Genomic DNA, 57,671 nt, shown 5'->3' with positions numbered 1-57,671 from the left:
TCCCCGGCTGAATGTCAAGAAGCGATCATACACAATGGCAGGATAACGTGTCACAATCACTCGCCATTAACGGATTATGCGCAAATATTGACGACGGGGACATGCAATGGCATGACCATAAAGGGGCTTTTACTTTTCATTTCCATCCCCGGATTATCTCGTCCTCTTCTCTGGAATGGCTCCATGTCTTTCCCTGACAGTGTCCCGGTCCTTCGCCCTTCCCTTCCACGGACGGAACATCTCCTTCCATGGCTGAAACAGATCGATGAAACGCGCATCTATTCCAACCACGGACCACTGGCCAATCTGTTCCGGGCCAACCTTGCGTCCTGTCTTGGTGCCCCTCCTGACGCAATCGTCCTTTCCAGCAGCGGAACAGCAGCCTTGACCATGGCACTGCTGGCTCTGGATCTGCCGCGTCCCTCGGCGTGCGCCATTCCGGCCTGGACCTTTCCGGCCTGCGCCCATGCTGTCCTGGCTGCCGGTCTGGAACCTGTACTGTTGGATGTCAGCCAGAATGGCTGGACCATCACTCCGGATTCCGTGCTGGCCGCAGCACACAACCGCCACAAAGGTGCCCCCCCCTTGCGCGCAGCCATGCCTGTCAGGGCCTTCGGACAACCACTGGATCCAGCAGCCTGGGAAGACCTGCAAGACAATCACAACATTGCCGTCGTCATTGACTCTGCATCAGGGTTTGACAGCCTGCGTATTACACATATTCCGCAAGTTGTCAGCCTTCACGCCACCAAATGCTTTGGTATCGGGGAAGGTGGGTTTATCGTATCGCTTGATCTCGCATTCTGTCGTGCTGCCGCATGCTGCGGAAATTTCGGTTACCTCGGGGTACGCAATGCAGAGCGGATCGCAATCAATGGCAAGCTGAGTGAATATCACGCAGCCGTAGGCCTCGCGGCTTTGGAGGAATGGCCGGAACGCCGGTCCCGTCAATACAGCGTCGCCAGGGCCATGCGCCGGTCGTTGTCCACGGTCGATGAGATAAGCCTGCTTCCCGGATGGGGGCAGGACTGGATTACCTCTACATGCCTGGTATCGGCAAAGCCCGCTATCATAGAAAACTTGGAGAGGGATATGGCACGGGCACATATTGAAACCCGCCGCTGGTGGCCGTGTCCCTTGCCGGAGCAACCCGCCTTCGCATCCTTCTCGGCACACGATACACCCGTCGCACAGCATCTGGCACGCAGCACAATCGGGCTTCCTTTTTCCGAAGACATGGATCACGAAACGATACAGCGCATTGCAAATACGGCTCGCGTACACATCCGCCAGAAACAGCCCACAGCATGAACAAACCATATGCCTTCAGGGCACCAAATACCAAAGAAGGATACCCGTACCCATGTCTGCCCGTCGTCGTTTGATTGATACATTCCTGCACAGCCTGGACTTGCCCGAGGGTATTGATATCCATTCCTTGGCCTATCGCGCCGTGCCCGCTTGGGATTCTGTTGGACACATGCAGTTGGTCGCTGCCATAGAAAATAATTTCGAAGTCATGATGGAAACACAGGATATCATAGAACTGTCGAGCTTTGATAAAGCCGTCGAGATTCTTGAGCGGTACGGTATCGATGTATCACGCTGATCTGTCAGGCAAAGTCGCCCTTGTCACAGGGGGAAGCCGTGGCATTGGCCAAGCCATTGCAAGATCTTTGGCCCGATCCGGAGCACAGGTCATTATTACCGGACGACAATCCCGGGAAACCCTGAATAAAACAGCCACGGCAATCCGCGCAGAGACAGGGCAGGACTGTCTTGCCCTGCTTTCAGATGCCGCTGACCCAAAGGCTGTATCCGATCTGTACAGGACAATTGATACCCGATGCAAACGGCTGGACATTCTGGTCAACAATGCCGGTATTCTGGACGATGCCAGACTGGGCATGATCAGTCCTGACAGGATGGACCAGATGTTACGAACCAACCTGGGGGCTGCCCTCTTGAACCTGCAAACAGCCAGCCGCCTGATGCGCCGTGGAAAGCGCGGGGGTGCTGTGGTTACAATCAGCTCGATTATCGGGCTGCGCGGAAATGCAGGACAGGTTGCCTACGCCTCGGCCAAGGCGGGCCTTATCGGCATGACGCTGTCTGCTGCCAAGGAACTGGGGCGTGACCACATACGGGTCAATGCCGTAGCACCGGGCTTCATCGATACAGCCATGACAGAACACCTGGATGAAAAAACGCGACAGAATCACATGGACAGCATTCCAATGGGGCGGCCAGGTACACCCGATGATGTCGCCAGCGCTGTTTGCTTTCTGGCATCCGATGCCGCATCGTACATTACCGGTCAAACACTGGGCATCGACGGCGGCATGGTGATCTGACACGACAGCAGAAAGGCGAGGAAGAGCATGCAACGCCTGATCATTGTTGGCGCAGGCAGCCTTGGTCGTGAAGTTGCCGTGTACGCCAGCCAGTGCCCGGACTTCCAGGTTCCCGTTCTTTTTCTGGATGACACGGGTGCAAGGCCGGATATAGCGGGTCTTTCCCTGCCACAGCCTGAGCCCATAGAGCACTGGCAACCCTCGCAGGGCGACAGGGTTATTGTTGCGCTGGGTGACCCAGAAAATCGCCTTTCCCTTGCACAACGACTACACGACCTGGGCGCCCTGTTTGCCCCGCCGCTTGTTCATCCACTGGCATGGCCTGCGCCTGGTATCCAACCGGGCCCGGGTTGTGTCATTGCACCATTTGTCACCATAGGAACCGGGGCCAGCCTAGGAGCACATGTGCTGGCCAATACTCACGCGGCCATAGGTCATGATGCCAGAGTTGGCGATGGATCAACCCTTGGCCCACACAGTGTGCTCAATGGGTGGGTTGAAACGGGTCGCTGCGTCCTGATTGGATCAGGGGCCGTTGTCACAGCACGATGCCAGATAGGAAATCATGGGCGTGTTGCTGCGGGCTCCGTTGTCTATACACATGTCGGACCAGGATTGACTGCATCGGGGAACCCGGCACGGGCTTTCCCCATGCCCGCAGCAGTCGGAAAATGACAAGCCTGCCATTGTCGGATGCATGCAGGAAAGAGCGTCGTTTATACCGCTATCCTGTCCAGATGAATGCACAACAACAACCGGGCAACACCTTGCCGTCATAAAAAAGCTCGCCGCACCATGCGCCAATGCACTAGAATGCTGCGCTGTGACAGAAACTGGTAACAGAATGGTGTCGGCGTTTTTTTTTATAGCCTGCATCTTTTGTTGTTGCGTGTGACGTGTGCAAGAATAGAGGACTTTTATGGCTCGCAAACCAATAGAACTCGGACAGCGATTCAGGGGGGTTGAAAACCCGCGCTCGCTCTGGGAAGTAGAGTTCCTTTATACGGATGGCCACGGCGTTCCGCATGCCCGGTTGCGCAATCTGACAACCCGTGTGGATTCCAGAACGTACAGCTGTGATGTCATTTCTGACCAGCGCCGGTTCCGCCAGGTTGAACTGGAAACAGCCGAGTAAGATATCCCGCTGCCAAAAGAAGCGCGCGCCATATTGCAAGACTGGCGTGCGCTTCTTTATGTCTGCACAAAAGCAACAAAAGACCGAACCCACAGAAGGCAGAACCATTAAAAGTAGTATTAATCTGGAATTATACGCGAATAAGGTTTAGGCTCTGGTGACAGACAGCACTGATGGGGAAGCTCTGCATGTCCATACGCCTGAATCATCTACCCGCAACAATGACAACGCGGAATACCGACGCCGGACTCAGATACCTTGAGCGCTGCCTTATGCTGTTCAAGACCATTGATCCGGATATCCCGCTCAACAGCGTGATTGTCTTCGTGCAGGCCTGCCTTGGGCACACCAAGGATGTCTGCTTCCGGGACCTTGCAAGGCAACTGCGAACCTCAACCCCAACGATAGGACGGCAAGTTGCAGTCCTGGCGGAAAGCGCTGGCGGACTGGGGCTTGTCAGAACCCAACCGGACCAAGACGACGCGCGGCGGCGTATCATCGTACTCAGCCCCAAAGGTGAGACGATCAGGGAACAGCTTGTAGACAGGCACGGCCGCCTGCATGGCTGATGCCCTGACTCCGGGATCCATTCAATTATTTCAGGGAACCGTGGCAATGCTTGTACTTGCGCCCGGACCCGCATGGGCATCCCTCGTTCCGCGAAACCCGCCCCCACGTTTCCGGGTTGGCCGGATCACGCATCGGAGGATGACGCAGAGGCGCATCAGCAGACCCGGCCATGGCATGCGCCATTTCATGCCGGGGATGGGACTCCGGACGGCGTGGAGAACGGACACGGTCCTGAATGTCCTGCTCCGGATCAACCTGCAACTCGACCAAAGCCATGACTTGCGTCACACGTTCGCGAAGATGCACAAGCATCGCCTGGAACATTTCAAACGCTTCACTCTTGTATTCATTCAGCGGGTCACGCTGGGCATAGGCCCGAAGCGTAATCCCCTGCCGTAAATGATCCAGCTGCAAAAGGTGATCTTTCCAGACCTGATCCAGAATCTGGAGCAGCAGCCCGCGTTCCATCATCAGCCAGATATCATCCCCGTAGCGTTCACGCCGGGCCGCCATCTTTTCCTCGACAGCCGCCAGAATACGGTCGTGAAGTTCCTCCTCGGCAATCCCTTCCTCGGCAGCCCAACCCTGCACCGGAAGATCAAGACCGAACAGCCTCAGGCATTCCTCATGCAGGGTAGGCACATCCCACTGGGACGCCATTGCCCGACGGGGGATACAGCGCTGCACAAGATCAGCAACTGTCTCGGCCCGCATCTGGGCCAGATCAGCCGATACAGTGTCACCCTGCATCAACTCGCGGCGCTGCTCATAAATGACCTTGCGCTGGTCATTCATCACATCGTCGTACTTCAACAGATTCTTGCGAACCTCAAAGTTCCGTGCCTCGACTTTCTGCTGCGCTTTCTCCAAGGCCTTGTTGATCCATGGATGAACAATGGCCTCGTCCTCACGCAGACCAAGCTTGCGCAACATGCCATCCATACGCTCCGACCCGAAAATCCGCATCAGGTCATCTTCCAGTGACAGGAAGAAACGTGATGCCCCGGGGTCTCCCTGACGCCCTGAACGGCCCCGCAGCTGGTTGTCGATACGACGGCTCTCGTGACGTTCCGTACCGATCACAAACAGGCCACCCGCAGCAAGCGCCTTTTGCTTCTTGTCTTCCACGTCGGCACGAATAGCTGCAATACGGCGGGTACGATCAGCCTCATCGGTGACCTTGGCCAGCTCGATCGCCACACGCATATCCAAGTTGCCGCCAAGCTGGATATCCGTCCCGCGACCGGCCATGTTCGTCGCAATGGTCACGGCACCGGGAACACCAGCCTGCGCAATGATATGGGCTTCCTGCTCGTGATAACGGGCATTGAGCACCTGCGGCTTGATCTTCTTGTCCTTGCGCAGAAGATCCGCAAGGTATTCAGACTTCTCGATCGAGGTGGTACCAACCAGGCAAGGCTGCCCCCGCTTGTGACACTCCGCAATCAGGTCGGCAATGGCCTTGTACTTGTCCTTGGCCATGCGATAGACCTCATCATCTTGGTCATCACGGGAAAAGGGACGATTGGAGGGGATCTCGACCACCTCCAGATTATAGATTTCCATGAACTCGCCAGCTTCGGTCATGGCCGTTCCGGTCATACCGGCAAGCTTGGGGTACAGGCGGAACAGGTTCTGGAACGTGATGGAGGCGAGAGTCTGGTTCTCGTTCTGGACAGCCACGCCTTCCTTGGCTTCAAGCGCCTGGTGCAACCCCTCGGAGTAGCGCCGCCCGTCCATCATACGACCGGTGAATTCGTCAATAATGACGACCCGGCCGTCCTTGACGATATAATCCACATCACGTGAGAACAGGGCATGTGCCCGCAGGGCTTGCTGGGCATGGTGCACAAGGCTGACATTGTTCAGGTCATAAAGCCCGCCCTCACCCAGAAGCCCGGCCTGACGCATGATCTGCTCGACAAACTCGGTTCCTTCTTCGGTAAAGGTAACAGTACGGGCTTTTTCATCCTTCTCATAATGCTCGGGACGAACATCGCGGATCAGCCGATCAACATCCGCATACAGGCTTGTCGACGTTTCCGACGGACCGGAGATAATCAACGGCGTGCGGGCTTCATCGACAAGAATGGAATCCACCTCGTCAACAATGGCGTAGTGAAAGGACCGCTGGACCATATCCTCCAGGCGGAACTTCATGTTGTCGCGCAAGTAGTCAAAGCCGATTTCGTTATTGGTCCCATAGGTGATGTCGCAGGCATAGGCGGCCTGGCGCTCGGCATCGGACATGGCGTTGACAATCACCCCGGTCGTCAGCCCCAGGAACCGGTACAAACGCCCCATCCACTCCGCATCACGGCTGGCAAGGTAGTCGTTCACGGTCACAACGTGAACACCCTTCCCCGTCAGGGCATTGAGGTACGTCGGCAAGGTGGCCACCAGGGTCTTCCCTTCCCCGGTCTTCATCTCGGCAATGCGACCCTGATGCAGGACAATCCCGCCCATGATCTGGACGTCAAAGTGCCGCATGCCCATAACCCGGCGGGAGCCTTCGCGTACCGTGGCAAAGGCATCGACCAGCAGATCGTCAAGGGACTCCCCCGCGGCCAGACGCTCCCTCAGCCACTGCGTACGTCCTCTCAGGGCCTCGTCAGACAAGGACTCCAGGGACGGCTCCAGCGCGTTGACAGCATCAACCGTGCCGCGCAGGGACTTTATCAAGCGATCATTGGCGGTCCCGAAAAGCCGCCGGGCAAGAGCACCAAACATTAAAAACCTCAAGACATCATGGGGCGTAACGACACAGGGACATATCGTACAAGGCCGCGACCACACATAGTGCCTGCCATCGGCAGTGTCAACGAAAGCGCGGATTTTATGCCGCCGCAAGCCTTGCCAGAAAGCGCTATCTGTGGTGTTGTACTGCCCGTTCCGGGGTTGCCTGTACACCCGGATTGTGTGGTCTGCTGTCTCCATTGGGGTTCAAAGAGGGTTTGTCATGTCTGTTTCCTTGATTCGCGGTACGATCCTGGCCGTGGTTGTTGCCTCTGCTGCCGCTGTGGCCGCCTATTTTGCCTATGGTGACATCAGCACCGACGAACAGGCACCAGCCAACGATCCGGTTGTGGCCACCATTGATGGCGAGAAGATCCACAGATCCGATCTGGAAAGCCTGAAGGAACAAATCACAAAGCAGGTTCCACAGCTGGCATCCGTTGATCTGGACGCCGTCTACAAGGGACTTCTGGACCGGGCCATTGACCAGAAGCTGGTCGCGCGCGAGGCTGGAAAGACCGGCCTTGCAGACAGTGCGGATATCAAGACTCGCCTGAAGGAAGTGGAGGGAGAGCTGGTCCGCCACGCCTGGATTGCAGAAGCCATAGAGAAAAAGCTGACCGATGAACGCATCAAGGCCCGCTACGAAGAGCTGGTCAAGGACGTACCCAATGAAGAAGAGGTACGTGCCCGTCACATTCTGGTCGATGATGAAGGCAAGGCCAAGCAACTGATCGCCAAGCTGCGCAAAGGCGCCAAGTTCGAGGATCTGGCCAAGGCTGAAAGCCAGAATCCAGGCCCATCCGAAGATGGTGACCTTGGGTACTTCACCCGCGCCAATGTCGTGCCGGAATTTGCCGATGCCGCCTTTGCCATGGAAAAAGGCGATATCTCCAAGGCTCCCGTAAAGACCCAGTTCGGCTGGCACATTATTCAGGTCAGTGACAAGCGCCCGGTTCAGCCCCCGAAATTCGAGGACGTAGCCGAACAGATCCGTGAGGAGCTTACGGCAAAAGTGGCGGCAGAGGTTCTGTCAGACCTGCGTAAAGAGGCTGCTATCGAAGTCTTCAATGCCGACGGCAGCAAGCCGACCGACTGACAAGCCATCCTGATACAGGCATTTGACATACCGGCGGCCCCGCCAGGGCAGCCGGTATTTTTCTTCGGAAAGCGTGCTCTTTCATGCCCTATCAAGGGAAATCTGGCTCAATGTCCGAAAACCACACCCCGCCCGTCACAGCGCATGCGAATCCGTGGTTCCACGAGGTGGAGACAGCCGGCTGCCTTGCCCACTTCCCGCTCGTAACCCAGAAGACGCTGATATACCCCAGCCATACCCATACATCGCCAGATCAAGACCTTCTGCTCACCGTAGAAAGCAAGCCCGGAAAAGAACAGCTTGGATACGTTCGGTTACGCTGCACAATAGATGGTTGCTGCACAATGTGGGTGGAGAACGCAACACCCCTGCTGTGTGGACAACAGGCAACCATCGTCCTGCGGACCATTATCGATTTCGTATTCAACAGCCAACCTGTTGCACAGATCCTGCTGAACGATCATCCTTTCAAAGCCGATGACGCACATGCAATACTTGACGCCCTTGGCTTCATGCAGGCACCTCAGGGCCTGATCCTGGAGCGCGGCTCCTTCCGCAGCCATACAACACGGCGCACGGTTCTGGTCAGCGCAGCGGCCCTGATTGATCCGGACAACCGGATTCTCCTCCAGAAAAGACCGGCAGGTAAGCCCATGGCAGGTCTATGGGAATTTCCGGGGGGCAAAGTCGACCCGGGGGAAACACCCGAGCAGGCCTTGGTACGAGAACTGTACGAAGAGCTTGGCATTGATATTCGCACTGGCTGCCTGGCTCCGCTGACTTTTGCCAGCCATCACTATGATGATTTCCACCTGTTGATGCCTCTTTATATTTGCCGGCAATGGGAAGGAACACCGCGCAGCCGCGAGGAACAGGAGCTGGCATGGGTTTCTCGACAAGCCCTGCGCTCCTACCCCATGCCCGAGGCCGACCTTCCCCTGATCCCAATCCTCGACATGTGGCTGTAGGGCAGAGGCAAACAATAACAGGTCAGAACAAGTCAGAAGCACATGGGGCCGCCAGGCACAGGGTTTTTAACACGCCTTGATTGTGCTAGAATGCCAAGAGCTTGGTTGCTGTCACCGCAGCCCCGACGTCGGAGGCGTACCCATGTTCCTGCGCTTGGTCCTGTCCTGTACTCTCCTTTTTCCGGTACTGACGCTTCTGCGCCTGCTGGCCCAGCCGGTCCATGCCACCGAAACAGGGGAGCTTCAGCGTTTGGGGACTTATGGAGAATGGACCGCCTACACAGCAACGGAGAAAGGGAAAAAGCTGTGCTACATGGCAAGCCAACCCCTGAAGGCAGAAGGTGACTATATCAACCGCGGTGACATCTTTGCCCTGATCACGCATCGACCTGCCCAGAATGCCCTTGATGTGTTCCAGATTGTAGCCGGTTACACGTACAAGGATGGAAGCTCGGTTGAACTGAAAATCGGCAAGAAAACATTCTCCCTGTTCACAAGCGGGGGGCGGGCGTGGGCTCACGACTCCAAGACTGACACAACCATCAGCACCCAGATCCGCAAAGGCAACGAAATGGTGATTCGGGGAACATCTTCCCGGGGCACGCTTACCACAGATACATACAGCCTGAGCGGCGCTACCCAGGCCTGGGAGGCCATCAGCGAGGCCTGTGGGGTCAAGAACGGCTGAAGAGCAGCGTCTCCAGCGGTTAAATGCCACCTTGGCACTCAACAAGAGGCTGGAAACCTCTTTATAGAATGCCCAGAGAGCGCTATACAGCGGGCATGACAGATACATCCTTCATGAAAACCCCGCAGGTAGAGATCCCGGTTTCTGCCGCCGGCCACATCCCCAACAACCCCGACCATCAGGGACGCGAGGACCTGATAGGGCTTTCCCGCGAGCAACTGACTGAGCGTTTTGCTCTTCTTGGCGAGAAGTCGTTCCGGGTGAATCAGGTCTGGAGCTGGCTTTACAATCGCGGGGTCCGGGATATTGACGCGATGACCAACATCTCGCGCGAGACCCGGGCAAAAATGCAGGATGTCTTCCATATATCGCGTCCCTGCATCACAAGCCAGCAGGATTCCGAAGATGGAACCCGCAAGTGGCTTCTGAAGTTCGGGGACAGGAATGAAGCAGAAACGGTCTACATTCCGGATCGGGACCGGGGATCGGTATGCATCTCCACCCAGGTCGGGTGTACGTTGACATGCCGCTTCTGCCATACCGGCACACAAAAACTGGTACGGAACCTGGGTAGCGCCGAGATTGTCGGCCAGTTCCTGACCGCACGGGATTCCTATGGTGAATGGCCGACACCCAATGAAACCGGGCGTCTTTTGTCGAACGTGGTTGTCATGGGGATGGGGGAGCCGCTCTTCAACTATGACAACACGGTCACGGCCCTGAAGATTCTGACAGACCCAGATGGGATTGCCCTGTCCAAGCGACGGGTCACCCTGTCAACATCCGGTGTCGTGCCGCGGATGTATGACCTTGGCCGGGATGTCGGGGTCAACCTGGCGGTTTCGCTGCATGCGGCCCGCGATGATATTCGCGACCAGATCATGCCGATCAACAAGAAATGGCCCCTGAAGGATCTGATCAAGGCCTGCCGGGAATATCCGGCTGTATCGAATGCCCGCCGCATTACATTTGAGTACGTCATGCTCAAGGGAATCAACGATTCCGATGCCGATGCGCGCGAGCTGGCACGTCTGGTCCGGGGCATTCCCTGCAAGTTCAACCTGATTCCCTTCAACAAGTGGCCCGGCAGTGATCTGGAATGCTCGTCGTGGGACCGAATCGAGCGGTTTGCCGACATTCTGTGCGACCTTGGCTACTCGGCTCCTGTCCGTCGCCCGCGTGGACGGGACATCTTGGCTGCTTGCGGACAGTTGAAGAGCGCCAGTCAAAGAGAACGTCTGAAAAATCGTCAAACGACCGAAACGCCCTCTGCGGCCTGACTAGAAACAAGTCTCCTGCACGGGAATACGGGATAGCAGCCCCTCTTCCCGATCAGGCTTTCAGGAACCTCAGGATGCGCTTGTTCTCAGAAAACAAGCGCGGCATGACAGCGCCAACCAGGCTGAGAAGCGTGGGGGCAAGTTGAAATTCAACCTGAAGCGTCGTTTCTCCATGCACAGGGCATGACCATTGCACAGTCAGGCTGGACAGTCCAAGCGTGCACAAATGGATTTGCCGGGCTTCAACTGGAGGCATACCATCGCATTCCATCGACAATACAGAGGGTCCAGCGTTGCCCGCGCTCCTACGGAAGGTCAGATAGCAATCTTTGGAAAGAAGAGCACAGGCCAAACCATGACCATCATCGTGCCACTCAACATCTGTGGCAACAAAGGCAAGTTCCATCTTGCACGATTCTCCGAAAAATAAAGAAAGAGGCTCTTTCACCTCCACCTCAAATAATGTGTAGACGTACAATATCAGCGAGACTTGAAAAGAAAAGAAGAAACGCTCACATCCGCGTGATCTCCTTTTGTTGCGCAGCAGCCGTGTTTACGCACCAATACATTCCTTCACCTTGAGATGCATGAAGACGTACAATACAATCACCATGCCATTTCAAAATGGGGGAAGAACCATGGATGCACTGTCAACGGCCAGCACCTTGGAAACCATGGGGCGCCTTGCAACACGCCGGAACATGATGACGTCATTTGTCCGTCAGCAAGGAAATGTCGATAAATTACTGGTCGAAACCTTGGACAAAGCAAGCCAGAGAAGCGCTATACTCTCTGCACCTGGCCCCGGTCGCGGGCTGAACGTGGATATCTCAGTCTGAGACAACGAGTACTTCACGTCAAGCCTGTGTCAAGAATCAAGAAAGGCACGACAATAAGGAAGAGTCGTGCCTTTCTTGGCTTGAAGATCGTTCAGAAATCAAACATTGAACAGGAAGTGAAAGACATCACCGTCCTGAACAACATATTCCTTGCCTTCCAGACGCAGACGCCCAGCCTCACGCGCGCCGACCTCTCCCTTGCAGGCGATATAATCCGCGCAAGATATCGTCTCGGCACGGATAAAACCGCGCTCAAAGTCCGAGTGAATAACGCCGGCTGCCTCGGGGGCCTTTGCACCACAGCGAACTGTCCAGGCGCGCGCTTCCTTGGGACCAACCGTGAAAAAGGTCAATAAACCAAGCAGAGCATGCCCGGCCCGGATAATCTGGGATAATCCGGCCTCCTGAAGGCCCAGATCTTCAAGGAAAGCGGCCTTCTCATCCTCATCGGGCAACTGGGCAACCTCGGACTCAATAGCCGCAGAAATCACCACCATTGCCGCGCCTTCCGCCTCGGCTTTCCCGGCAACTTTGGCCGAAAACGCATTGCCTGTTGCGGCTGCGCTCTCCTCAACGTTGCAGACGTACAGGACAGGCTTGGCTGTCAGCAGCTGGAGCAAACGAAAAATTTTGCCTTCATCCGCTGAAGCGGGCACAAAAAGACGTGCAGGCTTTCCGGCACGCAACAGATCAAGGACAGGCTCCATGACAGCCAGATGGTCCTTGGCCTCTTTCTCTCCTGAACGTGCTTTCTTCACGATCGGAACAATGCGTTTTTCCAGACTTTCCAGATCCGAGAGCATCAGCTCGGTCTCGATCGTCTCTGCATCACGAAGCGGGTCCACACTGCCTTCGACGTGCGTGATATTGTCATCTTCGAAGCAGCGCAGCACATGAACAATCGCGTCTGTCTCACGGATATTGGCCAGAAATTGGTTTCCAAGCCCCTCACCTCTGGAGGCTCCCCGCACCAAACCCGCAATATCCACAAACTCCAGACGGGTCGGAATAGTCTCTTTGCTACCGGCAATCCCGGCCAGAATATCAAGGCGCTCATCCGGAACAGACACACGCCCCGTATTGGGCTCAATGGTACAAAACGGAAAATTCGCCGCCTGGGCTGCTGCCGTTGATGTCAGCGCATTGAAAAGGGTGGACTTTCCCACGTTGGGCAGTCCGACTATACCACAATTGAAGCCCATTCAGGCGCTCCCTTTATCTGTATCTTGTGTTGCCTCGCCGCCCGATACTGCGGCAGGCTTTTCTTTCTTCGGACGAGGCGGTTGGGTCGCTGTTGTGACCCGGTTCATGAACCCCGCATGGTCCCCGTCAAGGATCAAATGAAAATGAAGGGACACCGCATCAAGGAAAGGGGCCAGCCATACAGAATCCGACTTGGCAAAGTCACCCAGAACCCACTTGTTGACCAAAGCCTTGTCGTGCGGTCGACCAATCCCGAGACGAACGCGCCAGTACGCATGCCCAAGGTGCGCGTCAATATCGCGCAACCCATTATGCCCTGCATGCCCCCCGCCCTGCTTTATACGCAAGCGCCCGGGAGACAGCTCCAGCTCGTCATGCAGCACAAGAATATTAGACAGGGGAATCTTGTAAAACCGGGCAACTTCTCCAACACACAGGCCAGACCGGTTCATGAAGGTCATGGGCTTGAGCACCATCACACGCTGCCCGGCAATACTGCCATCGGCCAACTCGCCATGGTGTTTGCTGCGCCAAGACGAAAAGGAATGGCGACGAACCAAAGCGTCCGCCGCCATAAAGCCGACATTGTGGCGGTTTCCAGCATACTCCGCACCCGGATTACCCAGACCAACCACAAGCCACATTGCTTTTCTTCCTCTACAGGTACCCCGGAAGAATCCGGGAAATACCTTTTATTCTTCACTGGCAGCCTCTGCAGCAACATCAGACTTCAAGCCTGAAGGTGCTGTAATGGAAGCAATGGTAAAGTCACGCTCTGTCACAGAGGGACGGACCCCTGTCGGCATCGCAATGTCAGAAATATGCACGCTGGCATTCAGCGCCACATTTGACAGATCAACGCGGAACGATTCGGGCAGGTCATCTGCCTTGGCAATAACAGGAATGCTGTGACGCACAATATTCAGCACACCGCCCTGCTTCAGACCCGGGCACTTGTCCTGGTTCACAAACTCGACCGTTACATCGGCATGAACCGGGGTATCGCGATTGATACGCAGAAAGTCAATATGCTGCGGCGCGTCGGTCACAACGTGAAATTGCACGTCATGGGCCAGAGCACGGTGCTTTGTTCCATCCGGCATTTCCAGATCATACTGGCGGCTGTAAAAACCGGACTTATGAAGGGCCGCAACAAGCTGACGCGGGTCCATCTGTACCAGCACCGGAGCCTGCCTGTCGCCGTAGATGACGCCAGGAACAAGCCCCTGACGACGGACGGCGCGGGCTGCCCCCTTACCTGCCTTTTCGCGCGCTTCAACCTTGAAGGTAACAACATCAACCATGGTTGGATCTCCACAATAACATACCACGGCCAGCCTCCAGGGGTGCTGACCCGGGCCCGTCGCAAAGACGGGAATGGGGCGTCATACACCAGTCGGGCCGGCATTGCAACCGACCCGACCCAGACCTTCCATCAATGCAGGAAGCCATAAACCATGATCATCGCAATGGAAGCAGGTGCAACAACCTTTAACACCCAACCCCAGATAGTTGACAGCGGAAAGGCCAACGTACCGTCATTTGACACCTCTGCACTGATCCGGGGCCATACAATCCAGCCCGCAAAGATACAAACAGCCAAACCGCCGGCAGGAATCATGACCTTGGTTGTCAGATAATCCAGCAAATCCATAAAGCCCATGCCGAACAGGGTCATGTCGGACATGACACCAAATGACAGGGAGCTGGGAATACCGATCAAGAACGCCACCCCGCCCAGAACAAGGACTGCAGTCTTGCGCGAAACCCGCAGTTCATCCATCAGATAGGCAACTGGAACCTCCAGCAAGGAGACCGACGATGTCAGGGCAGCAAAGAGCAGCAGAGCAAAGAAGGCTGTTCCAAACAGAACACCACCGGTTATTTGCTGAAAGATACCGGGCAAGGTAATAAAGGTCAGACCCGGACCAGCCCCCGGCTCGATACCGAAAGCAAACACAGCAGGCATGATAATAAGACCAGCAAAAATCCCGACGCCTGTATCCAGAACAATGATCCACAGCGTTGAACGCTGGATATTCTGTGAACGATCCAGATACGAGCCATATGTAATCAGGATACCAAGCCCGATCGACAACGAAAAGAAGGCTTGGGACAAGGCCGCAACCAGCGTATTGCCACTGAACTTCGAGAAATCGGGCCTGAGGTAAAACTCAACGCCGGCAGCAGCCCCATCCAGGGTCACAGCGCGGACAGCAAGGAACACCAGAATAAGGAACAAGGCCGGCATCAGGAACTTGTTGCAACGCTCGATTCCGGAGCCAATACCACGAAGAACAATCAGAACGGTCATCAGCATGAATAAGGCATGATAAACCAATGGCTCAATCGAGTTACTGACAAACCCGTTAAACACACCTGTCAAGTCAAGCCCTGCCTCCATAAGGGAGCCATCAATCATCTTGACAATGTAAGCCAGGGTCCAGCCACCGATAACACTGTAGAAGGTCAGCACAAGAAAGCCGGAAAGAACACCGAGGTAACCCGCCAGTGACCATGCGCCCCCTCTCAGGTTTGCAAATGTACCAACAGGATCCTTCTGCGCGGCGCGTCCCAAGGCAAGCTCTGCCAGAATAAGCGCGGCGCCAATCGTCAAAGCCAGGACAAGGTAGGTAATGACAAATACAGCACCACCATTCTGTCCCACAAGATAAGGAAATTTCCAGACATTACCCAAACCAACCGCTGACCCTGCAGCGGCCAGTATAAACCCAAGCTTTGAGCCCCAATGCTCGCGCGTCATTATAAAATCCTTTATTTTCTGTAACCGACCAACACCCCGTAGAGAAGTCGGACCCGGCTGCGCACCCGGATAACCGGTTTGTTTCTTTTTATAACCCCTTGCAAAATTGCCGGGACAACACGGTATGCACAACAATGCAACCCGATGAAAATAGTTTTCGATTAATTGTTTTCGGTCAATCTTTTTTCTTCATAAAAAAAGCGGCCCTTCTACCAGAATGAGCCGCTACACAAACACTATGAGGCAGAAGTCAGTCAAACAAGCTGGACACAGACCGTTCGTCAGAAATACGGGCAATCGCTTCTGCCAAAAGAGAACTGATCGAAATGGGACGGATATTGGATGCCATACGAACCGATTCCGTAGCCTGGATCGAATCCGTGACAACCATTTCCTTCAGCGGCGAGGCGGCAACCCTTGCAACAGCACCACCGGACAGAACGCCATGGGTCACATACGCCGAGACGGCCGTTGCACCGGACTCTGTAAGAGCAACAGCAGCATTGCAAAGCGTTCCGGCCGAATCAACAATATCATCAACCATAATGCAGGTACGGCCACGAACATCGCCAATGATGTTCATGACCTCGGAAACACCGGCCCGTTCCCGCCTTTTGTCGATAATGGCGAGATCAGCATCGATACGCTTGGCCAAAAGGCGCGCACGGACAACACCACCAACGTCCGGGGACACAACCATCAAACGCTCGCCATCGTATTGCTGACGAATATCATTGGCAAAAACAGGGGCTGCAAACAGATTGTCCACCGGAATGTCGAAGAAACCCTGAATCTGGCCGGAATGCAGGTCAAGGGTCACAACGCGGTTGGCACCGGCCTGGGTAATGAGGTTGGCAACCAGCTTGGCTGTAATCGGCGTACGGGGGCCTGTCTTGCGGTCTTGACGCGCATACCCGAAATAGGGAATGACCGCAGTGATGCGGCGTGCCGAACCCCGGCGCAGGGCATCAAGGGTAACAAGCAGCTCCATCAGGTTGTCATTGGCGGGATAAGAGGTCGGCTGAATAACGAACACGTCCTCCCCGCGCACATTCTCATGGACCTCAACAAAGATTTCCATATCCGCAAAGCGACGGATACTGGCATTGGTCACATCAAGACGCAGGCAGGCCGCAATCGACTCAGCCAGCGGGCGGTTGGCGTTGCAACCCAGAACTTTCATGAAAGCAGTCTCCCGCTGCAGGGCAACAGACACAGTGTCAACATACATCCCCGCACAGCGGCTATCCCGAGATTCCGGTCCAAGGGCGGGCGGACCATAACAACCCTGACATCTCCTGTAAACAGGGATCAGGGACCATGGCTCCCCGTTTTATGATCACTGCGTCGTACCGCCTCGACAGAGGCTTTGCGCGAATCCAGCACATCAAGAACACCGGCACTGCCACCTTGGGCAATCAGGACCGCCAAGGCTGGAAAGCGTGCCTTCAATGCAGCATCCGGCACCACGTTCTCCTGCGTCACGGTACCGGGACTTTGGCCCGAAGAGTCCTCCACATACCACGCCATCCGCACCAGGGATTTCCCCTTGCCTTTGTCAGACACAGGGTGATGCGACAGGGTTCCCGTTACCGTCAACACGTCAGAACCAGGCGAAGCCACATCACCTGGTTGCTGAACCGGGATACCATCCTGACGCAGGGCAACCTCCATGGCGCGCTGCAGCAGACGCCCTTGCGTATCCGGCAAACCGCGGATAACGACCCGCAGCACAACATCCCCTGATCCACCGGAAGGACCGTTGCCATGAGGAGAATGGCTACCAACCTCCCGCTCCAGAAGCGGAACCACAGCAGCAACCACGCTTGCGCGATCCTGGTCGGGATTCTGGGTAATCCGTTCGATATCCGCCCCATCAGGCCCCGACAGGGACCAGCGTAGAGCGCCGACATCATACTCCTCGGCCTCACCACGAAAGGTATAGCCAATGCCATGGGGGGCGAAGAAAGCCGGAATCCCGGCAATCCTGAGAGCATGCACCATATCTTCGGCAGCTTGCCTGTCCTGCGGAGCAGGCAGGCCCTTTACAGGAGGAACCGCGACACCGAAAGCCCCGGGCAACATGGCAAGGGGAGCAGACGCACCGCCGGACACATGGGAGAAAGGACGCGGCACATCACCACACGCTGACAGGATCGTCCCTGCCAACATCAAGGCTGATACAAGGAAACCCCGCCCCCTCATGGCTACTCCTGCGGTTCAAGCATAATAACGGAAATCTGACGCCCTACCGGCCCCTCTTCCCGCAAGGTTGCCCGTCGGTGGCTGAAGAAACGGTCCTCCTCACGGAACGTGTCACATGGCGTTGGCATAATCGTACCAACATCCAGACGGGCAAGCTGCCGGGCCACATACCCCGGAAGATCAAACAGGAAATGACCCGCCCGGCGGGATGGGGCCAAGAAACGGTCATCATCAGGATCCCGTGACAGGATATGCTCCGGAAAATCAGGTCCAACCTCGTAGGAACGCTGGGCTATGCAGGGGCCAATGGCCGCCGCGATGCGGCCCGGCTTTGCCCCCAGCGCAACCATCTTACGGACCGTGCTGTCAAGAATACCGCCAACGGCACCGCGCCAACCCGCATGGGCCGCAGCCACAACACCAGCCACCCCATCCGCCAAAAGGACAGGGGCGCAGTCAGCGGTCAGAACAGCCACTGCCATACCCGGTGATGCTGTAACCAAGGCATCCGCCACAGGAATCGCGCCATCCAGAAACGGGGCCTCAACAACCACAGCGTGAGCCGTGTGGTTCTGGCTGGCAAGAACAAGACGGTCCGGAGAAAGATCAAAAGCACCGGCAACACGGGCGCGGTTGGCCAGAACCCGCACAGGATCATCACCAACAGACAAACTGACATTCAGGGAGGCAAAAGGCCCCTCCGAAACACCGTCATGACGCGTGAAGAATCCGTGGCGAACCTTGCTCAGGCTGTTAAGGGCAGAGACAGTAATCATCAACAGAACTCAAACCCGGGAGGAATAGAAAGATCGGGGCTATGAACACACAGAACCTTGAACAGGGAGCCCATCTCCGATGGATGTATCAAACGGCGCAATCCTGATGAAAGATTCATTGCACGCGCTGAATCAACACCGGCCGCACGCGTCAGGACGCGCCCCCTCTGCTCTGCCCCCAGCGACGACAGGAAACGGCCCTGGCCAACAGGCCCACACACACTGGCCCCGGCAGCCCGCGCAACCTGGGTCAATCGTTCGAAATCAACATGGGACGTCAGATCGGTATTCCCCGGATCCTCCAGCGGCGGAACAAACGCATGGTTCCGAACCGCTTGCAGGGTATCACCGGGCGCACTGCGTGCATAACCATAATCCACCAGCAGCATAGCACCTGCCTCGCGCAGAAAACGGCCGGACAAGGTATCAACAATAGCGCAGGCCGCCGGGCAAATCTCTGCCACCATGCCGACATCAGGCTCATCAAACCAGACATCCACAGGATCACCGGCTGTTGTCAGAACAAAATTGCCCGCATCATCCACTGTCACATGACGGCGCAACCATCCAGACCGGGTATATTCAAACTGCTCGATCGGCAAGGCGTCAAAAAATTCATTGGCCAGAACCAGCAGCGGACCATCAGGAAGAGAAGAAACCCCATCATGCCAAGATACCGGTATGTGCGGACTCACAGCCTCCAGAGCCTGGTGCTGGAGCTGCCTGAGCACGGGACTACGCTCGACCAGATGGACGGATGCAGCCTCCAGGAAACCCGGCACACACCGGACAACCCGCAGAACATCGGCCATCAGAACGCCACGCCCTGGCCCAAGTTCGACCAGGGAAAACGACGCGGGAGACCCCATGGACTGCCACACCACGGCAGCCCACAACCCGACAATTTCGCCGAAAACCTGGCAGATCTCGGGGGCTGTCGTAAAATCACCATCCTGTCCGAAGGCACGACCGCTGGCGTAATAGGCATCCGCAGCCTGCTGCATGAAAGACACAAGCGGAACCGGTCCCGTTGCAGCAATTTCAGCACGCAAACGGTCACCCGCAGAACTCACGCCGGACGTTTCCATGCCCATGACATCAACCAGATTCCAAACACGACCATAGGCAGGGACAGGATCTGCCCCATTGATATCCCTCCCCAGAATACACCAAGAAAGGCATCCGGTTCGCGAAAGAATTCGACAAAAAACCGGGCACATCCGTAACCGGCCATGCCAACACCCGTCAGCACGCCAAAGCGAAGACGAACAGCCGGGAAACGAAAAAAGAGCACATGCATGACAACCAGCAGCGCCAGCCCTTCCAGGCCGGCCTCATACAGCTGGCTGGGATGACGCGGATCGGGACCAGCGCCGGGAAAGACCATGGCCCACGGCACAACGGATGGATCGGCAACACGGCCCCACAGCTCACCATTGATGAAGTTGGCCAAGCGCCCGAGCATAAGCCCGAGGGGTGCAACCATGGCCGCAAGATCAAGCAAGAAGAGCAACGGGATGCCCCGGAACCGGCAAAACAGGATGGTTGCAACCAGAACACCCAGAAAACCGCCGTGAAACGACATGCCGCCATGCCAAAGCGCGGCGACTTCCAGCGGATTGTGAAGATAATAATCCGGTTTGTAGAACAGCACGTACCCCAGGCGCCCCCCCAGAACCACACCCAATGTAACCCAGACCAGGTAGTCATCGATTTCGGGATCGCTGAGAAGAATCATCCCGCTGCCCGCTATACGACCTGCCAGATACTTCATCAACTGCCAACCACCGAGCAAGCCGGTCATATAGGCCAACGCATACCACCGGATAGCCAGGGGACCAATCTGCAGGGCCACCGGATCAAAAGCCGGAAACATCAAGGGTTCACTCATTCACACATACCCGGCAACGTATCAGGGGGAAAACAGCTCTATCCTATCAACGATAGGGATCCGACTGGGACAGAAAGTCTTTGACGTACCGCGTCACCCCCTCCTCAACCCCGGTAAAGGGCTTGGTGTAACCCGCAGCCCGCAGCCGGTCCATTTTCGCCTCTGTAAAGTACTGGTACTTGTCACGGATTGGAACCGGCGTATCAATATAACGTATGTTCGGTTCCAGCCCCAGGGCACGATAGGCGGCAGCCGCCAAATCAAAGAAAGAGCGGGCCTTGCCTGTCCCCAGGTTATACAGCCCGGAAATCTGGGGATTATCCAGAAGCCACATGATCACATCCACGACATCGCCAACCCAGACGAAATCCCTGAGCTGACCCCCATCCTTGTAAGCCGGATTATGGGAGCGGAACAGGTTGAAATGGGTGTTCTGGGCTGCATGGGGGTATACTTGGGACACAACGCTGGACTGCTGCCCCTTGTGGTATTCATTAGGCCCATACACATTGAAAAACTTCAGCCCGACCCATTGCGGCGGCATCTTCTTCTTCTGGGCCAGGCGGCGGGCTACCCGGCGGTCAAAAAGATGCTTGGACCAACCATAAGCATTCAGGGGACGCATTTTTGCCAGGTGCGCAATGCTGGCATCATCGTCAAAGCCATTGCTGCCATCCCCGTATGTTGCACCGGACGACGCATAAATCAGGCGGATCCCATGCATCGCACACCACCGCAGCAAGGCGATGGAATAATCAAAATTGTTGGTCAGGATCTTGTCGACATCTTTTTCGGTCGTCGACGACACAGCCCCCATATGCAGGATGGCCTTTATTTTCGTGCGGTGTTGCTCAAGAAAATCGAAGATACGCACTGGCTCGACAATGTCAGCCAGCTCCCGGTGAGCAATGTTCCGCCACTTGTTGCCGTCGCGCAACCTGTCAACGACAACCAGATCTTCACAACCCCGGTCTTCAAGGGCTGCCAGGACGTTGGATCCGATAAAACCGGCACCACCTGTCACTACGTACATTGCTCTGTCTCCTCCCGTCGGAGCCTTCGTGAACACCTATGTCGGACGATACCCATCCCATACATACGACACACGGCGTGAAGTTCCGTATGAACCGTTATAGGCGGCGCATCGACAACCGGCAAGAACCATGCGGTCACAGTGCCTTCTCGGCAATGCCTGCAACATATTGCGACAAATGAAAGGCCACTCCATAATGGAAATGTGGCGACATGGAAAAGCCATGCGCCCAAGTTCCGGAGGACTGTTCAATGCAAACCCGCAATCGCTTGTTTGATGATGTTGCCCGCGTTGCCGGGGGGGCGCTTGGCGCCTTGTCCGGTCTGCGGGAGGAACTGGAAATCCTGGTCCGCAGCCGGGTCAATCGCATCCTCGCAGACATGGACCTGGTCAACCGCGAGGAATTCGAGGCCGTAAAGGCCATGGCCGTCCAGGCCCGGAACGATGCAGATGCCATGAAAAAGAAGCTGGCCGAGATGGAGCGGGCATTGCAGGGGGTCTCTGACCCAAAACATGGAGAAGCCACACCACACGGTGGCAAAGGCACCAATCCGGGGCGAAAAGCGGCAGACAAACCCAAGCCCTGAAGAGATATCCCCAACAGGTGGGGTGTCAGGCATATATTATCCACAGAATATTGAGTGCATGATGGGCTTATTGCTTGCGTGACACAGTATGCTCTGGCACGGTTCGGTTGTCGCCGGGTGGATCTGTGCATCCTGTCTTGAGAGATCAGGTCCACTGCATCCACGATCAGGGGAGATACCTGGATGCCCGCTATTGCTGCAGACGAACCGTTTACAGAAGACAGTATTGACCATCCCATCAACCGCATAGAACGTCTGGCAACCCGCAATGCCTGGATCTTCGAACGCAGAAGCGAGGCCGAGGCCGCCGTCCAAATTCCGGGACAATGGGGTTCGTGGTGCCTTTACCTTGTTCTGGCGCGCGAACTGGATGTGCTGCACCTTTCGTGTACATTTGACATGAAAATACCCGATGATGCCAAGGAACGGGTTCTCGAGCTTCTTGTTCTGCTGAACGAGCGCTGCTGGATCGGTCACTTCACCATCTGGCTGGATGAAGGCATCCCCATGTTTCGCCATACCTTGCTGGCGCCGGAACTGACTGTTACAGACAACACAGTAGAAGATATGATCGATATTGCTGTTGCTGAATGTGAACGGGTCTTTCCAGCCTTTCGTTTCGTTCTGGAAGAGGGTATGGATGCCCGGCGCGCCGTCGATGCCTGCCTGTTTGATGTTGCGGGGGCAGCCTGATAGAAAAGCATGCCTGCCCTGCCGGGCATCATGCTCATAGGCAAAGCGCGTAACGCAGCGTACAGGGTCCGGAGATATATTTGTGCTTTCCCCATTGATGCCCGTTATTCTTGTTGGTTGCGGAAACATGGGACAGGCCATGCTCTCCGGATGGCTGCACAGTGGCTTTGACCCCGGTAATATTCTTGTGATCGCCCGCAGGGGACATGCGGATCTTCCTGAAGGCGCTCAGCATCCTGATTTACGGGTCCTGCGGGATATCGGTGATCTTCCCCGCACCCAGAAAGCCTCGGCGGTTGTCTTTGCTGTCAAGCCAGGGGCAATGGCTGGCGTCATGGGTTCATGTCGTTTCTTGGTCAACCCAGAAACCGTCTTTCTTTCCGTAGCAGCCGGCATCGCCTTGAAAACCCTGCAGGACGGCCTTGGATTGCAGGCACGCAGCGTGCGAGCCATGCCCAATACACCTACGGCTGTCGGGCGCGGGGTGACCGCCTTATGCGCTGGTCCGGGCGTGGGTGAGGAACAAAAGAAGCTGTGCCATACTCTTGGCGAATCGACCGGACTGGCTGTCTGGCTTGATGACGAACGCCTGATGGACGCCGTCACAGCCCTGTCCGGATCAGGCCCTGCCTATATCTTTCACATGACAGAGGCACTGGCAAAAGCCGGGGAGGCCCTTGGGCTGCCGCCCGGGTTGGCCACTGCCTTGGCCCGGCATACCGTATGTGGCTCCGGGGAATTGATGTACCAATCAGCGGACACAGCGGAACAACTGCGCCAATACGTGACAAGCCCGGGCGGTACGACAGAAGCGGGATTGGCCGTCCTTATGCCGGAACTAACACCCCTGATGACAAGAACCCTTCAAGCCGCAGCCGAACGAAGCAGATATCTTGGGACAAGGGAATCCCACGCTAATACCATCAAGAATAGCCAGGGCGCGGAACAATAACGCTCATAGCGATTTTTGCGCTGCAATATACACTTGACCCCTATTCTGGCGTACCGTACCATCAAGTATTGCAGCGCTTCGGGGTGGGTTGCTGGCATTGCCTGTTCCTATTGTCTCCGTGGCATCGGTCTCCTTGTACATAGGAAAGATCTCAAACATGGCGTACAAGACTGAAATGCCGTTCGATTTCGACGTAAGCCGCCTGATCGCCGACATGAAGGTGCCGGGAATTGACGTGGATTCCATTGTTTCATCACAGAAAAAAAACATCGAGGCGCTGAACGCTGCCAATAAAATGGTTTTTGACGGTTTCCAGACCATCATGAAGCGCCAGGCCGAAATCCTGAGGCAAACTGTAGAGGATACCTCCGCTCTTTCTTCACGTCTGACAAGCGTGGATAACCCGGGGGATCAGTTTGTGCGCCAGACAGAACTGGCCAAGTCTGCCCTGGAGACCAATCTCGCCAACGCCCGCGAGCTGGTCGACATGATGACAAAGTCGCAGAATGAAGTTCTCAATTTGCTGAGCGCCCGGATGTCACAATCCATGGACGAAATGAAAAGCATGATTGAGAAATCCGTGAAAAACGGACCGGCAGGCGGCGGCAAGTCTTCATCAAAAACAGCCGCAAAAACAGCCGAACGCTGATCGACCAAGCGCCCTACACATAAACCACTGTCGCAGCACGCGGCAGTGGTTTTGTTATGGGCAGGCCACGACAACAGCCGCGCACGATACCAACGGCTATTGGGATTAGAAAACCCCGCCAAGATAGCGGCGGGGTCTATAACGTTACACGCTGCGATAGCTAAAAATCAAGGCAAGGCATCAACGAGCGCCTGGGCAACTGTCACACTTTTACGAGCAGCCGCAGCTTCAGAGGGCGTTTCCGCCTCCTGCAGAACAGCAAGCGCGGACTGAAGCCGCGCCACCGCAGCTTCACGGTCTATCTCATCAAGAGGAACCGCCTCTTCCGCCAGAAGCGTGCAGCGCTCCGCCGTCACCTCCGCAAAACCACCGGCGACAAAGATCTTGCGAACCGGGCCTGTCCCACGATGAACTTCAACAACACCGGGGCGAACCGTTGACAGGAAAGGGGCATGCTGCGGCATCGCACCAAAATTCCCCTCAACCCCAGGCACGACAACCATCTCCGCTGGCTCGGAAACCAAAAGACGGGCCGGAGAAACAAGTTCAAATTCAAGCGTTTCAGCCATAAGCACGCGGCTCCAAAGCAATCAGAACAAACCAGGGCAAGACGCCTGGCACCACCCCGGTACGGATCAGGCTGCAGCAGCCAGCTTCTTGCCTTTCTCCACCGCTTCCTCAATGGTTCCAACCATATAGAAAGCCTGCTCCGGCAGGTGATCATAGTCACCGTTGACGATACCACGGAACCCCTTGATGGTCTCTTCCAGTGCAACGAACACACCGGGAGTTCCCGTAAAGACTTCCGCAACGTGGAACGGCTGGGACAGGAAGCGCTGGATCTTGCGCGCCCGGGCAACAGTCAACTTGTCATCTTCAGACAGCTCGTCCATGCCCAAAATGGCAATGATATCTTGCAGCGCCTTGTAGGTCTGTAGAATTTCCTGAACGCGACGGGCAACAGCGTAATGCTCTTCACCCACCACACGCGGATCAAGGGCACGAGACGTGGAATCAAGAGGATCAACGGCCGGGAAAATAGCCTGCTCGGCAATGGCACGCGACAGCACTGTTGTTGCATCAAGGTGAGCAAACGATGTGGCTGGCGCAGGGTCTGTCAGGTCATCGGCCGGAACATAGATTGCCTGAACCGACGTGATCGATCCCTTTTTGGTGGAGGTGATACGCTCCTGAAGGGCACCCATATCCGTTGCCAAGGTTGGCTGATATCCAACGGCCGACGGAATACGCCCGAGCAGGGCCGACACTTCGGAACCAGCCTGCGTAAAGCGGAAGATATTGTCCACGAAGAACAGCACGTCCTGCCCTTCCTCGTCACGGAAGTATTCCGCCTGGGTCAAACCCGACAGGGCAACACGGGCACGGGCACCCGGAGGCTCGTTCATCTGGCCATAAACCAGAGCCACCTTGGAATTGGCACCTTCCAGATCAATAACCCCGGATTCAATCATTTCATGGTAAAGGTCGTTCCCTTCACGGGTGCGTTCACCAACACCGGCAAAAACAGAATAACCACCATGGCCTTTGGCAACGTTGTTGATCAATTCCATGATCGTCACGGTCTTGCCAACACCCGCACCACCGAACAAACCAATCTTTCCGCCCTTGGTATACGGAGCCAGCAGATCAATAACCTTGATTCCGGTCACCAGGATTTCCGTATCGGTTGACTGCTCGACAAAAGGCGGGGCCGGACGATGGATCGGGGAACGGCGACTGGTCGGGATCGGACCACGTTCATCCACAGGCTCACCAATCACATTCATGATGCGGCCCAGCACTTCTTTCCCTACCGGGACCGAGATAGCACTGCCTGTATCACGGACTTCCTGGCCACGTACCAATCCCTCGGTCGAGTCCATTGCAATGGTGCGGACGATGCCTTCACCAAGATGCTGAGCTACTTCCAAGACCAGACGGTTTCCACGATTATCCGTCTCCAGTGCCGAAAGAATAGCGGGAAGATCACCGTCGAACTTCACGTCCACAACGGCGCCAGTAACCTGGCTGATAGTACCGACGTTTTTGTTCGCCATGGCTTGACGCTCCTGTTAGGCCGGTTGTTCAAAACCGGAAAGTCTCTGTTTATCACTGCACCCGGAACCGCATAACAGTACCGGCTGTTCCGGAATGCTAGATAGCCTCAGCACCGGAAATAATTTCGATCAGTTCCTTGGTGATCATCGCCTGACGGGTCCGGTTGTAAACCAGCGTCAGCTTGTTGATCATGTCACCGGCATTCCGTGTGGCATTGTCCATTGCACTCATCCGTGCGCCCTGCTCGGAAGCATCGCTCTCCAGAAGAGCCGAGAAAACCTGCATGGCTACATTGCGCGGCAACAGATCAGCCAAAATTTCTTCTTCACCAGGTTCATACTCGTAAACCGGGCGAGCAACGCCGGAAGTAGAAGATTCAGGCGATGGAACCTCAGGCGGAGAAAACGGAACAAGCTGCTGCCGGGTAACTTCCTGCGAAATCGCAGAACGGAACTTGTTGTAGATCACCGTGCAGACATCAAACTGACCCGCGTCAAACATAGAAAGGATGGTCTGCGCCACATCATTTGCCGAACCAAATTCGGCCCCACGACGGGTCATTCCCTCACGGGTACCGATAATCAGGCCAGCATACTCGCGGCGCAAGGCATCACGACCCTTGCGTCCGATGCACAGAACCTTGACGGTTTTTCCCGCAGCGATCAAATCCCGGATCATGTTTCTGGCTGACCGCACGACGTTGGCATTGAAGCCACCACAAAGCCCGCGATCCGCTGTCATAAGGACAACAAGGTGAACATCATCACGGCCGGTTCCTGCCAGAAGCTTCGGGGCACCGGAAGAGCCGGCAACCGAAACGGCCAACCCCGCCAGCATACGCCCCATACGCTCTGCATAGGGGCGCCCGGCTTCTGCAGCATCCTGGGCACGACGCAATTTGGATGCCGCAACCATTTTCATGGCGCTCGTGATCTTCCGGGTATTCTTCACCGAGTTGATCCGAACGCGGAGATCCTTGAGGCTAGCCATCGGCTGTCAGGCCTTCTTTCACTCGAAATACTCCCCGGCGATAACCGGGGCACTCCGTCTGGTTCAAACTACCTGTTCCCGACATAGCCGGGAACAGTACGCGACACCCTTGTCTCAAGCAGCAAAAGCTTTGGCAAAGCCATCCAAGAACGCAATCAGTTTCGCTTCCGTTTCCTTGGAAATAGCCTTCTCAGAACGAATGGCCGCAATCATATCCGCGCCCTTGTTCCGCATCTCTGCCAACATCTCACGCTCATAGCGGTTAACAGCAGACACAGGCAATGAATCCAGATAGCCGCGCGTACCGGCAAAGATTGAAACAACCTGCTCTTCAACCGGCATGGGGCTGAACTGGGGCTGCTTCAGAAGCTCGGTCAGGCGGGCACCGCGGGCCAGCAGCTTCTGTGTTGCCGGATCCAGATCCGAGGCAAACTGGGCAAAAGCCGCCATTTCCCGATACTGGGCCAGATCCATCTTGATGGTACCGGCAACCTGCTTCATTGCCTTGATCTGCGCCGCAGAACCAACGCGGGACACAGACAGACCAACGTTCACAGCCGGACGGATACCCTTGAAGAAAAGGTCTGTTTCCAGGAAAATCTGGCCGTCGGTGATAGAAATCACGTTGGTCGGAATATAGGCCGAAACATCGTTTGCCTGGGTTTCAATAACCGGCAGAGCTGTCAGCGACCCCTTGCCCGCAGCATCACCAAGTTTTGCCGCACGCTCCAGAAGGCGGCTGTGCAGATAGAACACGTCGCCCGGATAAGCTTCACGTCCGGGAGGACGGCGCAGCAGCAGCGACATCTGACGATAGGCAACCGCCTGCTTGGACAGATCATCATAGAAGATAACCGCATGCATGCCGTTGTCGCGGAAATACTCACCCATGGTGCAGCCTGTATAGGGCGCCAAGAACTGCATGGGAGCCGGCTCGGATGCGGTAGCAGCCACCACAATGGTGTAGTCCAGCGCACCGTGATCTGCCAAGGTCTTCACAACCTGGGCAACAGTGGAACGCTTCTGACCAACTGCCACATAGATGCAGAACAGCTTTTCGCTGTCGTTGCGAGCCGCATCATTGACTTTCTTCTGGTTGAGAATGGTGTCGATGATAACCGCAGTCTTGCCTGTCTGGCGGTCCCCGATGATCAGCTCACGCTGGCCGCGCCCGATCGGGATCAGGGAGTCAATGGCCTTCAGGCCGGTTTGCATCGGCTCATGAACAGACTTGCGGGGAATAATCCCAGGAGCCTTGACGTCAGCCATGCTCCGCGACACATCAGGCAAAGCGCCCTTGCCGTCAATCGGATTGCCCAAACCGTCAACCACACGGCCCAGAAGCCCCTTGCCAACCGGAACATCCACAATGGAGCTGGTGCGGCGAACGGTGTCCCCTTCACGGATCGAACGGTCATCACCAAAAACAACAACACCGACGTTGTCTGTTTCCAGGTTAAGAGCCATTCCCTTGATGCCGCCGGGAAACTCGACCATTTCACCGGCCTGGACCTTGTCCAGGCCATGAATGCGGGCAATACCGTCACCGACGGAGAGCACACGACCAACTTCGGCGGATTCAGCTTCGGTGCCGAAGCTGGCAATCTGTTCCTTGAGGATAGCGGAAATTTCCGCGGCGCGGATTTCCATCACCCGACCCCTTTCATGGCAAGCTGAAGACGTTGCAGCTTTGTGCGAACGCTGTTGTCAACCATCCTTGACCCAATTCTTACGATCAGACCGCCAAGGATGGACGGATCAATTGTGGAGCGGACAGCGACGTCCTTGCCCACAGCCTGACGCAAGGCGGCAGACAGGGCTTGGGACTGGCTGTCGGAAAGCTTTCTGGCAGAAACAACCTCGGCCGTTACCTCGCCGCGCGCGGCGGACAGGCGCGCCAGATACGCCGCTATAATGCCGGACAAAGCTGGCAAGCGACGGTTTGTGGACAAGAGACCAAGAAAATGACGCGACAATTCGGAAAGACCAGCTTTCTCGGCCAGCGCGACAATACCCTTCCGGTGTTCCTTCCGGGTAACAACGGGAGAGGCGATCAGGCGCCTCAGGTCAGCGCTCTCATCAAGCATGGACTGGAACCGCCGCAAGTCTCCGGCCACCTGGTCAAGCACACCGCGTTCCTCGGCAAGCTCATACAGCGCCAAGGCATATCGGTCTGCCAAACCTTTTGTTCCTGCAATTTCGGATGACACGTTCTGCTTGCCCCGGGAAAACAAAAGAATACAGGTGGGTAGAAATCTTCTGAAAGCTGTTTTTCAAACGTCTGGAAACCGGAGAAAGGATCAAGGCCCCCTCCGGCGCGGTTGGTTGGTAACATAACGCGTCCTGCGTTGCAAGCACCTGACGCCCACACATGCTGTCATACCCGGTACAATCCGGTCACAGAAAACTGTACGGATCGACATCAATCTGGACCCGCACCCGCCCGGACAGAGGAACACGGGAAAGCCACGACCGCACGATCGGTTGAATGCGCACACTGCGCGGCGCCTTCAACAACAAACGCCAGCGGTACAAACCTCTCAGTAAAGCCATGGGAGCCGGGGCAGGCCCCAGAACCTCAACCTCCGGCATGGACGGTGCCACCCGGGCCAGGGCACGTGCTGTCTGTTCGACACGGGACGCATCCGGGCCAGAAACGATCAAGGCGGCCAAACGTCCGAAAGGCGGCATTCCCATCAAACGACGCCCCTCGGCCTCCGCTTCCAGAAACACAGCGGGATCCCCTCCGGCCAGCGCCTGCAAAACAGGGTGGGAAGGCTGGAAAGTCTGGAGGAGAACCTTTCCCGGTCGATCACTGCGTCCGGCCCGGCCGGCAACCTGCGACAACATCTGATAGGTTCGCTCCGCCGCGCGCAGATCACCACCAGACAAACCAAGATCCGCATCAACAACCCCGACCAGTGTCAGGAACGGAAAATGGAGCCCCTTTGCCAGCACCTGCGTGCCAACCAGAATATCTACATCACGGTTCTGCACCTGCTGGACCAAAGACGCAACGGCGCGCGGCCCTGACAGGGTGTCAGATGCAACCAGCGCCATGCGGGCATGAGGGAAGCGGCCTGCCACTTCCTCAGCAATCCGTTCAACGCCCGGGCCGCAGGCTGCAAAATCATCCGGCGCTTCACAGGACGGGCAAAAGTCAGGACGGGCAACATAATATCCGCAATGATGACACTGCAGACGCGCATGGCGGCGATGCTCCACCAGCCACGCCGTACAATGCGGACACTGCAAACGATGCCCGCACGTCCGGCACAATGTCAGGGGGGCATAGCCGCGACGGTTCAGGAACAGCAGTGCCTGCTCTCCCGCAGCAAGAGTCTGCTCCAGGGCATTCACCAAGGTTGGTGCCAACCATGACGGGCCCCACGCCCCCGGCTCGGGACGATCACGACGCACATCCAGAATATCGACGTCCGGCAGAACCGCTGCACCATGACGGCTGCCCAGATGCACACGATCGTAGCGCCGTTCCCGCCCGTTGATAACGGTCTCCAGGGATGGCGTCGCTGATGCCAGAATAACCGGAATGCCCGCCAGATGCGCACGGGCCACAGCCATGTCACGGCCGTGATAGACCACACCGTCTTCCTGCTTGAAGGCCGCCTCGTGCTCTTCATCCACAACAATCAGGCCCAGCTTGGCATACGGCAGGAACAGCGCAGACCTGGCCCCCACGATGACAGAGGCTGTCCCGTTGGCAACCGCGCGCCAGGTCCGCCGCCGAACAGCCGACGAAAGATCGGAATGCCACTGCGACGGCAAGGCGCCAAAACGCACCCGGAAACGCTCCAGCCATTGCGCGGTCAGAGTAATTTCCGGCAACAGGACCAGCACCTGCAAACCAGCCCGCAGCGCAGAGGCAACGGCTTCAAAGTAAACCTCCGTCTTGCCGGATCCGGTCACGCCTTCAAGGATCGTACAGCGGTATCCATGCCCTACAGCATCTACCAGCCGGGCTGCGGCCCGCTCCTGATCCGACGACAGAACGGGGCCGGCAAGGGTCCCGTCCGGCATGGCATCAGCGGGCACACTATCGGCAACAGCCTGCAAAAGGCCGGCCTCCGCAAGACCACGCACAACCGATACGCTGACACCAGCCAGCCGGGCCATATCCGACAGGGATAACGGAACAGCCTGCCCGGCCATGACATCACGCACCCGCAGCCGTGCCGGCGTCATGCGAGGCATTTCCGCACGATCTGGACCATCACCAGCCCAGCGCCACAGGGAACGGGCAGGCTCCTCCTCCAGCGCATCGGCAACAGGTAAAACCATCTTCAGGACAGCGCCGGGGGACGCCATTGTCCAGGCCGCAACCCACTCCACAAAACGCCGCGAGACGGCAGGGATGTGGGGGGCATTCTCAAGCACCGCATCCACCGGCCGAATGCGAGCGCGATCAAGCATGCCCGCCCCCGGCCCCCAGACAATGCCGCAAACCATCTTCCGCCCCAACGGAACCCGCACCGCAGTGCCGGGCCTCAGGGTCATGCCGGATGGTACACTATAGTCATAGGGCCCCTCCACAGGCAGCGGCAAAAGAACTGCCACAATGCTTCCTTCGACAAAACAAGCATCATCAGCCCCGCAGTCATCCGCAGGCAAACGCGGGGACAGGGATGAAAGGGCAATGTCTGGGGTGGGATTGGACTCCGGCATGGGCTACACTCTAACCGGACGGGCCCAAGGATACCATGCCTTCGTAAGCCTGAATTCCGATCCTGCGTATTCAGCCACAGAGATTCTCCTGCCATGAAATTCTTTCTTGATACCGCCGATGTTTCCGAAATTCGCGCCATGGCCGACATTGGCCTTGTCGATGGCGTGACCACCAACCCGACCCTGGTTGCCCGCTCGGGCCGCAAGTTTGTCGAAGTGGTTCGTGAGATCTGCGACCTTGTCCGTGGTCCGGTCAGCGCCGAAGTGACCGCGACCGACTTTGACACCATGATGCGCGAGGCAGAAGTTCTGCGCCGCATATCCCCGAATGTAGCCGTCAAGGTTCCCCTGACAGCCGATGGGCTGAAGGCATGCCGTGCCATTACCGGCGACGGGGGCATGGTCAATGTCACGCTGGTGTTCTCCGCTGCACAGGCCATTCTGGCTGCAAAGGCCGGGGCAACGTTTGTATCCCCGTTTGTCGGACGGCTGGATGACCTGTCCCACGACGGAATGGCCCTGATCGATGACATTGCCACGATCTTCGCCAACTATCCTGCCATCCAGACCGAAATTCTGGCCGCATCGATTCGCTCGCCCCTGCATGTGGTCGACGCAGCCCGCATGGGTGCCCACGTGGCCACCATGCCTGCCAAGGTCATGGAGCAGATGATCAGCCACCCACTGACACGCAGCGGCCTGGAAACCTTCCTGTCCGACTGGGCCAGGACCGGCCAGTCCATCCTGGAGGGCTAGGGTGATGAACCCCGGCACCCGAGATCCGGTTCCACAGCCCCTGTCACCTTCGGACGTGGAACTCTTCCTGAAGTCCAACCCGGATTTCCTGATGGAGCGACCGGAGCTGATGGCATCCCTGCTGCCGGACCGTGATCTTGGGGCCGGGGTGGTTGATTTCCAGGCACGTGCCCTCAAAGCCCTGCGCACAGAAGCTGACGAGCTGCGGGCAGGAGCCCGGGAGGTCATACACACCGCCCGCGAAAATATGAGCCTGCAGAACGCAACCCACCATGCCGTTGTCGCGCTTTTGGGGGCCGAAAGCCTGCAAGACCTGATGATTGCCCTGACCCAGGATGTACCCATGATGGTGCACGTGGATCTGGCGGCCCTGATCTGTGAACCAGGCCTGCCCCTTCCCCTTGCCGGTCAGGTCATCCAGGTTCCGCATGGTGAAATTGACCGGCTGCTGGGGGACAGTGACGTGCGTCTGCGTCCTTTCTGCGGAACCGGAGCAGCTCTGTATGGTGAAGCATCGGCCTTGATCCGCTCCGATGCGCTGGTGCGCTTGCGACATTCCGGCCACCCCCCTGCGGTTCTGGCCCTGGCCAGCCGGGACACGGGAACCTTTGAACCCGGGCAGGGAACCGAACTTCTGGTTTTCCTTGCCACCGTCCTTGACTTCTGCCTGATACGCTGGCTGACCCGTGACTGATCTCCACACCTGTACCGCCGCCGACCTGCACCACGCCATTGATGAATGGCGCAGCTGGCTCTCGGCAGAACGACGCTGCAGCACACATACGCTGGATGCCTACACCCGCGACCTGGCAACTTTTCTGAACTTTCTTGTTCATTTCCACGGCACCGTTCCTGACCTGCCTACCCTGACAGAGCTGAAAGGGTCTGACTTCCGGGCCTTCCTGGCCGCACGAACGCAGGAAGGGCTGTCACGCCCCTCGCTGGCACGCGGGCTGTCAACGTTGCGCAACTTTTTCCGCTTCCTGGACCGGGCGGGTTTTTGCAGCAACCCGGCTTTGAAAACCGTCCGAACCCCCCGCCAGCCACAACACCTCCCCCGCCCCTTGAGCGAAGATGCCGCGCTGGAAGCCATTGCAAGTGCATCAGCCCTGCACGATGAACCATGGCTGGCAGCCCGGGACACCGCTTTACTTCTGCTGTTGTACGGATGCGGCCTGCGCCTGGGGGAAGCCCTTGGCCTGACAGTCAGCCAAAGCCCGGCTTCAGACAGTATGGTGGTCACCGGCAAAGGCAAACGGCAAAGGGTCGTCCCCGTGTTGCCGATGGTCCGGGAAGCCATTCTGAAGTATCGCAACGCATGCCCATGGCCGGAATACCCGAACCGCCCGCTGTTCCTGGGAACACGGGGCAAGGCCCTGAACCCGGGCGTTGTACAGCGTCAGGTGCGGCGGTTACGGGTGCTGCTCAACCTTGATGAAAACGCAACACCACACGCCCTGCGCCACAGCTTTGCCACACACCTCCTGGCCGGCGGAGGAGACCTGCGCACCATCCAGGAACTTCTGGGTCACGCCTCGCTCAGCACAACACAGCGCTACACAGCCGTGGATGACAGCCGCCTTCTGGAGGTGCATCGCTCAGCGCACCCCCGTGCCTGAGAACAGAAGACCTAGGCCAGCATGGAACGCAGCATCCAAGCCGTCTTTTCGTGCACCTGAAGCCGCTGGGTGAGCAAGTCTGTTGTTGACTCGTCGCGGGCATCTTCCGCCAGGGGAAAAACATCCCGCGCCGTACGGGCAACAGCCTCGTGCCCTTTCACAAGCTGGGCAATCATGTCCTCGGCTGCTGGCACGCCGGTCTCTTCCTTCAGGGACGTCAGTGCCGAAAACTGCTTGTACGAACCAGGCGCATAAGCTCCAAGGGCGCGGATACGTTCTGCCACCAGATCAACAGCCAAGGCCAGTTCATTGTACTGGGTTTCAAACATCATATGCAGGGTATTGAACATCGGACCGGTAACATTCCAATGGAAATTATGGGTCTTGATGTAAAGTGTGTAGGTATCGGCCAGAAGACGGGAAAGACCATCAGCAATCTTCAGTCTCTGTTTTTCGGGAATACCGATATCAATTTTTGTTGCCGGTGCAGAAGCCGTCTTGCGGGACATACGGTTTTCCTTTCGCCATGCAGGAAAAGACGATGGGAACAACCCAGATGGTATGACAGCGCAACAGAGACGTACAGACATATTCCTGCCGCTACACAGACTCTGCAGGACCAGACCATAAACACGCTGATATAGATTTCTTGAAGTTTGATCAACCTTATGTATTTTACATTCGCAGGTCGGACTGTCGGGCCCATAACTCGTCTTTTGCCTGGGTGAATGTGCCGACAAGCCCGGGGTATCCCTGTCAACAGGACACAACGGGTCTTCATGAAAGGATCGCCGTGTTCAGCAAATCGTCTGTCAAGCATGACGGCATGTCCGCCGTTGATCATAAAACCCTGTGCCTGGCCGCCCTGGGGGGGGCACTGGAGATTTATGACTTCATTATCTTCGTGTTTTTTGCCCTGACAATCAGCCAGCTGTTCTTTCCACCCGAAGGACCGGAATGGTTCCGCCTTTTACAGACAGTGTGTGTTTTTGCAGCGGGCTACTTGGCTCGACCGCTTGGTGGCATTCTGATGGCTCACTTTGCCGACAGACACGGGCGCAAAAAGGCATTCAGCCTCAGCATCCTGATGATGGCCCTGCCCTGCTTTGTTATCGGTGCGATGCCGACCTATGCTGAAATCGGGTATCTGGCTCCGGGTATTCTTCTGCTGTTGCGCATTATTCAAGGCGCAGCCGTCGGGGGAGAAGTACCCAGTGCCTGGGTTTTTGTGGCAGAACACGCGCCGGCTCACCGCCGTGGCTATTCCCTTGGTCTATTACAGGCGGGCCTGACCTTGGGCTATCTGCTTGCCGCAATCGTCGCGACCCTGCTGGCCAAAACCTTCACCCCGGAAGAGATGCTGGACTACGGCTGGCGCCTGCCTTTCCTGATTGGCGGCTTTTTTGGCATCACCGGGGTTTGGCTGCGTCAATGGCTGAACGAAACCCCACTGTTCATCCGCATGGCCGCCATGCGTGACCGTTCCGGAAAATTCCCCTTGGGCGATGTGGTACGTACACAGTCTGCATCATTGATTCCGGCTGTCATCCTGACATGTGTGCTTGCATCTGCCGTCATTGTTCTGGTGGTTGTAACACCAACCATGCTGCAAAAGCTGTTTGGCATGTCGGCCGAGTCCACCTTCTCTCTCAGCTGCGTTGCCATCATGTGCCTGAACATTGGCTGTGTTATCGCCGGCATGGTGGTGGACAGGATCGGAGCCTGGAAGGGCGTTATGCTGTACAGCCTGCTTCTACCGATTGGCGTTGCGGTTCTGTATGCCGGTATTCTGGGGGGAGGCGCCTGGCTCGTTGCGGCCTGCGTGGTGTCCGGCCTGTGCTGTGGCATTGTCGGTACGGTTCCATCGGTGATGGTTGGCCTCTTCCCCACAGAAATGCGGGTATCAGGCATTTCGTTGACTTACAATATTGCCTACTCCCTGTGGGCCAGCTTTACCCCACCCCTGCTGATTGCCCTGATGCCGGAAAACACTTGGATCTGCGTGTGGTTTGCCTTGGGCATGGGGGTTGTTGGCCTGATCACCGCATCCCTGTGCCGTCATCGTTCCGTCCGGATGGTATCCATTCAGGGAACAGCGGCATAAGTATCAGGACGCCACAAAAAACCCGGCCATATGGCCGGGTTTTCTTCAGACAAAGTACCTGTTCAGATATGCAGGGGACGTTTGTCCACAGCCAGCATGGCTTCCTTGATCGCTTCTCCAAGCTGGGGATGCGCATGGCTGGAACGGGCTATATCTTCGGCAGAAGCCCCGAACTCCATACCTACAACCACTTCCTGAATCAGATCACCGGCCATGGCTCCCACAATATGGCACCCCAGAACGCGGTCTGTCTTTGCGTCCGCCAGCACCTTGACCAACCCGTCGGTCGTATTGTTTGCACGCGCCCGCCCGTTGGCCGTAAAGGGGAACTTGCCAACCTTGTAGGCCACGCCGTCTGCTTTCAGCTGTTCCTCTGTTTTCCCGACCATAGCTATTTCAGGATCAGTGTAAACCACAGACGGAATAGCCCCATAGTTGACGTGCCCGGACTGGCCGGCCAGAAGTTCAGCTACGGCCACTCCTTCTTCCTCGGCCTTGTGGGCCAACATTTGCCCGCCGATCACATCACCAATGGCGAACACGCCTTGGGCCTTGGTCTGATAATCGTGATCAACGGCAATAAAACCACGGGAGTCCGGAACAACACCAATGCTCTCAAGACCAAGTCCCTCGGTATAGGGGCGACGGCCGATGGCAACCAGCACCACATCAGCATCCAAGGTCTCACCGGCACCACCCTTTGATGGCTCCAGCTTCAGGGATACACCCTTCTTGCCCGTAGAAGCGCCCGTGACCTTGTATCCCAGACGGAAGTCCATTCCCTGCTTTTCGAGAATTCTCTGGGCCTGCTTGCGGATCTCGCCATCCATTGGCGGCAGGATAAAGTCCAGATATTCGACGACTGTCACCTCCGCCCCCAGGCGACGCCAGACCGACCCCAGCTCCAGACCGATCACCCCGGCCCCGATCACCACCATCTTCCCCGGAACAGACGACAGCGACAGCCCACCGGTGGACGAAACAATACGCTTCTCGTCAATGGTAACACCCGGAAGCGGCATAACGTCCGACCCGGTGGCAATCACAATATTCTTTGCCTGCACCGTCTGGGCCTGGGCGCCACTGACCTGGACAGTGCCCGGCGCGGTAATCTTGCCGGCGCCCTTAATATAGGTAATCTTGTTTTTCTTGAACAGAAACTCGATACCGCCGGTATTGTCCGAAACCACCTTGTCCTTGTGCGCCATCATCTTGGGCAGATCCAGCCGGACACCAGAGACGGCAACACCAAGATCACCCATATGGTGGGCCGCATGCTCATACATGTGTGTGGCATGCAACAGGGCCTTGGATGGAATACAGCCGACATTGAGGCAGGTCCCGCCCAGTGCGCCGCGCTTCTCGACACATGCGACCTTCATGCCAAGCTGAGCCGCCCGGATGGCGCAAACATATCCGCCCGGCCCCCCGCCAATGACAACCAGATCGTAGACTTCCGACATGCGATATACCCTTCCGGAAAGGATGTGACAAACCCCGCGCCCCGGGGGCGGAAACAGATAACGGAGGGCTGGATTCCCCGCCCTCCGTCAACACACAACTAGATATCCATCAGGATCCGTCCCGGATCCTCAAGACATTCCTTCACCCGCACCAGGAACGTGACCGCTTCCTTGCCATCAATGATCCGGTGATCATAGGACAAGGCCAGATACATCATCGGGCGGGCCGCAATCGACCCATCAGGCATGACCATCGGACGCATCTGGGTCTTGTGCATTCCCAGAATGCCCGACTGCGGCGGATTGAGGATAGGCGTCGACATGAGGGATCCATAAACCCCACCATTGGAGACCGTAAACGTACCGCCCTGCATGTCTTCCATGGTCAGCTTGCCGTCACGGGCCTTCTTGCCAAAGTCACCAATTGTCTTCTCGATCTCGGAGAAACTGAGGCGGTCGCAATCCCGGACAACCGGCACAACCAACCCCTGAGGCCCACCAACCGCCACCGAAATGTCGTAGTAGTTCTTGTAGACAATGTCATCGCCGTCAATTTCGGCATTCACTGCCGGAATTTCCTGCAAAGCCTGGACACAAGCCTTCACAAAGAAGGACATGAAGCCAAGCCGCACACCGTGGCGTTTCTCGAAGGCGTCCTTGTAACGGTTGCGCAGCTCCATGACACGGGTCATGTCCACTTCGTTGAACGTGGTCAGCATGGCAGCCGTGTTCTGGGCATCCTTCAAACGTTTGGCAACGGAACGACGCAAGCGGGTCATCTTCACCCGTTCTTCACGCGGGCCACGGGCCATGGTTGCTGCTGCACCCGGCTGCATCGCCGCCGCAGCCTGGGCAGCCGGACCAGGAGCCGATTTGCCGGACGCAAGAAACGCCTGTACATCTTCCTTGGTCAGGCGGCCATCCTTGCCGGATGCCGGTATCCTGGACGGATCCAGGCTGTGCTCCTCCACCAGCTTGCGCACAGCCGGCGACAATGGATGATCAGCATTGGCACCGGAACGAGCCGCAGGAGCGGGCGCAGCAGGTGCCTGTGCTGCCTTGGGCGGGGCCGAAGCCGCAGGAGCCGGAGCAGCAGAAGACCCGGCAGAGCCGGCAGCCCCTTCGTTGATCCGCCCCAGAATGGCACCCACAGCCACCTCGGCACCAACATCGGCAACAATCTCTGCCAACGCACCGGAAACCGGGGCATTGACCTCGACCGTCACCTTGTCGGTTTCAAGCTCGACCAATGGCTCATCGGCCTTGACCGCGTCGCCCGGCTTCTTGAACCACTTGGCAACGGTTGCTTCGGAAACAGATTCACCCAGGGCGGGGACTTTGAGTTCGGTAGCCATGACGTCCTCGATTGTGTCGTCGTATTACGGCGGAGCAGCCCGGCAATCAAGCCGGCTTGCCCGGGGTGGGTGCCCGTCGGAAGGGCTGTGGCAAATCCTTGAAAGCCCAGGACAGTGCCTGTTCAACCAGCAGAGCCTGTTCGGCATTGTGCTTTTTGTAACTGCCTGTCGCGGGGGAAGCCGAAGCCGTACGACCGACATAATGAGCTTTGCCGGTCTTGTGGCCCATTTCTTCCAGAAGAACATCCAGACGCATCTTCACAAAGGTCCAGTATCCACCATTGGCCGGCTCTTCCTGACACCAGACAATCTCTGCACCCGGATAACGGGACAACTCGCGGACAATGGCAGCCTTTGGCCATGGATACAGCTGCTCGACCCTTATGATTGCAACATCGCCGATATCCTGATCCATACGGGCCTGCAACAAATCATAATAGACCTTGCCACTGCACAGAACGACCCGACGCACCTTCACATTTTTCTTCAGGTCGCCTGGCTTCTCGCCAATCACACGCCGGAATGCAGACCCCGGACCAAATTCTGACAACGTGCTGACTGCCAGCTTGTGCCGGAGCAGGGATTTCGGAGTCATGATAATCAGCGGCTTGCGGAAATTCCGGCGCAACTGACGTCGCAAGGCATGGTAATAATTGGCAGGCGTCGTCAGGTTGCAGACCTGCATGTTGTCCTCGGCGCACAGCTGGAGATAACGCTCCGGACGGGCGGAGGAATGCTCCGGCCCCTGCCCTTCGAAACCGTGCGGCAACAGGACAGTCAGGCCCGACAGGCGCAGCCACTTTGACTCCGAAGACGCGATGTATTGGTCAAAGATAATCTGGGCCCCGTTGGCAAAGTCCCCGAACTGGGCCTCCCAGAGGGTCAGCCCATTGGGTTCTGCCATGGAATACCCGTACTCGTAACCAAGCACCCCGTATTCCGACAGTGGACTGTCCAGAACCTCGTACTGGGCCTGGCCTGTACGGATGTGATTGAGGGAAACATAGGTTTTTTCGCTTGTCTGATCGACCAGAACCGAATGGCGCTGCGAGAATGTACCGCGCCCGCAGTCCTGACCGGACAAGCGAACCGGGTGACCTTCCAGAAGCAGGGTCCCGAAGGCAAGGGCTTCACCGGTTGCCCAGTCAATGTCCTTGCCTGTCTTGAACATGTCTTCCTTTGCCTTGAGCTGGCGCAGGATCTTCCGGTTGACGTCGAAATCCTTCGGTGGCGTGTAAAGGGCGCGACCAACATCTTTCAGGACATCAAGCGGAACCTGGGTATCATACTCCTGGCTTTCCTCTTCATCCGAAAGACGGGTCAGCCCCTTCCAGCGACTTTCAAGCCAGTCCGCCTTGTTGGGCTTGTAGGAGGCAGCCGCCTGGAACTCCTGCTCCAGATGCTGCTGGAAGGCATCATAGATACCGTCAGCCTCGTCCGATTTCAGAACACCGTCCGCAACCAGACGCCCGGCGTAACGCTTGCATGTCGTTTCATGCGCACCGATCCGGCGGTACATGTTTGGCTGCGTGAACGCCGGTTCATCGGATTCATTATGGCCGTGGCGACGGTAGCAGACAATATCCAGAACCACATCGGAACCGAAGGCCTGACGATACTCGACAGCAATGCGAGCCGCGTGGACAACAGCGTCCGGATCATCCCCGTTGACGTGCAGGATCGGGGCCTGCACCATTTTGGCAATTTCAGTGCAATACGTTCCTGAACGGCTGTACTGGGGCGCCGTTGTAAAGCCGATCTGGTTGTTGACCACAACATGAATGGTCCCGCCAGTACGATACCCTTTCAACTGGCTCATCACAAAACACTCGGCCACCACCCCTTGGCCAGAGAATGCGGCGTCGCCATGCAGAAGAAGCCCCAGAACACGGGTCCGGGCTGTATCACCCAGCTGGGTCTGACGGGCACGCACCTTGCCCAGAACGATGGGATCAACGGTTTCCAGATGCGATGGGTTGGCCTGCAGTGACAGGTGAACCATCTTGCCGCCAAACTCGCGGTCAACCGATGTTCCAAGGTGATACTTCACATCGCCGGATCCCTGAACTTCGTCAGGATTCGAGGAATTGCCCTGGAATTCAGAGAACATGGCCCGGAATGGCTTGCGCATGATGTTGGTCAGCACATTCAGCCGACCCCGGTGGGCCATGCCAATCACAACTTCCTCGATACCCAGCTGGCTACCCCGGTGCAGGATCTGTTCGATCGCCGGGATCGTTGCTTCCCCTCCCTCAAGGCCGAACCGCTTGGTCCCGGTGTACTTGACCTGAAGGAATTTCTCGAACCCCTCGGCTTCGCACAGACGCTCGTAAATGGCCCGACGCCCAAGGGCAGGACCATCACCCGGCGCACGGGGGGCTTCAATTTGCTCCTGTATCCAAGCCTTCTGGTCCGGATACTGGATGTGCATGAATTCCACACCGATGGTATCGCAATACGTTTTCCGGAGCAGAGTCAGGATCTGGCGCAGCGTAGCCTTTTCCAGCCCAAAAGCGTCATCAATGAAAATTTCGCGGTCCAGATCGGCTTCCGTGAAGCCATAGGTACGATAATCCAGCTCGGGATGTGGTGTCGGTTCGTTGATCCCCAAGGGATCAAGGGTCGCCATCAGATGGCCACGGACCCGATACGTCCGGATGATCATGAGTGCGCGTATGGAATCAAGGGCCCGCGCACGGACCTCGGCTTCTGATACACCACCCCCACTGCCGGGCTTTTTCTTGTTGCCCCCGGCCGGGGCATCAGCATCAGCGGCGCCAATAACCTTGGTCTTCGAACGTCCCCAGACCGGACCGGATACCTCCCGCGCCAAGGCTGCGGGTTCATCCATCAGTTCCTTGAACATGCCGATCCAGCTGGGATCGACCGACGACGGATCGTCGAGGTACCGCTGGTACAACTCGGCGATAAAGGCGGCATTGGCGCCGGTCAAGAACGAAGCTTCCACGCTTCCTGTCCTTTACGTCATACCCGTTGTTGAACAAACCGCGATCGGACCGGGATGTTCCGGCGCGGTGCGGGCCACATCACACAAACGCATCCCGACAAAACGGATGCGCAGGAAACCGGAAACCACAACGCGTGACAACCGGTTTCCCCACCATCACCTCAACCCTTCATCAACGACAGCATGGTGCTGCCAAGAGCGGAAGGGCTGTCCGCAACCACAATGCCGGCAGAGCGCATGGCTTCCATCTTGGCATCAGCCGTGCCCTTGCCGCCGGAGATAATGGCACCGGCATGGCCCATTCTCTTGCCCGGCGGTGCTGTCACCCCGGCAATGAAACCGACCATCGGCTTTTTCACCTTGCTCTTCTTGCTGAACTCGGCTGCTTCTTCTTCGGCAGATCCACCAATTTCACCAATCATGATGATGCCCTGGGTTTCCTTGTCGGCCAGGAACATTTCCAGGCAATCAATGAAGTTGGTTCCATTAACCGGGTCACCACCAATGCCAATGCAGGTAGATTGCCCCAATCCAGCAGCCGTCGTCTGGGCCACCGCTTCATACGTCAGCGTACCGGAGCGTGAGACCACGCCGATCTTGCCGCGCTGGTGAATATGGCCGGGCATAATGCCGATCTTGCACTCACCCGGGGTGATAACACCCGGGCAGTTGGGGCCAACCAGACGGCTGCGCGATCCGGACAAGGCCCGCTTGACGCGCACCATATCCAGAACCGGTATCCCTTCGGTGATGCAAACAATCAGCTCCATCTCGGCATCTATAGCCTCGAGAATAGCGTCAGCCGCACCCGGGGGAGGAACATAGATCACCGATGCATTGGCACCGGTTTTTGCCCGGGCATCAAGAACTGTGTCGAAGACCGGAAGATCCAGATGACGCGACCCACCCTTCCCCGGGCTGGTGCCACCCACCATCCGGGTACCATAGGCAATGGCCTGCTCGGAATGGAACGTACCTTGCTTGCCGGTAAAGCCCTGGCAGATAACTTTGGTATCCTTGCCAATAAGAACGGCCATTTTATTTTGCCTCCTTCACGGCTTTGACGACCTTCTCGGCCGCGTCCGCCAGGTTGTCGGCGGCAATAATGGGCAGACCGGACTCACGCATGATCTTCTTGCCAAGATCAACGTTCGTGCCTTCCAGACGGACCACCAGAGGAACATTCAACGATACCTCACGCGCAGCAGCCACCACGCCCTCGGCAATAACATCACACCGCATGATCCCGCCAAAGATATTGACCAGGATCCCTTTAACGTTGGGATCACGGAGAATGATCTTGAAAGCTGTGGTCACACGCTCCTTGGTCGCACCACCGCCAACATCCAGGAAATTGGCCGGTGAACCACCATAAAGCTTGATGATATCCATTGTCGCCATGGCAAGACCGGCACCGTTGACCATACAACCGATCGAGCCATCCAGCTTGATATAGTTCAGGGCGTGGAGAGCCGCCTCGATTTCCGAAGGGTCTTCCTCATCCTCGTCACGCAGGTCGGCAAGTTCCTTGTGACGGTACAGGGCGTTGTCATCAAAGGACATCTTGCAGTCCAGAGGGATGACCGTGCCATCACCGGTCACAACCAGCGGGTTGATCTCCAGCAGGGCAATGTCCAGGCCCAGGAAACACGTGTACAGGCTTGCCAGCAGCTTGCCGAAAACCTCGACCTGCCCTCCTTCCAGACCCAAGGCAAAGGCAAGCTTGCGGCAATGGAAGCCGGAAATCCCCGAGGCGGGATCAATATCCTGAACAATGATCTTTTCCGGGGTGCGGGCAGCTACTTCCTCAATGTCCATACCGCCTTCGGTGGATACCATGACCGCAACACGCGACGTAGCACGGTCAACGAGCATCGACAGGTATAGTTCACGGCGGATGTCACAACCGGATTCAATGTAAACCCGCTTGACTTCCTTGCCGTCCGCGCCGGTCTGATGGGTCACCAGTGTCTTGCCCAGCATCTGTCCGGCATTCACCTTGACGTCATCAACGGACTTGACGACACGAACGCCACCCTTGTCTCCGGCGGCAGATTCCTTGAACTTGCCTTTTCCACGCCCACCGGCATGAATCTGGGACTTTACGACAAAGACCGGTGACGACAGGCCAGAGGCCACCTTGGCAGCCTCATCAGCGGTATAGGCAACACCGCCCGCCAAAACAGGAACGCCAAACTTCTTCAGCAGTTCCTTGGCCTGATACTCGTGAATATTCATGTTTCAGCCTTCTCCTGGTTTGCCCCCCGGGGGGAGGACTGTTGTGACCTACCCCTTGGGCATCAATTCCCGGGACTTGGCAATCAGGCCACGGACGGAATCAACGGAATGATCGAACATTTCCTTTTCGTCCTTGTTGAGCTTGATCTCGACGATCTTCTCAACGCCCTTGTCGCCGATAATAACAGGCACACCAACATAAATGCCGTCCAGCCCGTACGGTCCGTCAACCCAGGCGGCGCAGGGCAACAGACGGCGCTGGTCTTTAAGATAGGACTCCGCCATCTGGACCGCAGAGGCAGCCGGCGCGTAGAATGCCGACCCCGTCTTCAGCAGGCCGACGATCTCGGCCCCTCCATCACGGGTCCGCTGAACAATCTGGTCCAGCTTTTTCTGGGAGATCCACTTCATCTTGACAAGATCCGGCAACGGAATGCCGGCAACCGTCGAATAACGAACCAGCGGCACCATGGTGTCACCATGACCACCCAGCACAAACGCGGTAATATCCTTGACCGAGACCTTGAATTCCTCGGCCAGGAAATACCGGAAGCGGGCGGAGTCAAGAACACCGGCCATACCAACGACCTTGTGATGGGGCAGGCCAGCCGCTTCGCGCAGCACCCACACCATGGCATCAAGCGGGTTGGTAATGCAGATCACAAAAGCCTTGGGGCAATACTGACGGATCCCCTTTCCGACAGAAACCATGACCTTGGCATTGGTTTCGATCAGGTCATCGCGCGACATACCGGGCTTGCGGGGAACGCCGGCAGTAACAATCACGACATCGGCACCGGCAATGGCAGAATAGTCCGTGGCCCCGGAATAGGCGGCATCAACACCTTCCACCGGCGTGGATTCGGCGATATCAAGCCCCTTCCCTTGCGGGATACCGTCTGTGATGTCGAACAGGACGACATCGCCCAGTTCTTTCAGACCGATCAGATGCGCCAGCGTGCCGCCGATGTTGCCAGCACCGACCAGAGCAATCTTCTTGCGTGCCATGGAAAATCCCCTCGTATGATTACGAACTGCGCGAATGCCAAAGGCCAAGTCCGCTCATCGCGTTTCCCGGACGGGTACCGCGCGGGAGTCGACAACCCCGACAGGCGGCCTTCGATAGCCTGATTTTGCACGGAAAGCAAGCCGCCAGGACACACACTTTCCGGTATCACACAACGACATACCCACCTGAAAACAAGTCGGCACGCCAACACCGCAGGCATAAAAACATACCGAAAGAAAAGCACCTGCAGACAAACAGTTTCTTTCTCCGGACACACAGGCAGAGGCATCCGCAGACTGTGCCGCAGACCATGTCTCTCAAGGCAAAAGCCCGAACCGTCCAAGGCCGGTCCCGGCAACACCTGTCTTGTGCCTGTGGGGACCATTGTCGCGATCGACCCCTCTTGACCATGCTGCATCGCATGCAGCCGTCCAAACAGCACCGTATCCCGTACCATACGCCATGCCAAAGGTTTTGACGGCTGTTTTTCGCTCTGGATGCATGATGGAAAACAAGACCCCGTGCCAAGGACACAAACACGCGAATCTGCCCACGACATCAGACACAACAAGGGGAAAAGTGATCATGCCACATGACGTGCGCCAATATAGCTCTCCGATTGCATTTCCATCAGCCTTGACACCGTTCTCTGGAATTCAAAAGCTCCATCCCCGTCGGGATACAAATGCTCCGGATCCGCCTCGGCCGACAGGACAAGCAAGGTTTTATGGTCATAGAGAGCATCAATCAGCATGACAAAGCGGCGAGCATGATCACGGTTATGAGGCCCCAGAACGGGCACACTGTCCAGAACAACAGCATCATACGCAGAAGCAAGATGCAGATAATCGGTCGCTGCCAAAGGACGCTCACACAAGTCACGGAATGAAAAACGGGCCACATCCCCGGCAGCAAGGGGCACAGGAAGGGCACGCCCGTTGATATCCAGCTGTACCGGCACGGCTGACAATCCCCCGGCCAGGCGGGTAAATGCATCGTCAAGCGCCCGATCCGCGTGCGATCCAAGCGGAGTATGGTAGATCTGCGCTCCCTTCATACGACCCAACCGGTAATCCGTTGGCGACGTCAATTCCAGCAAATCAAGCCGCGCTTTGATCATGCTGATGAAGGGCAAAAATTTCTCACGCTGCAGACCATCCTTGTAAAGTTCATCCGGAGCACGGTTCGAGGTCACAACGATCACCGCACCAGCACGAAACAATTCCTCGAAAATACGACCGATGATCATGGCATCGGCAATATCGCGAACCTCCAGCTCATCCAGACACAACAACCAGCTTTCCTGTGCCATGCGCCGTGCAAGGGGTGGCACAGGATCAGTCCCGTCACGGTCGGGGCTTTTGCGCCAAGCATGAACAGCCTTGTGGAAATCACGCAGGAATTCATGAAAGTGGACTCTCCGGCAAGCCTTGACCGGGGCTGTATGGACAAAGACATCCATCAGCATCGACTTTCCGCGTCCAACCGGGCCATACAGATACAAACCCTGGGGCGGATCCATGTCGGGAGACATCCGCGCAAAACCAAAGCGGGCACGCCACCCGCTGCGGCCTGAAGAGGGCTGATAGCCTTTCAGGGCGTGATGCAGCGAATTCAACTTTTCCGCTGCCAGCTCCTGCACAGGATCAGCGCGCAGACACCCCTGGGCAAGGCGGGCGCGATACAAGGACAGGGGATCGTCATTCATGGCGGTTCAGGGTCCACGTTAGATGTCAGCACAAGGCTGCAAAGCGTTAGACCAAAAACAGAAAAATACCAAGGGCAGGAAACCGTACCCTGCCCCGGGCGCGTCAGGACGCCATGTTCAGACGCGCCACCAGAACCTCCATCACCTGGGAGGCATCCTGATGCCAAACCTGACACGTTCCAGCATTAGCATGCCCACCACCGCCATACTTCAGCATCAGCTCACCGATGTTGGCTTTCGAGGATTTGTCGAAGATCGACTTGCCAACAGCAAAAACCGTCTTTTCGTTCTGGAAGCCGCGCATGATATGTATGGATACATTCGCATCCGGATACAGCGCATACACAAGGAAACGGTTGCCGACATAAATCGGGTCCTCTTCCCTGAGATCAATAATGGCCACCTTGCCCTTGACCGTTGTGCAACGACGCATCTGGACCGTGAACTTTTCCTGCTGCTCGAAGTAAAGGTCGATTCTTTCACGGACATCAGGCAGGGCAAGAACATCCTGAATGGTATGATCCAGGCAATAATCGATCAGGTTCATCATCAACTGGTAATTGGAAACCCGGAATTCCTTGAACCGCCCAAGCCCTGTCCGGGCATCCATAAGGAAGTTCATCAGGTTCCAGCCTTCCGGCTTCAGAACCTCTTCGCGAGTGAAATTGGCGGAGTCGCCCTTGTCAACGGCCAGCATCATATCTGCCGTTACTTTCTTAATGACCTTTTCGGCACCATAGTACTTGTAGACCACGCGCGCCGCCGAGGGCGCATCCGGGTCAATGATATGATTCTCGGGCTTGCCACCGATCCTTATGGTTTCTGACAGGTGGTGGTCAAAAGCCAGATGAACACCCGGGACATACGGCAGGTTGGTTGTGATGTCACGTTTTGACACCTCAACTTTTCCATCTTGCATGTCCTTGGGATGGACGAACTTGATATCATCAATCATATCAAGCTCTTTGAGGATCATGGCACAGACCAGACCATCAAAGTCACTGCGGGTCACAAGACGGAACTTGGTTTCCGACATCCGCACACTCCCCTGATCATCGCCGGACAGCCGGCCAACCCCGGCCACGATACAACAGGCAACACGATACCTTCCCACCCGCCATCAGGCAACACGTGCCTGCATAACCGTGTCCATATGCGCAAGCCGGAAAAATAACTGACACACCGACAAGCACCGGATCGTGCTGTTTTCAGAACATTTGCGAGAAAGAGAATTGCATAAATATAATCTTACGTTCACATTATGACGAATAATAAGAACTCTGCCGGAACACCAAGGAATGTCCGGAGAGCAAGGGAGACAAAACACCATGAATATCGTGGAACTGCGTGATTTCGATGACCACGAGCTCGTTGTGCTGGCTACAGACGTCGACTCCGGGCTGAAAGCTGTTATTGCCGTTCATTCAACAATTTCCGGCCCGGCGTGCGGCGGGACCCGCATGTGGCCCTATGCCTCACACCAGGAAGCCGTCATCGATGTCCTGCGACTCTCGCGCGGAATGACCTACAAAAACATCATGGCCGGGCTACCCCTTGGTGGCGGAAAGTCGGTCATCATCGGGGATCCGACGCGGCACAAGTCCGAAGCCCTGCTCCGGGCCTTTGGCCGCAAGGTTGAAGCCTTGGGTGGTCGCTATATAGCAGCCGAAGATGTTGGTACCTCACCGGCAGACATGGACATCATTGCCACTGAAACGCAGCACGTTGCCGGAACCGGGCGCAAGAACGGGCTGGGCGATCCGTCTCCCTTCACGGCATGGGGCGTTTTCCATGGCATTCGGGCAACCGCGACTGAACTGTTCGGAACCCCGGACCTTCAGGGCCGCACCATCGCCGTACAAGGCCTTGGACATGTCGGACACTATGTATGCAGCCATCTTGCAACAGCCGGGGCCAAGCTGATCGTATCAGACATTGATCCTGCCCGTATTGATTATATCGTTCGGGAATATGGTGCCGTTGCAGTTGACCCAGACCGTATCCATGCCGTGGAGTGCGATATTTTTGCTCCATGCGCCCTTGGTGCTTCGCTGAACCCGGTCACCATTCCGGATATCAAAGCCAAGGCTGTCGCCGGGGCTGCCAACAACCAGCTTGCAACACCGGATATGGCAATGGAGCTGCAAAAGCGCAGCATTCTTTACGCCCCGGATTATGTGATCAATGCTGGCGGGGTCATGGCCATTGCATCGGATATAGACGGGACCTTCACGACCGAAGGGCTGCGGAAGAAAGCGGCTGCCATTGCAGAAACGCTGAGTGGAATCTACCAGAGAGCCCGCTTGGGTGGTCAGACAACTGCAGACGTCGCTGATACCATAGCCCGCGAACGTTTATACGAAATAAAGGCTAATCGCCAACGGTCGGTCGCTGCCTGAGAAACCAGGAAAAAATAGACAGAAAAAACGGGTGCGGTGCTTCGTGCGGCAAACGCCGATGTACTGCGCCTGTTCCTCAGTGACCTCTCGATAAGTCACGAGCACTTCCACGCAGACGATTCTGCGCGGAAAAGAAAAACAACCCAAAGACGATCGCTGAAAACGATCTACGCTTGACCTTTGGGAATCTCCGTGCATAGTGCGTGTGATAATGATTATTACATGCAGAGGGTGCCATGTGTCCTGACATCTGCCCGGCACGGGAAACAGATCGCCGTTCCGCGCCATACGCGCACCGCTTTACAAATCTCCGATACAGAAACACCCCTGAATCACAGCCGGGCACCAAACCATAACGGCACAACGTTCAGTCAAGCTTATCGCCTGCATGCAAGAACGCTGCGCCTTCTCCTGCCCTGCCCTTTTTTCATGAATTCCCGCCCGGAAATCTGCCGGCCTGCCGGTCCCGCACAAAAAAACAATCAAACGAGGTGAGCAAGACATGCCCAAACATTTCGGGGCCCCGCTGTTCGGGGCCGGTATCCTCCTTCCCTTGATAGCCAGTGTGGCCCAGGCCCAGACACAGCCTGCGCCAACAACCACGCGGCTAGATGCCGTTACCATTTCGGCCACACGGACAGAACAAACCGCCATCGACACCCCGGAAGCTGTCAGCGTTGTCCGGCGTGAAGACATCGAGAAACGCCACCCCGGGTCCGTAGTTGAACTGCTGCGTGACATTCCCGGCGCCAGCTTCTCCGGTGGGCCGCGCGGCACTGCTGTACGCCCGACCATTCGCGGTCTGGGCGGGGAACGCGTCGTGGTGCGGCTGGACAATGCGCGCCAGAACTTCAACGCCGAACACAAGGGACGTATTTTCGTCGAACCCGAATTCCTGCGCCAGGTAGACGTGCTGCGCGGGCCGGGATCAACCCTGTTCGGATCCGGTGCCCTGGGCGGGGTCATGAACATGACCACCGTTGACGCCACCGACTTCCTGAAACCGGGACAGATGATGGGGGGGCGGGTTTCGGCGGGCTATGCCAGCGCCAGCGACAAAAAGCGCGGCAGCCTGATGGCCTATGCCCGCCCGATGGAAACACTGGATTTCCTGGTTGGCGGCAGTGCCCATACCCAGGCCGACCTGCGCCACGGCAACGACACCCACCTGCCCTATTCGGCAGAGCGGAATCGTTCCGCCCTGTTCAAGGTTGGCATCAATCCCGATACCTTCCACCGCATCACCTTGTCGGCCCTGCGCTATGACGGCGACGAGAAGGCGGGTGCAAGCGCTGAAGACTTGGTAGGTTCGCGAAATCTCGCCGTTGACCGTGAAACCAAGCAGGACACCTACACCCTGTCGTGGAACTACAAGAACCCGGCAGACAAACTATTTGACGTTCAGGCTACCGTGTACCGGAACCAGGCCGATATCAACGAGAAAACCCGGGCAAGCGTGCGCCACGATACCCGCAAGCAAACCGTCAACGGTGTGGACGTGGCCAATACCAGCCGCTTTTCGTTCGGCGATTCTGCCCATAACCGCCTGACCTATGGCGTCGAGTATATGGAGGAGAAACAGGAAGGCCGGCGTGATGGCATCCCCACCGCGGGCTTCTACCCCGATGCCACCATGAAAACGACGGGTGTGTTTATACAGGATGAAATCACCCTGTTCACCGACTGGACCCTGACCGCCGGTGTCCGCCACGACCGCTTTGACCTGTCGCCCACCGACCGGGCCGGGCGCGACGGCAGCGCCACCTCGCCCAAGGCGGCGCTGTCGTGGCGGGTAACCCCGTGGTTCATGCCCTATGTGTCCTATGCCGAAGCCTTCCGGGCCCCGAGCCTGAAAGGCTTGTACAATCAAGGCGTACATTTCCCGATGGGGCCGTTTGCAAATAACACCTTCGTTCCCAACCCGAACCTGCGCCCGGAAAAAGCCCGCAACGCCGAACTTGGTGCCAGCTTCCGGTTCCAGAACCTGGCTCTGGAACGGGACAGCCTGCGCCTGAAGGTGTCGGGGTTTGAAAACCGGATCAAGGACTACATAGAACAAACAGTGGGGGCAACCACAACCACCACCAGCAACGTTCCCAACGCGCGGATCCGTGGGGTGGAGCTGGAAGCCGCCTATGACGCCGGGATCGTGTTTGCCAGCCTGGGGGCTTCAAAACTGCGCGGAGACAACCGCAGCAGCCATACCCCGCTGGAAAGCATCCCCGCCGCCAAGGCTGTGACCACCATCGGCACCCGCATTCCCGGCACGGATCTAGAAGCCGGCTGGCGCACCCACATGGTGGCGGCCCAGAACCGCGCCAAAGCCGACAAGAAAAGCGGTGGTTACGCGATCCACGATGTCTTTGTCAGCTGGGCACCGGAACAGTTCAACGATGCCCTGCGCGTAAACCTGACAGCCGACAACCTGTTTGACCGGTATTACAAACCCCACGAGTCAGCAATCTACGCCGCCGGTCGTGATATCCGCCTGAGTGCTGTGATCCAGTTCTAGGCAACCGTTTCAACCGGCTTTGTGCATCTGCCGGCGGAACAGCGGTCGCACCCCGCCCCGCCGGCCTTTTTCCCGAAGGAGACACCTGTCATGACTTCTCAATCACCCGCCACCACCGACCTGCAACACGCCTGGGCATCTCTTGCATCGGGAACAGCCCGCCGCTATGCCCGCGATCTGGCTGCCGACCTTGGCTCAACCGAAGCCCAGCTGGTCGCGGCCGGCTGCGGGCACGATGTTGTGCGCCTGGACGCCGACTGGGCTGAACTGATACAGGCGCTTCCCGCCCTGGGTCCGGTCAAGGTCATCACCCGTAACAATGCCGTTGTTCACGAGAAAACCGGCGCCTTTGGCAACATCAACATCAGCGGCGGCAGCGGCGTTGTGTACAACGGCGGCATTGACCTGCGCCTGTTCCTGGGGCGCTGGCACCACGGGTTCTCTGTCAAGACCGAGAATCAGCGCGGAATTCGGCGTTCACTACAATTCTTTGATCTTGACGGAACGGCGGTACACAAGGTCTTCCTGACCGCTGATGGTAACGTTGATGCTTGGGCCCGCCTGACAGAGCAATATCGTTCTGATAACCAGTCAACCGAGCTGAATGTTGTTCCAGCCCGCACCCCTGTCGAGCGCCCCGACGACCAGATTGACGTGGAAGGGTTGCGGGCGCACTGGTCTGCCCTGCGCGATGTCCATCACTTCCACGACATGCTGAGGGAATTCGGGGTTGACCGCCTGCAGGCCATGCGTCTGGTCGGCCCGGATCTTGCCCTCCAAACCAGTACCGATGCCCTGCGTCGCACCCTGGACATGGCTGTCAACCAGAAAGCCCCGCTGATGGTCTTTGTCGGCAGTGCCGGCTGCATCCAGATCCACACCGGGACCATACAGCGGGTTATGGAAAAGGATGGATGGCTGAACATCATGGATCCGGATTTCAATCTTCACGTCCGCAGCGAAGAGATTGCCGGCACCTGGGTGGTTCGCAAGCCCAGCATAAACGGCATTATCACGACCCTGGAACTGTATGACACACAGGGGCGGAACGTCGCCATCCTGTGCGGGAAAAGGCACGGGCAGGAGCCCGAGCGCGAAGACTGGCGGGCAATTGTCAAATCCCTGCCCGGTCATGATCGCCACGCCGCTGTCGCATGAAACCACAGCGTTGTTTTGTCAGGGTCGCCATACTTGCGGCCCTGACACTGGCAATCCTGCCTGTATGTCCAGTTTACAGCGGTCAGACACCACAGCGGATTGTTTCCGTCAGCGCCCCGATCACAGAGATTGTGTTTGCCCTGGGTGCCGGGGATCGTGTTGTCGCCGTGGATACTACCAGCCAGTATCCCGAAGCCGCAGCACAGCGCCCCAAGGTTGGCTATATGCGGACCTTGGCCGCAGAAGGCATCCTGTCGCTGGAGCCTGACCTGCTTCTGGTGCCGGCAGATGCCGGACCACCCCATGTCCTGTCGCAGATACGGCAGGCCGGTGTGCGAGTGGAGACCCTGCCTGCCGCAATGACCCTGGACACACTACGCAGCAACATTCACCACATCGGGAACTGGGTTCACAGACCACAGGAAGCCGATGATCTGGCCAAGGATCTGATGGCAACCCTGAGCGCCATACAACGCCCTGCAGAATCCAGTGCACCCGGTGTCCTGTGCTTGTTGTCAGCCGGGGCCGGCCCGCCGATTGCTGCCGGCCGCAAGACGGTGGTGGACTACTTGATCCGGCAGGCCGGGGGGCGCAATGTCTCCAGTCAGACGGAAGGCTTCAAACCGCTGTCCGGTGAAGGTGCCATGATGATGGCCCCGGATATCCTTCTGGTCGGTGATCACACCCTTGGCCCTGACAAGAACACCGATGCGCTTATCCGGATGCCCCAGATTGCGCCAACACCTGCGGCACAGAATAAACGGGTTGTGGTCATCGACAGCACGCTGCTGATGGGGCTGGGGCCACGCACACCGCAGGCTATCATGGATCTCGCCCGATCCTTTGGCACAGCAGGGGATGGACCATGGCCTGCCCACTGAACCAAGGAAACACGTCCATGACAAGAGAAGGCAGGCACATTGTTGTGCCCGGGCTGGTCATCCTTCTGGTTATCACGGTTGTGACAGCAGCCTGTACCGGCAGTGTTTCCATTCCCGCAGTCCATGTTTTGCAATACATGGCATCCCATACCGGACTGACTGATGCAGGAATCCCCTGGCAGCATGAGGCTGTTCTGGGCAGCATCCGCCTGCCCCGGATCTTTCTCGGCACGCTGGTTGGCGCAACCTTGGCTGTCTCCGGGGCCAGCTTGCAGGCCATTTTCCGCAATCCGCTGGCTGATCCCGGACTTGTTGGCATTTCCAGTGGCTGCGCGCTGGCAGCGGCCGGGGCCGTTGTCTTTGGAACAACACTGGCCGGGGAGCCATGGTTTCTGCCAATAGCCGCCTTTGTCGGTGGCATGGCAGCCGTTTCTGTCGTTCACCTTCTGGCTGCCATCAACGGGCGGGTCAACCCGGCCACCATGCTTCTGGCCGGTATTGCGGTCAATGCGCTATGCGCAACCGGTATTGGCCTGCTTGTCTATCTGGGCGATGATCTTCAGATGCGCCAGTTCCTGTTCTGGACCATGGGAAGCCTGAGCAACAGTGACTGGAGCCAGATTGTACCCGCATCACTGATCATGTTTTTAACCGTGTTTCTTCTCGTCCGGCAATCGAACCAGCTGAACATCCTCGTCCTGGGGGAGAGGGAAGCAGGGCACTTGGGCATGGATGTTCCACGCTTCATACGGTGGAGTACCGTTCTGGTCAGCCTGGGCGTGGGCGCAGCCGTTTCGGTCTCCGGCATTATCGGCTTTGTTGGCTTGATTGTGCCTCATCTGGTTCGCTTGGCGATCGGAGCCGATCACCGTCTCCTCCTTCCCGGAGCAGCACTGGCCGGGGCAATCCTGATGACACTGTCCGACACAGCCGCACGAACCCTTGCTGAGCCGGCAGAAATGCCTATCGGTCTTTTATGCAGCCTGATTGGTGCGCCGTGCCTGGTCTGGTTACTGTTTGGTCACACCCGGAGAAGCACAGCATCATGAGCCTGGATTTATCCCGCATTCATGTTCAGCTCGGTAACCACGTTATCCTGTCTGACATCAGCCTGTCTGTACATCCGGGGACCATGACCATTATTCTCGGTCCCAATGGATCGGGAAAATCGACCTTGCTGTCTGTCATGGCTGGCGAACGCAAGCCCGATTCCGGTCAGATACAATTGGACAACACCCCTCTGGAGGCATGGCCGCTCAAGGCATTGGCACGACGTCGGGCTGTTCTGCCGCAAAACCCATCTCTTCAGTTCGGGTTCTCAGTCACCGAGGTTGTGCAACTCGGGCTAAGCCCGCATCAGGCAAGCACATCCCGTCATGATGCCTGCCTTGTAGATCAGGCTCTTCAGAAAGCCGGCATTCATCACCTGGGGGCACGTAATTACCTGAACCTGTCGGGTGGAGAACAACAGCGTACGCACTTTGCCAGAGTTCTGGCACAACTGGCCGATGGCAAAAACGAAAAACCGGGATACCTGCTTCTGGATGAGCCAACGTCGAGCCTGGACCCAGCCCACCAGCACCAAATCCTGGCGCAGGCCAAGGCGCTCGCTCGCCAGGGAAACGGGGTTGTTGCTGTCTTGCATGATCTTAATCTAGCTGCTGCGTGGGCAGACCACATCATCCTTCTGGCTGACGGGAAGATTACAGCCACGGGTCACCCGGATGATGTTCTCGTGCCGGATATCATAGAGCAGGTCTTTACTATCCGAACACGCATCCTCGACGATAATGGGGCACGGATTATCATTCCGTACCTGCCTTCATGTGCTGAAAACGACAGCAAGAAGAGTGACTGTCTATAAGGCTTAGGGGGGGTGTGATCCAGTACATAAAAGAGTATACGACACGCACGAACAAAAGGATCTGTAGATCAAGACCAGAGTTCCATGCGTTGGTCGCGGCGGCTCTCAATGGAATGAGAGGCTCATTCAATCACGTTGGCTTTATAGAGAGAAAATCGCATCACCCGATCTCATTTCTCAATTTTTTTTCTGCAGCTCTGACTCTTCTGAACTTCTGCTCATCACAAAAAATCCAGTCAGAACTCGTATCCTTGCAGACATTAGCCCCGAAATTCATGATCTCGTCTTTCTTGGGAATATTTTGTCTCTACTTCTTTGAAACATGGGCTTCTAAAGAAGCTCATATCCCACTTGTCTCATTCCTGACCTATGCTGCAGGTGGTATCCTGTCATCTGTTTTTCTAAAAGAGAAAATCGGCCTGATGAAAATGCTGGCCTTTGCCGCCATTCTACCAAGCGTCTATTTTATTATTGCCCATGAAGTCGGCATATCGGGAAGCATGACTGGCATTATACTGGCCCTTCTTGGTGGGCTGGGATGCGCGCTATTTATCTTTGCCTCAAAGTTGCTAAAAATCGGATCTGGACTTGCCCATCTCGTATGGCTGTTCGGATTTGGAAGCCTGTATCTGACAATACCTTATGCCATGAAGGGATTTTCAATACCAAGCCCACCTGTTGCCATTGCCATCCTCGGGCTTGTCATATTCCCGACGATTGGAGACTTCTACTTCACCACAAAAGCGATACAACACGGCAATGCAAGCAGCGTCCAGATTATTGAAAGCAGTGCCCCCCTGTTTGCGACCCTTTTTGCCATTGTGTTCTTTGGGGAGAGTCTTGGTGTGGCCGACTGGCTTGGGGCGCTCATGTACAATGACAAGTCTTCTTCTCACCCTGAAACGAGAACAAGAGACTTTGCCGGAACGCACATTCTATCCATGATACCAAAGCTGGATAAATTCAGGTTCAATCTTGGTTCTGGGCTAAAAAAGTAAGATGGCTGTATAGATCCAAAATCAGATCAATGCTGCCCCCCAACCGCACCAAGAAAAATCATGCTATAATTTTGTGAAATAAACGTAAAGGTACCGTAGATGAAAAGGTTAACTGAAGAATAGCTCATCTGTCTTTTGCGTACGAAAAAATATCCAGACGATCCATCAATCAGGACAGCCATTGAATGGCAATCTCAATGTAACTTTTTCGTCTCCATAAAAAGCGCATATTTTTTGGATGAGTCTATATTTTTGGTTGCGGGGGCAGGATTTGAACCTGCGACCTTCAGGTTATGAGCCTGACGAGCTACCGGGCTGCTCCACCCCGCGTTTGTTTTTTATTTTGTATAGAAGCAAGTTTTTTTTGAATTGAGAGATGAGAAGACCTGGCGGCGCCCTACTCTCCCGTGCCTTGAGGCAAAGTACCATTGGCGCAGCTGTTTTTCACGGCCGAGTTCGGGAAGGGATCGGGTGTTTTTCCAGCGC

54 protein-coding genes, 1 tRNA gene and 1 rRNA gene (1 of these 56 running past the window's edge) are annotated in these 57,671 nt (G+C 56.7%); 26 read left to right on the top strand and 30 right to left on the bottom strand.

The window, feature by feature from the left end; genetic code table 11:
- Positions 1–54, bottom strand: the beginning of a protein-coding gene (locus tag HEQ72_RS08660) for an AAA family ATPase (RefSeq protein ID WP_168023126.1). It extends 5,733 nt beyond the left edge of the window; only the first 54 of its 5,787 coding nucleotides appear in the window; its start codon is at positions 52–54; the stop codon falls past the left edge of the window.
- Positions 55–183: 129 nt separating this feature from the next.
- Between HEQ72_RS08660 and HEQ72_RS08655 the strand changes: the two genes are divergently transcribed.
- The 6 genes from HEQ72_RS08655 (at position 184) to HEQ72_RS08630 (ending at position 4,058) form a co-directional block, all read left to right on the top strand.
- Positions 184–1,311 (top strand): aminotransferase class I/II-fold pyridoxal phosphate-dependent enzyme, encoded by a 1,128-nt coding sequence (locus HEQ72_RS08655; RefSeq protein WP_168020414.1) that lies wholly within the window; start codon positions 184–186, stop codon positions 1,309–1,311.
- 52 nt (positions 1,312–1,363) lie between these two features.
- Positions 1,364–1,609 (top strand): acyl carrier protein, encoded by a 246-nt coding sequence (locus HEQ72_RS08650; protein ID WP_168020416.1) that lies wholly within the window; start codon positions 1,364–1,366, stop codon positions 1,607–1,609.
- Entirely contained in the window at positions 1,596–2,354 is a 759-nt protein-coding gene (locus tag HEQ72_RS08645) for an SDR family NAD(P)-dependent oxidoreductase (RefSeq protein ID WP_168020418.1), read from the top strand. Before HEQ72_RS08650 ends, HEQ72_RS08645 begins: the two co-directional genes overlap by 14 nt.
- A gap of 27 nt (positions 2,355–2,381) precedes the next feature.
- Complete coding sequence (locus tag HEQ72_RS08640) at positions 2,382–3,029, top strand: acetyltransferase (RefSeq protein ID WP_168020420.1); 648 nt, start codon at positions 2,382–2,384, stop codon at positions 3,027–3,029.
- 244 nt (positions 3,030–3,273) lie between these two features.
- Positions 3,274–3,489, top strand: coding sequence for a hypothetical protein (locus HEQ72_RS08635; protein WP_168020422.1), 216 nt, complete (start codon positions 3,274–3,276; stop codon positions 3,487–3,489).
- 188 nt (positions 3,490–3,677) lie between these two features.
- Positions 3,678–4,058 (top strand): MarR family winged helix-turn-helix transcriptional regulator, encoded by a 381-nt coding sequence (locus HEQ72_RS08630; RefSeq protein WP_168023125.1) that lies wholly within the window; start codon positions 3,678–3,680, stop codon positions 4,056–4,058.
- 25 nt (positions 4,059–4,083) lie between these two features.
- On the opposite strand, the gene secA is transcribed toward HEQ72_RS08630, so the two are convergent.
- Complete coding sequence (gene secA / locus HEQ72_RS08625) at positions 4,084–6,789, bottom strand: preprotein translocase subunit SecA (protein ID WP_168020426.1); 2,706 nt, start codon at positions 6,787–6,789, stop codon at positions 4,084–4,086.
- A 229-nt stretch (positions 6,790–7,018) separates the two neighbouring features.
- On the opposite strand from secA, the gene HEQ72_RS08620 reads away from it, so the two are divergent.
- From HEQ72_RS08620 to rlmN, 4 genes are all read left to right on the top strand, one after another.
- The gene (locus tag HEQ72_RS08620; RefSeq protein ID WP_168020428.1) at positions 7,019–7,894 is read left to right on the top strand and encodes a peptidylprolyl isomerase; all 876 of its coding nucleotides are present in this window, start codon (positions 7,019–7,021) and stop codon (positions 7,892–7,894) included.
- A gap of 512 nt (positions 7,895–8,406) precedes the next feature.
- Positions 8,407–8,862, top strand: a complete 456-nt coding sequence (gene mutT, locus HEQ72_RS11805; protein ID WP_168023145.1) for an 8-oxo-dGTP diphosphatase MutT — start codon at positions 8,407–8,409, stop codon at positions 8,860–8,862.
- Between the two features lie 142 nt (positions 8,863–9,004).
- Positions 9,005–9,550 (top strand): invasion associated locus B family protein, encoded by a 546-nt coding sequence (locus tag HEQ72_RS08610; protein WP_168020430.1) that lies wholly within the window; start codon positions 9,005–9,007, stop codon positions 9,548–9,550.
- Positions 9,551–9,663: 113 nt separating this feature from the next.
- On the top strand, positions 9,664–10,830 hold the full coding sequence (rlmN, locus tag HEQ72_RS08605) for a 23S rRNA (adenine(2503)-C(2))-methyltransferase RlmN (RefSeq protein ID WP_245184278.1): 1,167 nt from the start codon (positions 9,664–9,666) through the stop codon (positions 10,828–10,830).
- 52 nt (positions 10,831–10,882) lie between these two features.
- On the opposite strand, the gene HEQ72_RS08600 is transcribed toward rlmN, so the two are convergent.
- Positions 10,883–11,236 (bottom strand): hypothetical protein, encoded by a 354-nt coding sequence (locus tag HEQ72_RS08600; RefSeq protein WP_168020432.1) that lies wholly within the window; start codon positions 11,234–11,236, stop codon positions 10,883–10,885.
- 232 nt (positions 11,237–11,468) lie between these two features.
- Here HEQ72_RS08600 and HEQ72_RS08595 point away from each other — a divergent pair, with 232 nt between their 5' ends.
- Positions 11,469–11,669, top strand: a complete 201-nt coding sequence (locus HEQ72_RS08595) for a hypothetical protein (protein WP_168023124.1) — start codon at positions 11,469–11,471, stop codon at positions 11,667–11,669.
- Positions 11,670–11,767: 98 nt separating this feature from the next.
- On the opposite strand, the gene ychF is transcribed toward HEQ72_RS08595, so the two are convergent.
- The 10 genes from ychF to rfaD form a co-directional block, all read right to left on the bottom strand.
- Positions 11,768–12,871, bottom strand: coding sequence for a redox-regulated ATPase YchF (gene ychF / locus HEQ72_RS08590; RefSeq protein WP_168023123.1), 1,104 nt, complete (start codon positions 12,869–12,871; stop codon positions 11,768–11,770).
- Positions 12,872–13,516 carry an aminoacyl-tRNA hydrolase gene (gene pth, locus HEQ72_RS08585; protein ID WP_168020438.1) on the bottom strand — a complete coding sequence of 215 codons (645 nt, stop codon included), beginning with the start codon at positions 13,514–13,516 and terminating at the stop codon, positions 12,872–12,874.
- A gap of 48 nt (positions 13,517–13,564) precedes the next feature.
- The gene (locus tag HEQ72_RS08580) at positions 13,565–14,176 is read right to left on the bottom strand and encodes a 50S ribosomal protein L25/general stress protein Ctc (RefSeq protein ID WP_168020440.1); all 612 of its coding nucleotides are present in this window, start codon (positions 14,174–14,176) and stop codon (positions 13,565–13,567) included.
- Between the two features lie 131 nt (positions 14,177–14,307).
- Entirely contained in the window at positions 14,308–15,636 is a 1,329-nt protein-coding gene (locus HEQ72_RS08575) for a sodium-dependent transporter (protein WP_168020442.1), read from the bottom strand.
- A 250-nt stretch (positions 15,637–15,886) separates the two neighbouring features.
- On the bottom strand, positions 15,887–16,819 hold the full coding sequence (locus tag HEQ72_RS08570; RefSeq protein ID WP_168020444.1) for a ribose-phosphate pyrophosphokinase: 933 nt from the start codon (positions 16,817–16,819) through the stop codon (positions 15,887–15,889).
- Positions 16,820–16,947: 128 nt separating this feature from the next.
- Positions 16,948–17,841, bottom strand: coding sequence for a hypothetical protein (locus HEQ72_RS08565; RefSeq protein WP_168023122.1), 894 nt, complete (start codon positions 17,839–17,841; stop codon positions 16,948–16,950).
- A 2-nt stretch (positions 17,842–17,843) separates the two neighbouring features.
- Entirely contained in the window at positions 17,844–18,617 is a 774-nt protein-coding gene (gene pgeF, locus HEQ72_RS08560) for a peptidoglycan editing factor PgeF (protein ID WP_168020448.1), read from the bottom strand.
- Entirely contained in the window at positions 18,617–19,690 is a 1,074-nt protein-coding gene (locus tag HEQ72_RS08555; protein WP_322099227.1) for a class I SAM-dependent methyltransferase, read from the bottom strand. Before HEQ72_RS08555 ends, pgeF begins: the two co-directional genes overlap by 1 nt.
- Positions 19,687–20,508, bottom strand: coding sequence for a prolipoprotein diacylglyceryl transferase (gene lgt, locus HEQ72_RS08550; protein ID WP_168020451.1), 822 nt, complete (start codon positions 20,506–20,508; stop codon positions 19,687–19,689). The genes HEQ72_RS08555 and lgt overlap by 4 nt, the downstream gene beginning before the upstream one ends.
- 46 nt (positions 20,509–20,554) lie before the next feature.
- Positions 20,555–21,541 carry an ADP-glyceromanno-heptose 6-epimerase gene (gene rfaD / locus HEQ72_RS08545; RefSeq protein WP_066134149.1) on the bottom strand — a complete coding sequence of 329 codons (987 nt, stop codon included), beginning with the start codon at positions 21,539–21,541 and terminating at the stop codon, positions 20,555–20,557.
- A 212-nt stretch (positions 21,542–21,753) separates the two neighbouring features.
- On the opposite strand from rfaD, the gene HEQ72_RS08540 reads away from it, so the two are divergent.
- The 4 genes from HEQ72_RS08540 (at position 21,754) to HEQ72_RS08525 (ending at position 24,422) form a co-directional block, all read left to right on the top strand.
- The gene (locus HEQ72_RS08540; RefSeq protein ID WP_245183198.1) at positions 21,754–22,128 is read left to right on the top strand and encodes an accessory factor UbiK family protein; all 375 of its coding nucleotides are present in this window, start codon (positions 21,754–21,756) and stop codon (positions 22,126–22,128) included.
- Between the two features lie 183 nt (positions 22,129–22,311).
- Complete coding sequence (locus HEQ72_RS08535; protein ID WP_168020453.1) at positions 22,312–22,821, top strand: YbjN domain-containing protein; 510 nt, start codon at positions 22,312–22,314, stop codon at positions 22,819–22,821.
- 82 nt (positions 22,822–22,903) lie between these two features.
- Complete coding sequence (gene proC, locus HEQ72_RS08530) at positions 22,904–23,773, top strand: pyrroline-5-carboxylate reductase (protein WP_322099228.1); 870 nt, start codon at positions 22,904–22,906, stop codon at positions 23,771–23,773.
- 157 nt (positions 23,774–23,930) lie between these two features.
- Positions 23,931–24,422 carry a phasin family protein gene (locus HEQ72_RS08525; protein ID WP_168020455.1) on the top strand — a complete coding sequence of 164 codons (492 nt, stop codon included), beginning with the start codon at positions 23,931–23,933 and terminating at the stop codon, positions 24,420–24,422.
- Between the two features lie 167 nt (positions 24,423–24,589).
- Here the strand turns inward: HEQ72_RS08525 and HEQ72_RS08520 are convergent, their stop codons facing one another.
- From HEQ72_RS08520 to HEQ72_RS08495, 6 genes are all read right to left on the bottom strand, one after another.
- Positions 24,590–24,991: a F0F1 ATP synthase subunit epsilon gene (locus HEQ72_RS08520; protein WP_168023121.1), complete on the bottom strand. Its 402-nt coding sequence runs from the start codon at positions 24,989–24,991 to the stop codon at positions 24,590–24,592.
- 66 nt (positions 24,992–25,057) lie between these two features.
- Positions 25,058–26,479, bottom strand: coding sequence for a F0F1 ATP synthase subunit beta (atpD, locus tag HEQ72_RS08515; protein WP_168020459.1), 1,422 nt, complete (start codon positions 26,477–26,479; stop codon positions 25,058–25,060).
- Positions 26,480–26,576: 97 nt separating this feature from the next.
- Positions 26,577–27,470 (bottom strand): F0F1 ATP synthase subunit gamma, encoded by an 894-nt coding sequence (locus tag HEQ72_RS08510; RefSeq protein WP_168020461.1) that lies wholly within the window; start codon positions 27,468–27,470, stop codon positions 26,577–26,579.
- 114 nt (positions 27,471–27,584) lie between these two features.
- Positions 27,585–29,120 (bottom strand): F0F1 ATP synthase subunit alpha, encoded by a 1,536-nt coding sequence (atpA, locus tag HEQ72_RS08505; RefSeq protein ID WP_066134133.1) that lies wholly within the window; start codon positions 29,118–29,120, stop codon positions 27,585–27,587.
- Positions 29,120–29,680, bottom strand: coding sequence for a F0F1 ATP synthase subunit delta (locus tag HEQ72_RS08500; RefSeq protein WP_168023120.1), 561 nt, complete (start codon positions 29,678–29,680; stop codon positions 29,120–29,122). The genes atpA and HEQ72_RS08500 overlap by 1 nt, the downstream gene beginning before the upstream one ends.
- Before the next feature lie 187 nt (positions 29,681–29,867).
- A complete protein-coding gene (locus HEQ72_RS08495) occupies positions 29,868–32,153 on the bottom strand; it encodes a primosomal protein N' (protein WP_168020467.1) in 2,286 nt (761 codons plus the stop codon).
- A 93-nt stretch (positions 32,154–32,246) separates the two neighbouring features.
- Between HEQ72_RS08495 and fsa the strand changes: the two genes are divergently transcribed.
- The 3 genes from fsa to HEQ72_RS08480 are packed head-to-tail and all read left to right on the top strand — an operon-like array spanning position 32,247 to position 34,528.
- Positions 32,247–32,909, top strand: coding sequence for a fructose-6-phosphate aldolase (fsa, locus tag HEQ72_RS08490; protein WP_168020469.1), 663 nt, complete (start codon positions 32,247–32,249; stop codon positions 32,907–32,909).
- 4 nt (positions 32,910–32,913) lie between these two features.
- Positions 32,914–33,603, top strand: a complete 690-nt coding sequence (locus HEQ72_RS08485; protein WP_168020471.1) for a DUF484 family protein — start codon at positions 32,914–32,916, stop codon at positions 33,601–33,603.
- On the top strand, positions 33,596–34,528 hold the full coding sequence (locus tag HEQ72_RS08480) for a tyrosine recombinase XerC (protein ID WP_168020473.1): 933 nt from the start codon (positions 33,596–33,598) through the stop codon (positions 34,526–34,528). Before HEQ72_RS08485 ends, HEQ72_RS08480 begins: the two co-directional genes overlap by 8 nt.
- Positions 34,529–34,539: 11 nt before the next feature.
- Here the strand turns inward: HEQ72_RS08480 and HEQ72_RS08475 are convergent, their stop codons facing one another.
- Positions 34,540–35,037, bottom strand: coding sequence for a Dps family protein (locus HEQ72_RS08475; RefSeq protein WP_168020475.1), 498 nt, complete (start codon positions 35,035–35,037; stop codon positions 34,540–34,542).
- A 284-nt stretch (positions 35,038–35,321) separates the two neighbouring features.
- Between HEQ72_RS08475 and HEQ72_RS08470 the strand changes: the two genes are divergently transcribed.
- Entirely contained in the window at positions 35,322–36,632 is a 1,311-nt protein-coding gene (locus tag HEQ72_RS08470) for an MFS transporter (RefSeq protein ID WP_209315669.1), read from the top strand.
- A 62-nt stretch (positions 36,633–36,694) separates the two neighbouring features.
- Here the strand turns inward: HEQ72_RS08470 and lpdA are convergent, their stop codons facing one another.
- From lpdA to HEQ72_RS08430, 8 genes are all read right to left on the bottom strand, one after another.
- Complete coding sequence (lpdA, locus tag HEQ72_RS08465) at positions 36,695–38,095, bottom strand: dihydrolipoyl dehydrogenase (RefSeq protein ID WP_168023119.1); 1,401 nt, start codon at positions 38,093–38,095, stop codon at positions 36,695–36,697.
- 98 nt (positions 38,096–38,193) lie between these two features.
- Positions 38,194–39,450, bottom strand: a complete 1,257-nt coding sequence (gene odhB / locus HEQ72_RS08460; RefSeq protein ID WP_168023118.1) for a 2-oxoglutarate dehydrogenase complex dihydrolipoyllysine-residue succinyltransferase — start codon at positions 39,448–39,450, stop codon at positions 38,194–38,196.
- 46 nt (positions 39,451–39,496) lie between these two features.
- The gene (locus HEQ72_RS08455; RefSeq protein ID WP_168023117.1) at positions 39,497–42,418 is read right to left on the bottom strand and encodes a 2-oxoglutarate dehydrogenase E1 component; all 2,922 of its coding nucleotides are present in this window, start codon (positions 42,416–42,418) and stop codon (positions 39,497–39,499) included.
- Positions 42,419–42,579: 161 nt separating this feature from the next.
- Entirely contained in the window at positions 42,580–43,455 is an 876-nt protein-coding gene (gene sucD / locus HEQ72_RS08450; RefSeq protein WP_168023116.1) for a succinate--CoA ligase subunit alpha, read from the bottom strand.
- 1 nt (position 43,456) lies between these two features.
- Positions 43,457–44,656: an ADP-forming succinate--CoA ligase subunit beta gene (gene sucC / locus HEQ72_RS08445; RefSeq protein ID WP_168023115.1), complete on the bottom strand. Its 1,200-nt coding sequence runs from the start codon at positions 44,654–44,656 to the stop codon at positions 43,457–43,459.
- A gap of 48 nt (positions 44,657–44,704) precedes the next feature.
- On the bottom strand, positions 44,705–45,664 hold the full coding sequence (gene mdh, locus HEQ72_RS08440; RefSeq protein ID WP_168020486.1) for a malate dehydrogenase: 960 nt from the start codon (positions 45,662–45,664) through the stop codon (positions 44,705–44,707).
- A gap of 584 nt (positions 45,665–46,248) precedes the next feature.
- The gene (gene zapE, locus HEQ72_RS08435) at positions 46,249–47,373 is read right to left on the bottom strand and encodes a cell division protein ZapE (RefSeq protein ID WP_168023114.1); all 1,125 of its coding nucleotides are present in this window, start codon (positions 47,371–47,373) and stop codon (positions 46,249–46,251) included.
- Positions 47,374–47,476: 103 nt separating this feature from the next.
- Positions 47,477–48,409 carry an exopolyphosphatase gene (locus HEQ72_RS08430; protein WP_167812182.1) on the bottom strand — a complete coding sequence of 311 codons (933 nt, stop codon included), beginning with the start codon at positions 48,407–48,409 and terminating at the stop codon, positions 47,477–47,479.
- Between the two features lie 292 nt (positions 48,410–48,701).
- On the opposite strand from HEQ72_RS08430, the gene HEQ72_RS08425 reads away from it, so the two are divergent.
- The 7 genes from HEQ72_RS08425 (at position 48,702) to HEQ72_RS08395 (ending at position 57,185) form a co-directional block, all read left to right on the top strand.
- The gene (locus HEQ72_RS08425) at positions 48,702–49,772 is read left to right on the top strand and encodes a Glu/Leu/Phe/Val dehydrogenase (RefSeq protein ID WP_168023113.1); all 1,071 of its coding nucleotides are present in this window, start codon (positions 48,702–48,704) and stop codon (positions 49,770–49,772) included.
- Positions 49,773–50,274: 502 nt separating this feature from the next.
- Positions 50,275–52,284, top strand: coding sequence for a TonB-dependent hemoglobin/transferrin/lactoferrin family receptor (locus HEQ72_RS08420; RefSeq protein WP_168023112.1), 2,010 nt, complete (start codon positions 50,275–50,277; stop codon positions 52,282–52,284).
- 90 nt (positions 52,285–52,374) lie between these two features.
- Positions 52,375–53,442: a hemin-degrading factor gene (locus tag HEQ72_RS08415; RefSeq protein ID WP_168020496.1), complete on the top strand. Its 1,068-nt coding sequence runs from the start codon at positions 52,375–52,377 to the stop codon at positions 53,440–53,442.
- Positions 53,439–54,323, top strand: coding sequence for a heme/hemin ABC transporter substrate-binding protein (locus tag HEQ72_RS08410; protein ID WP_168020498.1), 885 nt, complete (start codon positions 53,439–53,441; stop codon positions 54,321–54,323). Before HEQ72_RS08415 ends, HEQ72_RS08410 begins: the two co-directional genes overlap by 4 nt.
- Positions 54,324–54,340: 17 nt before the next feature.
- On the top strand, positions 54,341–55,372 hold the full coding sequence (locus HEQ72_RS08405; protein ID WP_209315670.1) for a FecCD family ABC transporter permease: 1,032 nt from the start codon (positions 54,341–54,343) through the stop codon (positions 55,370–55,372).
- Positions 55,369–56,187 (top strand): heme ABC transporter ATP-binding protein, encoded by an 819-nt coding sequence (locus HEQ72_RS08400; protein ID WP_168023111.1) that lies wholly within the window; start codon positions 55,369–55,371, stop codon positions 56,185–56,187. Before HEQ72_RS08405 ends, HEQ72_RS08400 begins: the two co-directional genes overlap by 4 nt.
- 89 nt (positions 56,188–56,276) lie before the next feature.
- Positions 56,277–57,185 (top strand): DMT family transporter, encoded by a 909-nt coding sequence (locus tag HEQ72_RS08395; protein WP_168023110.1) that lies wholly within the window; start codon positions 56,277–56,279, stop codon positions 57,183–57,185.
- A gap of 253 nt (positions 57,186–57,438) precedes the next feature.
- Here HEQ72_RS08395 and HEQ72_RS08390 read toward each other — a convergent pair.
- Together HEQ72_RS08390 and rrf are read right to left on the bottom strand one after the other, a co-directional pair.
- A tRNA-Met gene (locus tag HEQ72_RS08390) sits at positions 57,439–57,515 on the bottom strand.
- 54 nt (positions 57,516–57,569) lie between these two features.
- A 5S ribosomal RNA gene (rrf, locus tag HEQ72_RS08385) occupies positions 57,570–57,671 on the bottom strand; the annotation flags it as partial.

It is taken from the genome of Haematospirillum sp. 15-248, from assembly GCF_012102665.1.
Classification (GTDB): domain Bacteria; phylum Pseudomonadota; class Alphaproteobacteria; order Rhodospirillales; family Rhodospirillaceae; genus Haematospirillum.
This window is presented reverse-complemented; position numbering and strand designations above follow the sequence as displayed.

Bases quoted from the DNA above. Each gene is read 5' to 3' on its own strand.
- sucC (WP_168023115.1), bottom strand. From the start codon at position 44,656: ATGAATATTCACGAGTATCAGGCCAAGGAACTGCTGAAGAAGTTTGGC.
- HEQ72_RS08525 (WP_168020455.1), top strand. From the start codon at position 23,931: ATGGCGTACAAGACTGAAATGCCGTTCGATTTCGACGTAAGCCGCCTG.
- HEQ72_RS08645 (WP_168020418.1), top strand. From the start codon at position 1,596: ATGTATCACGCTGATCTGTCAGGCAAAGTCGCCCTTGTCACAGGGGGA.
- HEQ72_RS08415 (WP_168020496.1), top strand. From the start codon at position 52,375: ATGACTTCTCAATCACCCGCCACCACCGACCTGCAACACGCCTGGGCA.
- HEQ72_RS08430 (WP_167812182.1), bottom strand. From the start codon at position 48,409: ATGTCGGAAACCAAGTTCCGTCTTGTGACCCGCAGTGACTTTGATGGT.
- HEQ72_RS08495 (WP_168020467.1), bottom strand. From the start codon at position 32,153: ATGCCGGAGTCCAATCCCACCCCAGACATTGCCCTTTCATCCCTGTCC.
- HEQ72_RS08610 (WP_168020430.1), top strand. From the start codon at position 9,005: ATGTTCCTGCGCTTGGTCCTGTCCTGTACTCTCCTTTTTCCGGTACTG.
- mdh (WP_168020486.1), bottom strand. From the start codon at position 45,664: ATGGCACGCAAGAAGATTGCTCTGGTCGGTGCTGGCAACATCGGCGGC.
- HEQ72_RS08635 (WP_168020422.1), top strand. From the start codon at position 3,274: ATGGCTCGCAAACCAATAGAACTCGGACAGCGATTCAGGGGGGTTGAA.
- pgeF (WP_168020448.1), bottom strand. From the start codon at position 18,617: ATGATTACTGTCTCTGCCCTTAACAGCCTGAGCAAGGTTCGCCACGGA.
- HEQ72_RS08410 (WP_168020498.1), top strand. From the start codon at position 53,439: ATGAAACCACAGCGTTGTTTTGTCAGGGTCGCCATACTTGCGGCCCTG.
- HEQ72_RS08655 (WP_168020414.1), top strand. From the start codon at position 184: ATGTCTTTCCCTGACAGTGTCCCGGTCCTTCGCCCTTCCCTTCCACGG.
- odhB (WP_168023118.1), bottom strand. From the start codon at position 39,450: ATGGCTACCGAACTCAAAGTCCCCGCCCTGGGTGAATCTGTTTCCGAA.
- HEQ72_RS08425 (WP_168023113.1), top strand. From the start codon at position 48,702: ATGAATATCGTGGAACTGCGTGATTTCGATGACCACGAGCTCGTTGTG.
- zapE (WP_168023114.1), bottom strand. From the start codon at position 47,373: ATGAATGACGATCCCCTGTCCTTGTATCGCGCCCGCCTTGCCCAGGGG.
- HEQ72_RS08420 (WP_168023112.1), top strand. From the start codon at position 50,275: ATGCCCAAACATTTCGGGGCCCCGCTGTTCGGGGCCGGTATCCTCCTT.
- HEQ72_RS08520 (WP_168023121.1), bottom strand. From the start codon at position 24,991: ATGGCTGAAACGCTTGAATTTGAACTTGTTTCTCCGGCCCGTCTTTTG.
- sucD (WP_168023116.1), bottom strand. From the start codon at position 43,455: ATGGCCGTTCTTATTGGCAAGGATACCAAAGTTATCTGCCAGGGCTTT.
- HEQ72_RS08620 (WP_168020428.1), top strand. From the start codon at position 7,019: ATGTCTGTTTCCTTGATTCGCGGTACGATCCTGGCCGTGGTTGTTGCC.
- HEQ72_RS08640 (WP_168020420.1), top strand. From the start codon at position 2,382: ATGCAACGCCTGATCATTGTTGGCGCAGGCAGCCTTGGTCGTGAAGTT.
- HEQ72_RS08405 (WP_209315670.1), top strand. From the start codon at position 54,341: ATGACAAGAGAAGGCAGGCACATTGTTGTGCCCGGGCTGGTCATCCTT.
- atpD (WP_168020459.1), bottom strand. From the start codon at position 26,479: ATGGCGAACAAAAACGTCGGTACTATCAGCCAGGTTACTGGCGCCGTT.
- HEQ72_RS08540 (WP_245183198.1), top strand. From the start codon at position 21,754: ATGGAAAAGCCATGCGCCCAAGTTCCGGAGGACTGTTCAATGCAAACC.
- HEQ72_RS08565 (WP_168023122.1), bottom strand. From the start codon at position 17,841: ATGAGGGGGCGGGGTTTCCTTGTATCAGCCTTGATGTTGGCAGGGACG.
- ychF (WP_168023123.1), bottom strand. From the start codon at position 12,871: ATGGGCTTCAATTGTGGTATAGTCGGACTGCCCAACGTGGGAAAGTCC.
- secA (WP_168020426.1), bottom strand. From the start codon at position 6,789: ATGTTTGGTGCTCTTGCCCGGCGGCTTTTCGGGACCGCCAATGATCGC.
- HEQ72_RS08485 (WP_168020471.1), top strand. From the start codon at position 32,914: ATGAACCCCGGCACCCGAGATCCGGTTCCACAGCCCCTGTCACCTTCG.
- HEQ72_RS08535 (WP_168020453.1), top strand. From the start codon at position 22,312: ATGCCCGCTATTGCTGCAGACGAACCGTTTACAGAAGACAGTATTGAC.
- rlmN (WP_245184278.1), top strand. From the start codon at position 9,664: ATGAAAACCCCGCAGGTAGAGATCCCGGTTTCTGCCGCCGGCCACATC.
- HEQ72_RS08630 (WP_168023125.1), top strand. From the start codon at position 3,678: ATGTCCATACGCCTGAATCATCTACCCGCAACAATGACAACGCGGAAT.
- HEQ72_RS08475 (WP_168020475.1), bottom strand. From the start codon at position 35,037: ATGTCCCGCAAGACGGCTTCTGCACCGGCAACAAAAATTGATATCGGT.
- pth (WP_168020438.1), bottom strand. From the start codon at position 13,516: ATGTGGCTTGTGGTTGGTCTGGGTAATCCGGGTGCGGAGTATGCTGGA.
- HEQ72_RS08570 (WP_168020444.1), bottom strand. From the start codon at position 16,819: ATGAAAGTTCTGGGTTGCAACGCCAACCGCCCGCTGGCTGAGTCGATT.
- rfaD (WP_066134149.1), bottom strand. From the start codon at position 21,541: ATGTACGTAGTGACAGGTGGTGCCGGTTTTATCGGATCCAACGTCCTG.
- HEQ72_RS08600 (WP_168020432.1), bottom strand. From the start codon at position 11,236: ATGGAACTTGCCTTTGTTGCCACAGATGTTGAGTGGCACGATGATGGT.
- atpA (WP_066134133.1), bottom strand. From the start codon at position 29,120: ATGGAAATCCGCGCCGCGGAAATTTCCGCTATCCTCAAGGAACAGATT.
- HEQ72_RS08580 (WP_168020440.1), bottom strand. From the start codon at position 14,176: ATGGTTGATGTTGTTACCTTCAAGGTTGAAGCGCGCGAAAAGGCAGGT.
- lgt (WP_168020451.1), bottom strand. From the start codon at position 20,508: ATGAGTGAACCCTTGATGTTTCCGGCTTTTGATCCGGTGGCCCTGCAG.
- HEQ72_RS08595 (WP_168023124.1), top strand. From the start codon at position 11,469: ATGGATGCACTGTCAACGGCCAGCACCTTGGAAACCATGGGGCGCCTT.
- HEQ72_RS08510 (WP_168020461.1), bottom strand. From the start codon at position 27,470: ATGGCTAGCCTCAAGGATCTCCGCGTTCGGATCAACTCGGTGAAGAAT.
- lpdA (WP_168023119.1), bottom strand. From the start codon at position 38,095: ATGTCGGAAGTCTACGATCTGGTTGTCATTGGCGGGGGGCCGGGCGGA.
- fsa (WP_168020469.1), top strand. From the start codon at position 32,247: ATGAAATTCTTTCTTGATACCGCCGATGTTTCCGAAATTCGCGCCATG.
- HEQ72_RS08650 (WP_168020416.1), top strand. From the start codon at position 1,364: ATGTCTGCCCGTCGTCGTTTGATTGATACATTCCTGCACAGCCTGGAC.
- HEQ72_RS08400 (WP_168023111.1), top strand. From the start codon at position 55,369: ATGAGCCTGGATTTATCCCGCATTCATGTTCAGCTCGGTAACCACGTT.
- HEQ72_RS08575 (WP_168020442.1), bottom strand. From the start codon at position 15,636: ATGACGCGCGAGCATTGGGGCTCAAAGCTTGGGTTTATACTGGCCGCT.
- mutT (WP_168023145.1), top strand. From the start codon at position 8,407: ATGCAGGCACCTCAGGGCCTGATCCTGGAGCGCGGCTCCTTCCGCAGC.